The 43,546-nt window shown below is 56.4% G+C and carries 56 protein-coding genes; 12 read left to right on the top strand and 44 right to left on the bottom strand.

The genetic code is table 11. The features are described 5' to 3' along the window. Positions 1–114: 114 nt before the first annotated feature. The 6 genes from BFL40_RS27390 to BFL40_RS27415 all read right to left on the bottom strand — a co-directional run bounded on the left by BFL40_RS27390 (position 115) and on the right by BFL40_RS27415 (position 7,149). Entirely contained in the window at positions 115–3,678 is a 3,564-nt protein-coding gene (locus BFL40_RS27390; protein WP_071486867.1) for a TipJ family phage tail tip protein, read from the bottom strand. Between the two features lie 59 nt (positions 3,679–3,737). Further along, complete coding sequence (locus BFL40_RS27395; RefSeq protein ID WP_071486868.1) at positions 3,738–4,337, bottom strand: tail assembly protein; 600 nt, start codon at positions 4,335–4,337, stop codon at positions 3,738–3,740. 47 nt (positions 4,338–4,384) lie between these two features. Further along, positions 4,385–4,786 carry a hypothetical protein gene (locus BFL40_RS27400; RefSeq protein ID WP_071486869.1) on the bottom strand — a complete coding sequence of 134 codons (402 nt, stop codon included), beginning with the start codon at positions 4,784–4,786 and terminating at the stop codon, positions 4,385–4,387. 371 nt (positions 4,787–5,157) lie between these two features. Next, the gene (locus BFL40_RS27405; RefSeq protein WP_071486870.1) at positions 5,158–5,616 is read right to left on the bottom strand and encodes a hypothetical protein; all 459 of its coding nucleotides are present in this window, start codon (positions 5,614–5,616) and stop codon (positions 5,158–5,160) included. Further along, positions 5,609–6,184: a hypothetical protein gene (locus BFL40_RS27410; protein ID WP_071486871.1), complete on the bottom strand. Its 576-nt coding sequence runs from the start codon at positions 6,182–6,184 to the stop codon at positions 5,609–5,611. Before BFL40_RS27410 ends, BFL40_RS27405 begins: the two co-directional genes overlap by 8 nt. Beyond that, a complete protein-coding gene (locus BFL40_RS27415) occupies positions 6,181–7,149 on the bottom strand; it encodes a BRO family protein (RefSeq protein WP_328587037.1) in 969 nt (322 codons plus the stop codon). Before BFL40_RS27415 ends, BFL40_RS27410 begins: the two co-directional genes overlap by 4 nt. A 265-nt stretch (positions 7,150–7,414) precedes the next feature. Between BFL40_RS27415 and BFL40_RS27420 the strand changes: the two genes are divergently transcribed. After that, a complete protein-coding gene (locus BFL40_RS27420; protein WP_071486872.1) occupies positions 7,415–7,870 on the top strand; it encodes a helix-turn-helix domain-containing protein in 456 nt (151 codons plus the stop codon). Positions 7,871–7,963: 93 nt separating this feature from the next. Beyond that, entirely contained in the window at positions 7,964–8,512 is a 549-nt protein-coding gene (locus tag BFL40_RS27425; protein ID WP_071486873.1) for a hypothetical protein, read from the top strand. A gap of 32 nt (positions 8,513–8,544) precedes the next feature. On the opposite strand, the gene BFL40_RS27430 is transcribed toward BFL40_RS27425, so the two are convergent. The 17 genes from BFL40_RS27430 to BFL40_RS27505 form a co-directional block, all read right to left on the bottom strand. Then, a complete protein-coding gene (locus BFL40_RS27430) occupies positions 8,545–9,414 on the bottom strand; it encodes an AbiTii domain-containing protein (RefSeq protein WP_083374604.1) in 870 nt (289 codons plus the stop codon). A gap of 265 nt (positions 9,415–9,679) precedes the next feature. Continuing rightward, complete coding sequence (locus BFL40_RS33910; protein ID WP_139213545.1) at positions 9,680–10,057, bottom strand: hypothetical protein; 378 nt, start codon at positions 10,055–10,057, stop codon at positions 9,680–9,682. Then, positions 10,044–10,850 carry a hypothetical protein gene (locus tag BFL40_RS27435; RefSeq protein WP_071486874.1) on the bottom strand — a complete coding sequence of 269 codons (807 nt, stop codon included), beginning with the start codon at positions 10,848–10,850 and terminating at the stop codon, positions 10,044–10,046. Before BFL40_RS27435 ends, BFL40_RS33910 begins: the two co-directional genes overlap by 14 nt. A gap of 73 nt (positions 10,851–10,923) precedes the next feature. Beyond that, a complete protein-coding gene (locus tag BFL40_RS27440; RefSeq protein ID WP_071486875.1) occupies positions 10,924–11,679 on the bottom strand; it encodes a C40 family peptidase in 756 nt (251 codons plus the stop codon). A gap of 2 nt (positions 11,680–11,681) precedes the next feature. Beyond that, on the bottom strand, positions 11,682–12,434 hold the full coding sequence (locus tag BFL40_RS27445) for a phage minor tail protein L (RefSeq protein WP_071486876.1): 753 nt from the start codon (positions 12,432–12,434) through the stop codon (positions 11,682–11,684). 11 nt (positions 12,435–12,445) lie between these two features. Further along, complete coding sequence (locus BFL40_RS27450) at positions 12,446–12,784, bottom strand: phage tail protein (RefSeq protein WP_071486877.1); 339 nt, start codon at positions 12,782–12,784, stop codon at positions 12,446–12,448. Beyond that, positions 12,784–16,065 (bottom strand): phage tail tape measure protein, encoded by a 3,282-nt coding sequence (locus BFL40_RS27455; RefSeq protein WP_071486878.1) that lies wholly within the window; start codon positions 16,063–16,065, stop codon positions 12,784–12,786. The genes BFL40_RS27450 and BFL40_RS27455 overlap by 1 nt, the downstream gene beginning before the upstream one ends. Beyond that, entirely contained in the window at positions 16,062–16,316 is a 255-nt protein-coding gene (locus BFL40_RS27460; RefSeq protein WP_071486879.1) for a DUF1799 domain-containing protein, read from the bottom strand. The genes BFL40_RS27455 and BFL40_RS27460 overlap by 4 nt, the downstream gene beginning before the upstream one ends. A gap of 62 nt (positions 16,317–16,378) precedes the next feature. Then, a complete protein-coding gene (locus BFL40_RS27465; protein ID WP_071486880.1) occupies positions 16,379–16,759 on the bottom strand; it encodes a phage tail assembly chaperone in 381 nt (126 codons plus the stop codon). 3 nt (positions 16,760–16,762) lie between these two features. Beyond that, a complete protein-coding gene (locus BFL40_RS27470; RefSeq protein ID WP_071486881.1) occupies positions 16,763–17,416 on the bottom strand; it encodes a phage tail protein in 654 nt (217 codons plus the stop codon). A 70-nt stretch (positions 17,417–17,486) separates the two neighbouring features. Then, positions 17,487–17,903 (bottom strand): phage tail terminator-like protein, encoded by a 417-nt coding sequence (locus tag BFL40_RS27475; protein WP_071486882.1) that lies wholly within the window; start codon positions 17,901–17,903, stop codon positions 17,487–17,489. Then, positions 17,900–18,556 carry a hypothetical protein gene (locus tag BFL40_RS27480; protein WP_071486883.1) on the bottom strand — a complete coding sequence of 219 codons (657 nt, stop codon included), beginning with the start codon at positions 18,554–18,556 and terminating at the stop codon, positions 17,900–17,902. Before BFL40_RS27480 ends, BFL40_RS27475 begins: the two co-directional genes overlap by 4 nt. Next, the gene (locus BFL40_RS27485) at positions 18,553–18,924 is read right to left on the bottom strand and encodes a hypothetical protein (RefSeq protein ID WP_071486884.1); all 372 of its coding nucleotides are present in this window, start codon (positions 18,922–18,924) and stop codon (positions 18,553–18,555) included. The genes BFL40_RS27480 and BFL40_RS27485 overlap by 4 nt, the downstream gene beginning before the upstream one ends. Positions 18,925–18,941: 17 nt before the next feature. Next, on the bottom strand, positions 18,942–19,445 hold the full coding sequence (locus BFL40_RS27490) for a DnaT-like ssDNA-binding protein (RefSeq protein ID WP_071486885.1): 504 nt from the start codon (positions 19,443–19,445) through the stop codon (positions 18,942–18,944). Positions 19,446–19,504: 59 nt separating this feature from the next. Then, on the bottom strand, positions 19,505–20,089 hold the full coding sequence (locus tag BFL40_RS27495) for a hypothetical protein (protein ID WP_071486886.1): 585 nt from the start codon (positions 20,087–20,089) through the stop codon (positions 19,505–19,507). A gap of 47 nt (positions 20,090–20,136) precedes the next feature. Then, positions 20,137–21,102: a major capsid protein gene (locus BFL40_RS27500; RefSeq protein ID WP_071486887.1), complete on the bottom strand. Its 966-nt coding sequence runs from the start codon at positions 21,100–21,102 to the stop codon at positions 20,137–20,139. A 12-nt stretch (positions 21,103–21,114) separates the two neighbouring features. After that, the gene (locus BFL40_RS27505) at positions 21,115–21,843 is read right to left on the bottom strand and encodes a hypothetical protein (RefSeq protein ID WP_017479625.1); all 729 of its coding nucleotides are present in this window, start codon (positions 21,841–21,843) and stop codon (positions 21,115–21,117) included. Between the two features lie 123 nt (positions 21,844–21,966). Between BFL40_RS27505 and BFL40_RS27510 the strand changes: the two genes are divergently transcribed. Continuing rightward, positions 21,967–22,482 carry a hypothetical protein gene (locus tag BFL40_RS27510; RefSeq protein WP_071486888.1) on the top strand — a complete coding sequence of 172 codons (516 nt, stop codon included), beginning with the start codon at positions 21,967–21,969 and terminating at the stop codon, positions 22,480–22,482. Positions 22,483–22,496: 14 nt separating this feature from the next. Here the strand turns inward: BFL40_RS27510 and BFL40_RS27515 are convergent, their stop codons facing one another. From BFL40_RS27515 to BFL40_RS27530, 4 genes are read right to left on the bottom strand one after another with little or no spacing between them, the layout of a single operon-like run. Next, a complete protein-coding gene (locus BFL40_RS27515) occupies positions 22,497–23,582 on the bottom strand; it encodes a minor capsid protein (protein WP_071486889.1) in 1,086 nt (361 codons plus the stop codon). Then, positions 23,557–24,975, bottom strand: coding sequence for a DUF4055 domain-containing protein (locus tag BFL40_RS27520; RefSeq protein ID WP_071486890.1), 1,419 nt, complete (start codon positions 24,973–24,975; stop codon positions 23,557–23,559). The genes BFL40_RS27515 and BFL40_RS27520 overlap by 26 nt, the downstream gene beginning before the upstream one ends. Further along, entirely contained in the window at positions 24,972–26,306 is a 1,335-nt protein-coding gene (locus BFL40_RS27525; protein WP_071486891.1) for a terminase large subunit domain-containing protein, read from the bottom strand. Before BFL40_RS27525 ends, BFL40_RS27520 begins: the two co-directional genes overlap by 4 nt. Continuing rightward, the gene (locus BFL40_RS27530) at positions 26,303–27,046 is read right to left on the bottom strand and encodes a terminase small subunit (protein WP_071486892.1); all 744 of its coding nucleotides are present in this window, start codon (positions 27,044–27,046) and stop codon (positions 26,303–26,305) included. The genes BFL40_RS27525 and BFL40_RS27530 overlap by 4 nt, the downstream gene beginning before the upstream one ends. 437 nt (positions 27,047–27,483) lie before the next feature. Between BFL40_RS27530 and BFL40_RS27540 the strand changes: the two genes are divergently transcribed. Beyond that, entirely contained in the window at positions 27,484–27,885 is a 402-nt protein-coding gene (locus tag BFL40_RS27540) for a hypothetical protein (RefSeq protein WP_071486894.1), read from the top strand. Positions 27,886–27,911: 26 nt separating this feature from the next. On the opposite strand, the gene BFL40_RS27545 is transcribed toward BFL40_RS27540, so the two are convergent. After that, positions 27,912–28,166: a hypothetical protein gene (locus tag BFL40_RS27545; RefSeq protein WP_071486895.1), complete on the bottom strand. Its 255-nt coding sequence runs from the start codon at positions 28,164–28,166 to the stop codon at positions 27,912–27,914. Further along, positions 28,167–28,355: a hypothetical protein gene (locus tag BFL40_RS27550; RefSeq protein ID WP_071486896.1), complete on the bottom strand. Its 189-nt coding sequence runs from the start codon at positions 28,353–28,355 to the stop codon at positions 28,167–28,169. It lies immediately after the preceding gene. 65 nt (positions 28,356–28,420) lie between these two features. On the opposite strand from BFL40_RS27550, the gene BFL40_RS27555 reads away from it, so the two are divergent. Beyond that, positions 28,421–28,783, top strand: coding sequence for a hypothetical protein (locus tag BFL40_RS27555; protein WP_139213544.1), 363 nt, complete (start codon positions 28,421–28,423; stop codon positions 28,781–28,783). Positions 28,784–28,819: 36 nt separating this feature from the next. Here the strand turns inward: BFL40_RS27555 and BFL40_RS27560 are convergent, their stop codons facing one another. Next, positions 28,820–29,155, bottom strand: coding sequence for a phage holin, lambda family (locus tag BFL40_RS27560; protein WP_071486898.1), 336 nt, complete (start codon positions 29,153–29,155; stop codon positions 28,820–28,822). Between the two features lie 135 nt (positions 29,156–29,290). Between BFL40_RS27560 and BFL40_RS27565 the strand changes: the two genes are divergently transcribed. Continuing rightward, positions 29,291–29,470, top strand: a complete 180-nt coding sequence (locus BFL40_RS27565) for a type II toxin-antitoxin system HicA family toxin (protein WP_071486899.1) — start codon at positions 29,291–29,293, stop codon at positions 29,468–29,470. Between the two features lie 52 nt (positions 29,471–29,522). Further along, a complete protein-coding gene (locus BFL40_RS34395; protein WP_071486900.1) occupies positions 29,523–30,212 on the top strand; it encodes a type II toxin-antitoxin system HicB family antitoxin in 690 nt (229 codons plus the stop codon). 24 nt (positions 30,213–30,236) lie between these two features. On the opposite strand, the gene BFL40_RS27575 is transcribed toward BFL40_RS34395, so the two are convergent. From BFL40_RS27575 to BFL40_RS27625, 11 genes are all read right to left on the bottom strand, one after another. Further along, entirely contained in the window at positions 30,237–30,878 is a 642-nt protein-coding gene (locus tag BFL40_RS27575; RefSeq protein ID WP_139213543.1) for a hypothetical protein, read from the bottom strand. A gap of 193 nt (positions 30,879–31,071) precedes the next feature. Further along, entirely contained in the window at positions 31,072–31,254 is a 183-nt protein-coding gene (locus BFL40_RS27580) for a hypothetical protein (RefSeq protein WP_071486902.1), read from the bottom strand. A 273-nt stretch (positions 31,255–31,527) separates the two neighbouring features. Further along, the gene (locus tag BFL40_RS27585) at positions 31,528–31,782 is read right to left on the bottom strand and encodes a hypothetical protein (RefSeq protein WP_071486903.1); all 255 of its coding nucleotides are present in this window, start codon (positions 31,780–31,782) and stop codon (positions 31,528–31,530) included. A gap of 162 nt (positions 31,783–31,944) precedes the next feature. Beyond that, positions 31,945–32,490, bottom strand: a complete 546-nt coding sequence (locus tag BFL40_RS27590) for a hypothetical protein (RefSeq protein ID WP_071486904.1) — start codon at positions 32,488–32,490, stop codon at positions 31,945–31,947. After that, positions 32,487–33,062: a recombination protein NinG gene (locus tag BFL40_RS27595; RefSeq protein WP_071486905.1), complete on the bottom strand. Its 576-nt coding sequence runs from the start codon at positions 33,060–33,062 to the stop codon at positions 32,487–32,489. The genes BFL40_RS27590 and BFL40_RS27595 overlap by 4 nt, the downstream gene beginning before the upstream one ends. Then, positions 33,059–33,529, bottom strand: a complete 471-nt coding sequence (locus tag BFL40_RS27600) for a hypothetical protein (RefSeq protein WP_071486906.1) — start codon at positions 33,527–33,529, stop codon at positions 33,059–33,061. Before BFL40_RS27600 ends, BFL40_RS27595 begins: the two co-directional genes overlap by 4 nt. Further along, positions 33,526–34,323, bottom strand: coding sequence for a hypothetical protein (locus BFL40_RS27605; RefSeq protein ID WP_071486907.1), 798 nt, complete (start codon positions 34,321–34,323; stop codon positions 33,526–33,528). The genes BFL40_RS27600 and BFL40_RS27605 overlap by 4 nt, the downstream gene beginning before the upstream one ends. Next, entirely contained in the window at positions 34,310–35,287 is a 978-nt protein-coding gene (locus tag BFL40_RS27610) for an SIR2 family protein (RefSeq protein ID WP_071486908.1), read from the bottom strand. The genes BFL40_RS27605 and BFL40_RS27610 overlap by 14 nt, the downstream gene beginning before the upstream one ends. Before the next feature lies 1 nt (position 35,288). Next, positions 35,289–36,149 (bottom strand): BRO-N domain-containing protein, encoded by an 861-nt coding sequence (locus BFL40_RS27615; RefSeq protein WP_071486909.1) that lies wholly within the window; start codon positions 36,147–36,149, stop codon positions 35,289–35,291. Between the two features lie 69 nt (positions 36,150–36,218). Beyond that, the gene (locus BFL40_RS27620; protein WP_071486910.1) at positions 36,219–36,641 is read right to left on the bottom strand and encodes a phage regulatory CII family protein; all 423 of its coding nucleotides are present in this window, start codon (positions 36,639–36,641) and stop codon (positions 36,219–36,221) included. Positions 36,642–36,722: 81 nt separating this feature from the next. After that, positions 36,723–36,959, bottom strand: a complete 237-nt coding sequence (locus BFL40_RS27625; RefSeq protein ID WP_017479602.1) for a helix-turn-helix domain-containing protein — start codon at positions 36,957–36,959, stop codon at positions 36,723–36,725. Positions 36,960–37,071: 112 nt separating this feature from the next. Between BFL40_RS27625 and BFL40_RS27630 the strand changes: the two genes are divergently transcribed. Continuing rightward, complete coding sequence (locus BFL40_RS27630; RefSeq protein ID WP_071486925.1) at positions 37,072–37,908, top strand: S24 family peptidase; 837 nt, start codon at positions 37,072–37,074, stop codon at positions 37,906–37,908. Positions 37,909–37,912: 4 nt separating this feature from the next. Beyond that, positions 37,913–38,149: a hypothetical protein gene (locus tag BFL40_RS27635; protein ID WP_071486911.1), complete on the top strand. Its 237-nt coding sequence runs from the start codon at positions 37,913–37,915 to the stop codon at positions 38,147–38,149. 314 nt (positions 38,150–38,463) lie between these two features. Here the strand turns inward: BFL40_RS27635 and rhuM are convergent, their stop codons facing one another. Beyond that, complete coding sequence (gene rhuM / locus BFL40_RS27645) at positions 38,464–39,501, bottom strand: RhuM family protein (RefSeq protein WP_071486913.1); 1,038 nt, start codon at positions 39,499–39,501, stop codon at positions 38,464–38,466. 840 nt (positions 39,502–40,341) lie between these two features. Here rhuM and BFL40_RS34405 point away from each other — a divergent pair. Next, positions 40,342–40,917 (top strand): hypothetical protein, encoded by a 576-nt coding sequence (locus BFL40_RS34405; RefSeq protein ID WP_235864768.1) that lies wholly within the window; start codon positions 40,342–40,344, stop codon positions 40,915–40,917. A gap of 48 nt (positions 40,918–40,965) precedes the next feature. Here BFL40_RS34405 and BFL40_RS27665 read toward each other — a convergent pair whose 3' ends face one another. Beyond that, positions 40,966–41,277, bottom strand: a complete 312-nt coding sequence (locus BFL40_RS27665) for a DUF1654 domain-containing protein (RefSeq protein WP_071486916.1) — start codon at positions 41,275–41,277, stop codon at positions 40,966–40,968. Between the two features lie 531 nt (positions 41,278–41,808). On the opposite strand from BFL40_RS27665, the gene BFL40_RS27670 reads away from it, so the two are divergent. Together BFL40_RS27670 and BFL40_RS27675 are read left to right on the top strand one after the other, a co-directional pair. Further along, complete coding sequence (locus tag BFL40_RS27670) at positions 41,809–42,000, top strand: hypothetical protein (protein WP_071483913.1); 192 nt, start codon at positions 41,809–41,811, stop codon at positions 41,998–42,000. 69 nt (positions 42,001–42,069) lie between these two features. Next, a complete protein-coding gene (locus tag BFL40_RS27675; protein ID WP_071483912.1) occupies positions 42,070–42,855 on the top strand; it encodes a hypothetical protein in 786 nt (261 codons plus the stop codon). Positions 42,856–43,025: 170 nt separating this feature from the next. Here the strand turns inward: BFL40_RS27675 and BFL40_RS27680 are convergent, their stop codons facing one another. Beyond that, positions 43,026–43,409, bottom strand: coding sequence for a DUF6713 family protein (locus BFL40_RS27680; protein WP_017479588.1), 384 nt, complete (start codon positions 43,407–43,409; stop codon positions 43,026–43,028). Between the last annotated feature and the right edge of the window lie 137 nt (positions 43,410–43,546).

Consider the following 43,546-nt stretch of genomic DNA (forward strand, 5'->3'; position numbering starts at 1 on the left):
TTCTCCCACCCCCTGGAGTACGAGCAACGAGGCCAGAATAAACAACCCTCACAGTGAAAGAGTTCTCATCCAATTCAAGGAGGCCAGTAGGCCCCCATATTCTGATTCCTGCGATCATGCTGTCAGATCCCCTAGCTGCACCCGCTTGACGTTGTTTTCGTCGTACACCTTGATCGCACGATTGGTCATCGTCAGGCGTCCACCACCAGGTGCCGGACCGTTGAACTCAAGGTTCCCGGCCTTATCCAAACGCCACCCCTGAACGCCAGCGACGTAGTTGTTGGACTGCAGAGCCTCACCGATCTTCAGCATCGAGATGCTGCCGTCCTCGATGAAGGCAGATCGCATGAACACCTGGCCGTTCTGCACGGTGAATGGTGTAGAAAGCACGCCATTGATGTTGTTCACCACGGCGAACCTGTCGGCGCTCACCAGGAACTGGCTCTGCAACTGACCATCTACGTTCTCGATACCAAGCCCGATGCCTGCCGCGACGTACTGGCCATTCGCATTGAGCTGCATCTTCACGGACCACATCGTTGAGAGCTTGCCGTCTGTGTCTGCTTGGGCCTTGCTCACGGTCTGGATATCAGCCGTGTTTTCGCCGATCTTCACGCCGACCTGCTGGATGGCCTGGGCAGTCGCCTCCCGATCAGTGACCACAACTCTTTCCAGATCAGTTACGGTGCCGGCGACGTCGCCCACCTCTGCAGTAAGTTCGGTCTGCCGCTGCACCATGGCTGCGTTCTTCGTGGCCTGCGTCTTCACTTCCTGCGCGAAACTCGCCGAGGCGTTGTAGCCCTGGAGTGCATCAACCAGATCCCCCTCCCCCGTGTCGTCCCGATAAGCCGATTGCAACGCCTGAAGACTTGACGCCTGAGCCGTGACCACCCCGTCCAGTTCGGTGATGCTGGTGGTATTGATCTCAACTTGACGCGCAAGGCCATTGGCAGTGACCACCGCCTGACCCACGTCCTGCCAGTAGTTGGCATTCGGTGGTGGCGTATCGACGGGTACCGGGCCGGTGGCCTGGTAGATCCGCTTACCAACCACCACTAGGTCAAACTCAAGGTAGGTCGACTCCGGGTCGTAGGCGGACAACCCATCGAGCGCGTCGATCTGCGCCTGCAGCCCTGGGATCTTGTCGATCTCGTCCGTGATGTCCTTGCCCAGCTCCGTACGCCCAATCTGCCCGGCGATCAAATCCAGCACCGGCGCCGCATCGGCACTTGCCATCCCCATCACGCCGTTACCGACGGGATAGAACGGGCCAACGTTACCGGTACGGTCGACCAGGCGAGCCCAGAAGAAGAACTGCGCGCCGGCCTTTAGGGCCTGCATGCTGTAATTCGCTTGGGGGTGCGCCAAGTCTGCGAGTTTGGTCGCCACCGACAGATCATTAGCCTGTCCATACCAGAGCTCGGTGCGCTGGGTATCCTCGGCGTCAGCCGGGAAACCCCAGCGAATGCCAATGCCGAACAGCTCGCTAGTGGTGGACAGGAACGCCACGGCCGGCGGGAGGCCGACCTTCCCTTCCAGGTTGGTCAGATTGGAGCTCTTCCAAATGGACGAAATCTCGAACGCGCTCACCGACCGAACACGGGCGAGATATGCGCCCGAGTAAATGCCGGTGACGTCAACGCTGGTAGAGCCGGTGCGCTGCAGCTTGATCCAGTTTCCGCTGTCCTTGCGCCACTCCACGTCATAAGCCACTGCGCCAGCCACAGCAGGCCACGAGATATTCATGGTGCTGATTGCCAGGCCCTGGTCCACGGAGTAGTTCGACGTGATGTCGACGCTCGTCGGGGCAGGAACTACGGTGATCGGTACAACGCTGATAGGCCGCTCTTCCAACCGGGCGCCGGTGTCGATGTGATCGAACTTGCTGGGGTCGTACTGCACGGCTGAGATTTCAAATACGCCGGGCTCTGGCCGCGCCACGCTGACCACCCGGTAAAGCGGGATCGCCAGATCGTCGGCGTCCAGCGCCCACACTAGTTCACGCTCCGGTGGTACGGAGTAGGCCAGGGTTACGGTGACCTGTCGGCCACTGACCAGTTGCACCGTGCGCCCCTCGCACTTGCCGTCTGGCAAGTTGAGGATCAACCGGTCGCCGGGCTTGGCCTGGGTGTCACGGTCCAGGGTGATGACCTTTCCGTTCACCGCCGAGATACGGCCACCCACCGGCCGACCTGCAAGCAGTTCGTCAGCAATGGGGATCACGTAACCAGGAAGCGGGATGCGACCGTCGAGGCCGACCTTGAAGGTAACCGCCCGATCCTTGGAGTTGGTCAGCAGCGCCCACTTGCCGCGGCGCTGGGCCTCGGACTCGCGGGTACAACCAATTGCGCTGATCTCCAGCGGATTGTCACCATAGCGCCGCTGGAGCTTTGCATCGGTCACAGCAGTGACATCGGTGTCGTAGTTGTTCAGCGGGTTGTCGTAGCTGATCAGCGCCCGGGTGTACCGGGTACGCTCCGACGCGCTGGAGTAGGTGAACTTACCGTCAAGGACGTTGGCCCTGGTATAGGCGAAGTCGAAGTCAGTGGCACGCGGCATATCCGACAGGGTGAAGACCTGGCCCTGGGCCCAGTAGGTCATGCCTCGGTAGATCGCCGATATGTCACGCAGCAGTGACCAGGCATCGGCTTTGCTCTGCAGGTTCAAGTTGCAGATGAAGCGCGGTTCCAGGCCCCCCTTCCCGTCCGGCACCAACTGGTCGCAGTATTGGGAAATACGATACAACTCCCAAATATCAACCATCCACGGCTTGATGCGGCGACCCAGGCCGAAGCGGTCGGCGGTACTGATGTCGTAGGTCATCCAGACCGCGTTGTCGGTCCAAGCCTGCTTAAACGTGCCATCCCAGACGCCCGAGTAGGTGCGCGACACTGGGTCGTAGTTGCTCGGCACCTGCATCTTCTTCAGTTTGGTCTCGACGGTAACGGCAGGAATGCTGCGGAACTGCTCGGCCGAGAACTCGATGTAAAGCAGCGCAGTATTCGGGTAGCGGATCTTCGCGTCGATCACCTCGGTGAAGCCGGCAATTTGCATCGTGTCGGAGATTTTGTTGTTGTTCTGATTCGCGGTCAGGCGAGTGATCCGCATCAGCCAACCAGAAGTGGCCTTCGGCAAATTGATACGGCGCGTGCGCTCGTACAGGCTGGTGGTCTTGCCGTCGACAGCCTCGCTCAGCACCTGCTGATAGGCGCCGCCATCGGTGGCCAGCTCAACCTTGTATTCAATCCGGTAGCCATTGACGTTGCCACCAGAGTCCACGGACTGAAGCACAGGCCACGCAAAACGGACGCGAACAGCGGAAAGCTGGGTATTGCTGATGGCCCGTACCCACGGTGTCCCGCTGCGCAGCTCGGTACTGATCGTGGTCTCGTTCTCGACCGAAGGGATGCCCTGGATATAGCTCTGGTCCACGGCACCGGTGCGCCACTCCCACTTCACGTTCGGGAAATTTATGTTGCCTTGAGGGTCTTGCAGGGGCGTGTTGTCGAGATAGATGTCTTTGGCAGTTGGCGTGCCCTCGAACTCACCCTCGCCCACGGCAATGAGCATTTTTGCGATAGCAACAGAGCGCAGACTGTCCGGGGCCTCAGTCGGCGTTTTTGGTTTACCTTCGCCGCCTTTGGCGCCGTGTATATCGATCTTTTGTGCTGCGCCCATGCTTTTCTCCAGGCAATAAAAAACCGCCTCGTGGGCGGCTGCGACGCTTAAAGTGATGTCTACATCTGGTCTTCGGCGTATATCGCGGCGCTAATAATCGCCCCGCCGACCCTGCGCTTGCCGTAGCAGAGCGGGACCGGGTTGCCGGATGCAGTTGTGTTCTGCGCCGAGCCAAATGCATATCCAGGCTGGTTTTCGGGCGCAGCGCTCATCTTGAGGCCTGCCGCCTGCGGACTAAGCATTTGGATTACGCCCCCAGCAGCACTACCGATACCGCCCGCTATGAGCGCTGCGCCTGTAGTTGTTGTCGACCCGAAAGCAAAAAAACCTACCACAATCAATATGGCGCCCAAAATGGTCTGCATCAGGCCTGCGCGCTTTCGGCCCGTAATTACAGGCGCTATACGGATTTCTCCGGAACCGCCAAATCCTAATTCTTTTTCTGCAAGATTTTTTGACCCTCGAAACACGGCAAACTCAATGCCGCGAGACTTGGCGTTCGACAGGAACCGCTCGAAGCCAGGGATCTGTACGCATAGCGCCTTGATAGCCTCGGCTGGGGACTTAACTGACAACCTGAAAGATCTTCCAAATTGCCTAAGCTGCCCATAAAGCAAGATGGTAGTCATCGGCTGATAATTAATTGCGAGTGCTGACATAGTTTTCTCCAGGCGAAAAAAAACCCGCTGTAGCGGGCTTAATGGGATCAATAAGCGGTAGCTGATATATCTGGACCGCCGGGCGACATGGATATTCTTCTTCTCAAAACTTCTCCGCTTTTTATTTCGACATCGCGCTCAACCATCATCCCTCCCCCGCAAGCTGCGCTTGGCTTCGCGCCAAGCACTACTCGGCCGGCCTTAACACCAAACCTGGCCACCTCCCCCGAGGAGAATTCGGCAGCAAGCTCCCCATTGATATAGAAACGGTAATTGCATCCAGATCCAAACATCCCGCCATCTCGGGTAACAATGAGTTGAGAATCGGACTTTGCAGCGAAGGCATAAAGCCGAGAGCTTGGCACCGGATCGGCCTTGTCGGCAGATATGGGCGAACTAGAGCAGCCGACCAAGCTCAAAATAAAAAAAAATCCTACGAACAGTTTCATGTCGCTCCCTCGTTGAGATATGGCGAGACTTTATCACCAGGCAGAGAGCAACACGAAAGCCCGCAATGCGGGCCATGTCAATCGAAACCTTCTAAAACTGCAATGCCTCCTCCAAGAAGAGACATTACGCTGTTATCAGCCCATACCAAATCAAATCACACCCCGCCGGGCCTAGCCGCGACTTGCCGGACCAGAACCTGCCAGCGGCTTCTGCCACCGCAATGCCGACTGATTCCAATCGGCATTACGCTGTTGTCAGCCCTCACCTAGACATGCCCGACCTAACCAGACCTCGCCCAACCTTGTCTCGCCACGCCACATGATGCATTCGCACCGCAATGCCCTCTCATAGAAAGGATATTACGCTGCTATTAACCAAGAGCCTTTCGAGTCATGCCCTGGAGCGCGGAAAACTTTGCAACAGCGTCAAGGTTTGCCCGTCGCTGATCATCGGTAAGCTCCGTAATCCTCAAATTTCTCAGCTTTTCTCCACTCCCGCGAAACGCCTTCCTGACATTCCGGCCCAACTCAGTTACCGCAACTTCTGTCTGCTCATGAGGCGGCACCCATCGATAACCACGCCCGCGCACTGACTGAAGGCAGACTTGATGATGTTTGAGCAAGTCCGACTTGAATGCCTCGACGTTCGCCAGCCACTCGAACTGACGCTCACGAAACTTCTCAACAGTCAGCGACTTCGAATCGGTCATTGACGGCATGCCGAAACGAGCCTCCAGCCATTCATGTCCGACCAAATCACCGTATTTGAACTCCTTGAGGAAGTCTTCAACGGCTTGCTTATAGCTCGGGTGCTTTGTCAACTCAGACATATTCCACCTCGAAGCGACCGAAGCGCGGTCTGTATTCACAGACCCCAATCAACAGGCCAGAATCAGTGATCGCTTTTTTTGCTTCCTCGATGTTGAGTACGTCAGCGTTGATTGCAACTTCCAGCTCCACGGCCCACTCAAGAAAGATCGGGCGGTATCGCATGATCTTGGCTTGACCAACTTTTACTCCGCGGCAGTCAACGAACCGCTGATCCTCCCAAAGAGAGTCAGGCGTTGTCGGGCCAGAGAACTCAAGCTTCGCCTTGTCAGTCATCACAACCGCTCCGCGCTTCCATTGAGTGCCCAGCTTTTGGAGCTTCGCGCCAGCCAAGAACGTCGCATCGAAATTCGCACCTGGCACAAAAAAGCCAAGCTTTTCATCGTGGTAGGCACCAGCGATAAACTCAGAGCGAGCAATGGCAAGATGATCGTCGTCCGTCTTCTTGCGCTTACCGGTCAATTCCTTGTGAGCCTTTGTTGCTGGATTCAAAGGGTTGGCCAGCTTGTCGCTGTGCATCATCAGCGGTGACGTGCCGGTAATTTTTAGTGTGACAAGTTCCATGCTCATGCTGCGTCCCTCCGGGCAGCCTGGAACAGAAAGCGGTAGCGCAGGTTTTCGGTCGCCAGCGCTACAAACTCGAACATCTCCGCTGTGGAAACTGGCATATCTCGATCAACAAGCATTGACTGCATGAACTGCTGCCGAGTCAGGACGAACGCCCCCATTGGCACCGGCGTGACCTGCCGATTGCCGTGAGGATCTGCGCTGACGAGATAGCGCTCACACTGGCCAAGCTTCTCCGGGATGTCGAATGGCTTGCCGTTCCCCTTCGGAATGAACTCTCCCTCAAGAACGGCGTAGGCCGCGATGAAGTTGCACGCCGACTCGAACTGGCTTGCAGGGATAAGCTCAAGACGCGGCACGTTGAAACGTGTGTGCACTGCCGAATAAATACGAGCGGAAGCACTGCGCTGAATGGAGGCTGGAAGATGTGCCACCTTGTGGCGCGCCAAGCCCTTCAGTGCATTCGTCTCGGTCATGTCGACCAGATCATCCATCAGCGCCTTCATTTTATTGCTGGAATCTTGGTAGCTGCCCTGCTTGCGAATCGCCGGGAGGACTTCAGCGGTGACCCACTTCTTAAAGCGTTTGGCTTCAGCCTTACGGCTGCGCAGGATTGCCGAGTAAAGGCCTGACTCGTTGATGACCAGCATTTCCTGATCGCCGCCAAGGGTCTGCACAATCGACAGACCCTTTTCATCGTCGTCCAAATGCCGAGTCATCGCCGACGCTTCGCTGTACTGAAGCGCAGCAGAAACATCGTTAGCCACGAACCACGGCTGATCATCAATCAGCAGCGTACGCACCTGCTGCTTGCCGAAATTGAACGGGATGACATTCGAAACGGTTGTGCTAATATCGCTCATGACGATTTCTTCCTGGTAGTTGATCTCGTTACCCGAAGCCCTGGCCTGCAAGCCGGGGTTTCTTCGTTTTAGGCTACTGCCTGCTTGCTCGTTTGCTCCCTCCATTTCAGTCCCTCCTCGATTAACAGTCCGAGTTCGGCATTCAAACTGCGTCGATTTTTCTTTGCTTCACCTTCTGCCTGCACTTTCACAGATGCCTCCAAGCTGAGCGGGTATCGCGATTTTTCCGACCTCATAAAACCTCCTTAACAATCACTAGACATCATTACGCATCATTTACGACGTCTAGTCAACATCATTTGCCATCATCTTCTTGCGCTGACAATGTTTCGCGAACATCATGTTTTCCACACCACAGTATGGAATCAGCATGTACCACCCGAAAGGCTTCCCTTCCCGGCTCGTCCGCCTCCGCGCAGACGCGGGAATGACACAGCGCGATCTTGCGAAGGCGAGTGGCTTAAGCGTTCCTCAAATAGGACGGTATGAGATGGGCACCTCGGTTCCTCGCATGACCGCATTAGTCAAGCTCTCTAAAGCACTCGGTTGTGAAGTGGAAAAACTGCAGGATGTTGATGACCAGCCCGAGGTTTTAGAAATGGCGCTAGTCGCTGAGGGCAAGAAAGACCTAGTCCTAGCGTTACCGAAAAGCACCATCGAAAATCTACAAGGCGAAGCAGCGAAGCATGGCGTCACACAGGAAATAATGCTCAACGCAATAATTGATCTTTTTCATGCCGAGGCTCGCGGCGAAAAGACAACCATCGAAGAAGTAATCGCCAACGTAGTCGAAGAGTCCAAAAGCTGGCCACCGATGCCGCAATGAAGACCCGATAATGGTGGTGATCACCATAACTAAATCGAATCACCAAGCCCGGCCCGCCGGGCTAGTTGTGAAGCTACCCAAGCAAAGAAGACTATGAAAAGAGAACTTTTCGCAAAGGACATCGAGAAGAAGACCGCGCAGTTTCATCGCACCTTCGAACGGGACAGTGAACTGCTGTCGGCAGTGCTACGCGGCCACATGATTGTCGAGGAGCAATTGCATGATCTGATAGCCGCTGGGGTAGCCCAATACTCTCGCCCTTATAGCCGAAACGATATTTTTACTTTCGGCACTGCTACGGAGCTCTGCAGGGCAATCGTGGGTTCAGCTATGGAGCCTGAACTATGGGATTCGATTAAGGCGCTAAATAACCTTCGCAACGCGGTAGGACATCGAAACGAACCAGTGCGCTTGCAGCCTCTGCTAGCAAAATTCTTCAAAATCAGCGAGCCGATCGGGTTCGCCGTGTATCAGAAGAATTTCACGCCTTATGAGCCCGAAGGAGAGGATGAGGAGACGCATGCGATTGTCATCCGCACCCGCTCAATGGCCATATGGACAATCCTCGGAATTCTCGCCGACCAATTAGCACGAGACCTAGATTCCGTACTCAAGGATCGGCGAACTCCTCGGAATGTTTAAAGCAAAAAGCCCAGCGCGGGACTGGGCTGGCATCAACTCACCAGCGAATAAATCAATGGAGCGGCGGTCGCTAATACGTTACCGGCAACCCCCTCTAAGACCCTCTGAATACTCAGCGCGGTTTCTCTGATAATTGATGCCTTAGGCCGTGGTGATTCGGCTTGAGCTTCCAGAGTCTTGAGCTCGGCAACCAACTCGGCAGCCACATCGCCATCAATCTCGTTCCGAGCTAGAACATCACGAAGCAGGTTGATTAACGCATTCATTGCTCCCGTGCTGTCACCGGGTGCGATGGACTGATTCGACCCACTCGAGCCAATTTGAATTTGAGATCCAGTAACATCGCCAAAATGGTAGTGCTGTGCAGCCACGATCTGACGCTCCTGCAATGTAAACGACATACCTTCACCCATAACCCCTTTGGACTCAAGGTCTAGTGCCCACTGTAATATTCTGCTACGAACTAGCTCTATTAGGCCAAATATCTGGCTCGCCTGTATTTCCACTGCCGGCCTAGTCGGTGGCCTCATTAATGAGCGTAAGTAAACTTCATTCTTTGGAGGAAAAAAAACGACGAAAGGCCCGCCGCTGCTAGTTAATCGCTCTAATTCCGGGATGGACTGATAGAACGGTCGCTGAGACACCATATTAAGGGTTGCCGCATGCGTGACCTCTAAAGGCATCCACCCCCCAAATTCGTGCTCACAAATGAGAGTGCCACGGAGCTTTCTATACTCCGGCAGTGAAGCGGTTTTGTAGCCATTGAGTTCCGAACTCATCCAATCGGCCAGGTCAACGAGACTAAGCCTATTTGCCGCTACTAGCGCATGCCTTAGCAAGCTGGCAACCGATGTATGAGGATCGAGTGCAGCATTGACCAATTGGGGAATAAGGGCTGGCACATCCACTCCGTGGAAAAAAATTAATACGGTTGAAAGCTATCATTCGGCCATGATCAGCGCCAGCAATCAATAGGAGCTACTCGCGATTTCTCGCTCTTCCATATAAAACTGCCAAAGTCTCTTGCGCTCTAACACAGCATCACATCAATGGTCCTCGCACATCACAGCAAAAATCCGCATGTCGTTCCCTCTTTGGTTTGGCGGGACTGTAGCAGGGTGGCGGATAACAGGAAAACTCTGTTCAAGACCTGATCCAGCAAAGATCTTAAGAGTTCGCAGGATCAGCGATCCTTCGCAAGTCACTTACAAGCCGCTTGCTTGTAGCCAAATGGAACCTCGCCTCGGACGCATTGAGATCTGAGCCGATCTCATAGTCAGCCATTGCACGCAATCGCTTTTGCTTGAGAATGCCGCGCCCAATTGAGGCAAGACCTTTAGTCGCACCGGTAAAGCGCGAAATTAATTTATCGTGACTTGTTTTTACATCTGGATTGCTTTTTAAAGAGAGCGCCGATGCGGCTATTGTAGCCTCATGGTACAGTGCATAATAACTTCTGCTTATGCTCGCACGATTGCCAACCTCATCCTTACTTCCAATAAGTGACTCGGCTAACAACAACAGATCATCACTACACACCGACATAATAACCATCCGCAGCTAACATATTCGAACCGAACTCATAAGGCGCAATCCCAATCGACAATACGTCATCAATTTCCTCATCGAAATCAGCGATTAATGCCTCATCAATTGCCATATCAATCTCGACCAGCCTTTCAGTACTCCCATTCACTACGAAGCGGTAGAGGATTCCCTCGCCCTGCATAGCGAACAGGTCAAATGCAATGAACGGATGCGCAGACATAGACTTGATAATTTTTGCAGCCGTCGCGATCCTGCGCATTACTTGTTCATCCGTCGCGCCAATCTGGTCCATTATTTCGGCCGCACGCAAAACTTGAGTGCTTACTTCGCCACCCTGTTTTCCAGACCGAATGTAAAGATCCCTGGCCATTTTCAGCAAGCCAGTATGAACGCAGGTATCAGCCAGCCCTGACAGCCCCCTGTTATTCGCATCAGAATAGTCAGTACGCAATATCTCTTCCCTGGACATTTCGACCTCGCCACAAATATATAAAGCATGGGCCGTAGAAATTGATACGGCAAGCCCATCAAGTCCCGCACGGCGAGCATCTTCAAACAACCGCAGGGCGTTAGAGGTTTTCATTTGGTAAGCGTAAAGATATGCCTGCTCATGCAAAGCGGCTGGTGCAATACTGAACTCGGCACCGGGATCTGTTATCAGCCGATCAAGCTTATTAAAAAGTCGCCGAACCTCAAACTCGTCAACATAATGATTTTCAGCAATCTTATGCCAGAGCAGGGTTCGCTCCTTGAGTAGTTCGTTTAGCGCCAGCCTTGGCTCGGGCAACATGATTTGATCTCGTATCAAATAATCTAGGATAAGTAGATTGTCGTGACGAGTCGATACTGTTCAGGCATACAACCTAGGCGACGACTTTATGCCTCAGGATCAGGCGCGTTCGGTCATGCCAGGGCCCGCCATAGACGATGATCTCGGACGGCCTGCCGTATAGGTGATGCAGCAGGAACGGCCCAGGGCCGAAAGTGCCTGACTCTTCGTCGGGTAGCGCCGGATCAGTGCCCAGATAGATCCCTGCATGATTAGGATGCGCCGTCCGGCCAACCTGCATAACGATCATGTCACCGCGCTGCGGTCGGTCGACGCGTACAAAGCCGGCGGCCTCGTAGTGCTGCTCGTATAGGCTTGCGTTCTCCGCACTCTCCCACCAGCCATCGGTGCGCTGGAAGGCTTCAAACTCAATCCCCCATTCACGCTGGTACCACTCGGCGCATATCGCCCAACAGTCCCATACCCCATGAACAAATGGTCGTTTGAGTAACGGCGTGCTGCCGGAGGGCATGACCGTGCGCAAGTCCCCTTCAGGCCACGATAATATGTGCCAGGGCAAGGCCGTGGCCTCGCACATGGCCAAGTCGTGCGGTGACGGCCTGCTTGTGGCGTCCGGATGGGAGTGAACAATCCCGATCACCTCGCCTTGGTCTTCCGCAGCAGCGTAATCCTCGGGATCAAGACGGAACTCTTCGTTAGGCTCCGTGGCGATGTTTCGACACGGGACGTACTTCTGCGCCCTACCGACGGCCAGCAGCAGGCCGCAGCACTCGCGCGGGTACTCGGCTGCCGCGTGCGCCTGGATGGCCGCAATGATGTGCTTGCGCATGGTCAGCTCCGGGCAATAAGGGATACGGCGGGGAATCCGCCGAAAGACAGTTCGTTGTTCTCGCCGAAGCGCAACTTGCAGGACGAGAGGCAGCCCTTGCACTGATCCTTGGCGGGATCGTCCGTGGGGTTGTCCTCATCATCGAACATGGCCGCACCGGTGTAGCCGCAATCCGGCCCCCGGTAGCCATTGGTCATTGCCCAGTGGCAAAACGTCGTCATCTGCCTGCCAGGCAGACCGTGGTTGTCGATCTCGCCCGGGGAAGACAACTCCCAGACCACCGCCTCACCGTCCTCGCTGGTTTTCTGGTCGATGTACCAGATCTCAAGCGCCTCCTGGGTCGGGTCAGCAGCCGGGTTGCCCTCGGGGTAGTTGGCCGCGTCCAGGTACTGCGCCAGAGTCTCGCGAACCGTCAGCTTGAACTTCAGCATGTCTTCGAAGGCGAGGCACAACGCCGTGACGCGACCATTGATGTTCCCAGCGGCGAATGTCGGCCGAGAGGCGGTGCCGTCGCTGCTCGAGGAAATACCCTCAATCTGTACCGGCCAGGCCGCGTACTCCTCGCCCTGCCACCAAATCGACTTGGCCGGAAGATCCTCTTCCGAATGCTCGTAGGCCAGCAGTTCCTCCGGCGTGTGCGGGATGGCGTGACCGTGGAAACGCAAGTAATCCGCGCCGTATTCGGTCCCGTCAATTTCGAACAGGCGAATTTCGCCGCCGGGCTCCAGTTTCTGGATGTCCGTGATCAGTGCCATGTGCGGTTATCTCAGGGGTGAAAGGTTTGCTGGAACGTAGCGGTGATGGCATAGACCTGGCCGCCTCGGTGCACAGGTTTGTAGCCGGTGCATTTGTAGAGCCCAAGCACGCCAAGGGGGGGCGTCCAGAGAAATCCTTTTGCACCCTTGTGCCGGTCGAGGAACTTCCTGATCAGCTTGATCTTGGCTTCCATACCGGTGAAGGTCACAGGCCAAGATTCAGATTGATTGTTGACCCCATCCTCTACGGACTGCTCATAACCATCTCCGAACTTCTTGGAGCGAACGCGCTGAGTGATATCACCCTCCGCGCCCTTCTCTGTTGCCCAGGTGAATCGTTCGATTGCCATTAGCGCCCCTTGATTGCATTGCTGATGACGCCGCCCTGGCCCATGTCTTTGTTACGCATCTGCTGGTACTTCTGCTCGACGAACGCGGCCAGTTCCTTACCGAACAGGTCGTAACCAGGAGCGTCTGCCGATGACGACGCATTGCCGTCACCGTCGATATGAACCTCGACATTGATTTGCGTCGTGCCCCCGCCACCAGACATTGCAGCCATCCCAGGCCCTCTGCCAGTAGAGAGCGGCGTCACGCTCCCTCCGTTGGTACCGGTCATCAGGTAAGACTTCCCGCCCTCGTTGTAGAGCTCGGGACCTAGTTCGTTCACCTGGTACAGAGAGCTCGGATCGACTGGACCGCCCGCCGCTCTGTAACCAGAGAAGTCGACACCGGTGTACCCAGCTTGAGTGGAGCCCGCTGACGTTGGAGTCGAGCCACCTCCTGCGAAATAGCTTGTCGCTGCGCCAACCAGGCTGCCCAGTAACGCCGAGCTCGCCTGTCGAGTGGCAATGCGTGCCATATCCGCCAAGATCGACTTGGTGAAGTCAGCAAAGGACGCCTTGCCGGTGACGGCGAAGTTAACGAGCGAATCCTCCATGGAGCCGAAAGCGTTGCCGAACAAACTCTTCGTCTGTCCCGCAATGTTCCTAGCCGAATCCAGATAGTTGTCCCACGCAGCCGTCGCGCCCTTCGTCCAGTCACCTTGGGCATTCTCCACGTCGGCATAGTTCTGCCGGATCTGGTCGGTGGCTGCCTTGTTCGCATCGGCGAGAGCCTGCGACTTACGCTTGAACTCTTCCTCCGACATATTGCGAGACGGGTCAGACTTCTGGTTGGCCAGCTCCAACGCCTGCTGAGCAAACCGGTCTTGCTGACTGTTCAGTTCGCCGCTGAGTGCGTTTTGGCGATCGCCCTGACCAACGCCCAGCACGGCACGTTGCCCGGCCAGCTCCAGAGCTCGCTGTTGCTGACCCAAAGCCTGTACGTAGGTACTGATCGCCCGCTCTTGCTTGGCTAGGCGCCCGGTCTCGTTTGTCGCCAGAACCTCAAGCTGGCTATCGGCATCCTTCTGCGCCTTGACCATCCCTGCGCGCGCGTCAGCGATCTTCTGGTCAAGCTGGATGCTTTGCGCGGCCGTGGTGGTCTTCTTACCCTTGGCAGCCTCCAGCACGGATATCTCTGCCTCGTAGGCTGCCGTTGCTTGGTCCCGTTCGTTACCGATGAGTGCTTGGCGCCGTAGCAGGTAGTCGGCTTCTGACACCAGCCCCGCCTTTTGCGCAGCTTCCAGTTCCTTCTGATAGTTTTTGTAGTCGGCAGAAATAGCCGCCAAGTTGTTCTTGGCATCATTGAAACCTGTGAGGTCAACACTGCCCGTCGCGGCTTTCGGATCCTTGTCCTTCTCATCGATAGCCGATTTCAGCTTGTCGTAGGCGCCTCCTGAGAATTTCTTTCCGTCGAATTCGACACCATTGAGCAATGCCGATTTTTGCCCGGTTTTCTCCGATTCTTGATAAAGCTTCGTGAACTTGTCATTCAGCTTTTTGTAGGCTTCCTGGCGCTTTGCGAGCGGATCCAGGTCCAGCATCTGCTTGTCCAGCTCCTTCTGGACAGCGATCAGTTCCTTGTTCGCGTGCGTTGTTTCACCGGTGGTCGCAGCGAGGCTTTCACTGGCTGACTGGCGCGCCTTGAGCCCGGCAAGCTTCTTCTCCAGCGCAGCAGTGGAATCATCGTTTTCACCCTCGTCCAACCCTAAGAACGAGTTAAGCGAGCTGAGCCCATTCGATACCGCGCCGGCAACACCACCGCCCTTGCGTGTATCGAGCACACGCTGGGTGATCTCGATCTGTTTGGCCAGATCCGGGAAAGCCTCCGAGCGAATGGCGCCATAGGCACCGGTAATTGCGATCTTGATGTTGTCCCAATCGCGCTCAACATCCGACAGAGAAGCGCGATAGGCCTTCAGCCGCTCCTGCGCCGACAAATTCAAGCTTTCACTCAGGACATCAAGCGCTCGCTGGTGATCTCCCTGATCATCAATGCCCTTGATCACCTCGTACTGTTCGTAGGTCAGCAGGCCGTACTGGTCGCTAATCTTGGCCGCCGCCTCCGTTGCGGTATCGCCAGCATTGGCCAGGGACTTGGCGATATCGCCCGCGCCCTTCCCTGTTACCTCGCCAATGGCAGCCGCCGCTTGCGCCAGATTCTGCATCTGGACGCCGCTGGTAGCCGCACCGGAAGCCAGCTCTATAACGGCCTCGCGTGCACCGGATAGATTGCCGGTCAGCACGCCAGCCGATTCGCTCATGGCCTTAAGGCTGGCAACGCTCTGACCTGCGTCGTTCGAGCCACCATTGATTGCGGCGTTGAACGCCCGGGCCTGCTTCATCGCATCGAAGTAGGCATAGGCGAGACCGCCGAGTACTCCGGCGAGAAGACCTGCAGGAAGAAGCAATGCCGCCATGCTTTTGGCAGACGCTCCAGCGCCGGCGCCGAGCTGAGCAATGGCCCTTGCCCCACTGCCAATATCCCCAGAAGACAGGGCGTTGGTCAGTTGCATGACATTTTCTTGTGCCTGGCGGGTGCCTAGCTTCAGCTTGTCGAATGCAGTTTCTGTAGCGGTCAGGCCGGACCTGTCTTTGCCGATTTTTGCCAGCCTGTCTGCGTAAGTTCCGGCGTCGATGCCGCCGGCCTTGTGCAAGTCGTTGAGCGCCTTTTCCTGCGCCTCCAGCTTGGCCAACTTCGCAACCATCGGATCAATGCTATTGACGGTGCGCTTCAGGGCCTCAATCTGGCGGTTCTCGGCATCGATCAGCCGCTGTTTCTGCGCGAGCTCCTTGGCTTCAGCCTTCTCAATTCGGTCAAAAGATTTGCCGAGCCGTTCCTGATAAGCCTCCTGCTGCTCGATGGTGACCAGGCCACCCTTCCGAGCGCGCTCAAGCAATCCTTCCGCCTGAACCAAAGACTCCATGCTGGAGATGTTGCTGGACATCGCCTTGTCGAGCTGGCTGATGATGGCGATTTCGCTGGTAGCGCTTGCGCCTGATTTCCGTCTCGCCTCGGCCTGGCGCTCGCTGGCGCCAGTCGACTTATCAATTCCCTGTGCCGCCTCGGCCTCGGCCTGCGCCACCTTCTTGCCTGTGTCTGCCAGGCCAGTGCTGGCCTTGCCGAGTCCATCCACCGCCTTTTCGGCGCCTTCTGCAGCTGTGACCAGTTTGTCGAGGTCATCAGCGGCCTTGACCGCCGACGACGAATTGACCTCGATGCCCAGGGACGTGAAGTTGGTGCTCATTTACTGTCCCTCTGTTCCGCCATCACCTGCAGGGCTTCGGCTTCCATGATGCGGATATCCGGGAAAACGTCGGTGGCCTGGGTCCGGGTTAAACCGAGGAAGCCCGCGACATCGCGAATTGACGTGTAATCCAAGCCGGTAGCGCCGCACGCGCCTGTACGCCACTGGGTACTCAGCGCTTCGAAGAGTAGGAAGGCCTGCCAGTTGTCAGGCCAGATTTCGCAGTCTTGCCCGGTCAGGTCGCCCACCATGAAGCCGAAGGTCTTCAGTTCTTCAGCCGAAGGCCCTTGCTCGTAGAGGGTGCGTGCGGCGCTTAGGAGTTTCCCAGGCGAGCCTTGCTAAACGCGTCGGAGTAAGCCCCCAGCACCGCGCTTGGCGTGGCGCTGATGGAGCTGACTAAGATGCGAAGATTTTCGTCGGTGAAGTCTTCGTCAACATCCCAGCCGGCGACGATTGCCTTGAGCTGCTCCACCTGAAGATCGATCAGCAAGGTGGTGAACTGCTTCAACCCCACCTCTTCCGACTTCAGACCCAGAGCCTTATGCCGCTCGCCCCAGTCAGCGTACAAATCTGCCAACTCGGTTCGGTCGCGATACTTGAACTCAAACCCCACCTTCACCGGTTCGCCGCCAACTGTCGGGAGCATAACGTCGGCCTTGAAGGTCGGGTTTTGGATAAGCGTGAACTTGGCCATGGGTTACACCACCGACAGGTAGCGGGTTGGCTCGGACTGCAACGCCAAGTTCACGGTGCGGGTCAGTAGGTTGTTGCGAGAGACAGCCGGCTGTTTCGAGAACGAGGTGTAGGCCCCATAGAGCAGCGTGTCGTTGCCTGGGAGGTTGAGCCGCGCTGCCTGCACCTGCTTGCCCGCATCGGCCTTGAGCAGCACCGCATTGAAGGCCTGAGTCGGGTCATCGGCGATGGTCAACACCATGCTGGCGGCGGACTTGTCGGTCGGCATCTGTTTGCCCTGATCGTCCTCAAGGAACACCACGTCCAGATAGTTCTGCTCGCCACCGGAGAAAGCCAGGTCAGTGACCTGCGGAATTTGCACCCAGGTGAGCACCTTTCGCATGGTTCCGGCGCCGTTGCCAGCCGGGAAGATCTGCGTGTCTGTGGTATCGATCGCTTCCAGGGTGATCGCCGTGGCGGTTGCGGATTTCACGCGAACAACCTTGTTATCCAGTTGGCTCCAGCCTGAGCTGAGCAAGACGATATCGCCAGCGTCGAAATCAGCGCCGACGACAGTGGCCACCGCCTCAGATGCGTTGGAGATGGCAGTGAACGGCAGCGCAACCTCATAGGTTGCGGCGTGCTGGAACTTGCCGCCATTGGGAATTTTGAAGCCCATGGGTTTTTCCTCTTTTCAGAAATGACAAAACCCGCTCAATGGCGGGTTCTGGGTTTGCCCAATGGGCGGATTAATTGGTGTCAGCGCGGTACATGAACGAGACGGGCACGGTGAACGTGGTGTCGTCGGGAATGCCTGGGCCGGGATCAACCGGACTCATGTTCACCACGGTCAGCGCTCCCTTTGTATTCCGTTCGTACAACGGGAACAGTGCTGCAATCTGGTCTGCCAGCCCGCCGGCTGCACCGCGATATTTGCCGGAAGGCGTCACGATGCTGATTTGAAACACGCCGGTGTACAGCTTGTGGTCGCCGCCGAGCGTGTTGCTCGCGGTGTCACCCGGCAGCGTGAAGGCCCTCAGGTAAGTCGCCCCGTCAGCGGGCGTGTAGGCCTCGTTCTCGACGACCACCTTTAGCGGTACCGGCAACGCTTTCGCCCAGGCGATCAGCTTGGCCTCGTAGATTGAGGCGATGATGTTGTGGCTCATACCTTGTTGTTCCTGATGGCTTCATCGACGATCTGCTGGAAGCGGGCAATGGTCGTACGAACCATCCCTCCGGGAGGAACCTGCTTGCTATGGCCATATTCCAAAGGAATAGAGTACGGGAGGTTATTCACGATGTACGCCGTCTGCCCAATCGTTAGTGCTTCGACCTGAGCCTTCAGCACCGCAATACTGACGTTACCGGAGCGATCAATCTGATCAAGCACACCATCAGCTGGCGTATCGATGGAAAACTGCCAGTTCCCACGAAACCGCCCGCCGACATACCCCTTGCCAGCCACCAGCCCGTTCACATTGAAGTTCTGGTCACGCTCGGTCTTGGTCAGCGGCTTGGCATACTTCACGCCGCGCTTCAGCTTGCCGGACTTGGTGAAGTTGCTCGGCGTCAACGACTTGATCACGTTGCGCACTTCAACATGCGCGTCGTAGGCATCGGCCGCCTCAGTGTTGGCCTGACGATGCGCGACGTTGGCCGCCCAAATCTCAGTGTTGCCCACCGGTGACATGCGTATAACGCTGCTGCCAATCTCAATCACGATTTCGCGGAAGGTGGCGTCGAGACCTGCCTGAGCCTGCTCGGCGAACTGGCGGATGTTCTCAGCAAAGCTGCCGTTGAGGCCTGAGTATTTGCTCATGACCGCACCTGCAGCTCATACAGGATCGGCGTACCGGCTGGGTTGACCTCTTTCAGCGGGGGAACGATTGACCAGGTACGTCCCTGAGCGACCACCTTGTCGAGCAGGCCGGGAACCCAGGCCAATCCCTGCGCGGCGATCTTCAGCTTCTTGTCGCCCTGCCGGATGAGGCTGTTGTTTTGGAATTCGAGGCCGGTGAAGTCGAGCAGGATGCCTTGGGCGGTTTGCTCGACAGTGGCGCCCGGGGCATCGCCGCCGATATCCGGGTCGTACTCGCCCGGCACAGTCTTGCTGATGGTCACGGGCTGGCCAAATTCTGTGATCATATCCAGAGCCATCACGGCCATTTCATCGTAGAAGGTGGCCATGGTGGTCTCCGTTGCAACTATGCGCGCACTGCGAACAGCCCGCGCTTTTGTAGGTAGTCGGCAAACTGCGTAGCGCTCGGCCGATCCGGAGCCGCTGGCAGCAGTCGGTTGCTGGTGGAAGGGATTGCGGCGTACTGCCGCGTCACCGCCCCTTCAACACGATCCAGCAACACTGCGCCTTTTCGCTTCTCTACCGGGTCGATGTCGTCCTGATGAATCTCAGCGGCCAAGGCCATCTGCCCGTACAGAATGCGCGCCGGGAGGTAGTTGTTCGGCTTGATCTCGTGATCCAGCAGCACTTCCCGCCGCGGCCAGGACAAGCCCTGCTCGCTGCTGGTCTTGCGCCCCTTCCAGGTCATGCCATCCATTGCCAAGGCGGCCCGGCGCAGCAACGCTTCCTGCGCCGGAACACCAGAGGGGATGACCGTGCCGAACTTCACGGCGTACATGGCCAGGTCCTCGGCGCTCGCGTAGCTTTCGGCGTCAGGCTTGCCGGTGCCGTCCTCGATAATGAGTGTCATGCGTCAACTCGCTGGAATGGTTTGAAGATTGGCAGCCTGATCACCAGCAGCCAGCAGTATTACTCCTTGGGCAACTCAGCTACGAGTCTTTCCAGGGACTCTTTCGAGGCGTTGGCACGGTACTGCACCCTCGCTTCATCAAGCTTTGCTTTCAGCGAAGCGATTTCGCCAGCCTCATCAGCCAGCGGCGTAGCGGCAGCTTTCTTCAGTACTTCGATCTCGCCGCGAAGCGCATCTACGGTAGAGAGCAGCCCATCGCGCTCGGTAGACAGTTCACCAACCGAAACATGGATGGTGCCGAGTACATCAAACAGACGGTTTGCCAGCTCACCGACTTCGGGACGATGAATCTCGCCAGCGTTCAGTCCGTCAACCAGGATCTGAATCGATGCATGTTCCGCACGCAAAGCTGTGATGATTTGTTCCAGTTCGGATTGATTGGCAGTGCCAACAATCTGCGCCCGCTTAACCTCCGTCACCAACACGTCGATACCAGCCGTTTCATACGCATCAACCACGCTAGGCCAATTGCCAATCACCAGCACGCTGGTCACACCTGCTTCTGGCTTATCGAAGTGTTCCGGATTGCGGTAGCGCTTCTCGGGGTCAAAGCCGTCAAGCTGATTGCTATAAGTCAGTTCCATGTGTTTCTCCAAGGCGGCCATCGCTGACCGCGCGTTGAGTTTTAGACTTAGCCGCCGGTAACAGGAGGCGTTGCAGTCAGCTTGATCATCACGCCGGCGGTGACCTTGTTGCTGCCCGCGTGCTTGACCCAGTTAGCAGCGGAACCGACCGCAGCCAGGGTTGGGTTGGAACCACCGGTGGTTGCTTTCCAGCTGTAACCCAGCACGTCGATGTTCACGGTGCCTTCAGCCCGGTAACCGATACTCAGGTTTTCTTCGTCGTTCACTTCGTAGGAACGAAACCCTGGGGCCTGCGACTCGGTGATGGTGACCGCGTTCGGCAGCAAGCCGAAGATCACGTCCGCCGGCGCGGTGTCGGTCACCAGTACCGGCTTGCCAAGGGTGCCAGGCAGGCCGCCGTAGATCACAACACCAGCTTCTTCGTAGATCTTGTTGGTGATGGCTTCGTCGACGATGTCGAAGTAGGCGCTGGAGTGCATAACCCACAGTGCGATCCGGCCGAACTTGTCGCCAAACTTGCGCATGCCGCGGGTCAGCGTCTTCTTGCCGTCGGTTTCGATGTTGGCCGAGACCACCATGTCGGCGTTGGAGCCGATGGCGGCGCGCAGACCAGCAGTTGCGTACTGGATGAAACCTTCCAGGGTCGCGTCTGCAACGTCAGCCCCGACGATCTGGGAGAACTCCTCGACCGGACGACCGCGGCGCTTGAACGCCTCTTCGGTGGTCTGGTACGGGCCGTACTTCCATGGAGCCTTAACGCCGACAGCTTCACCAGCGCTGATCTTCTTCGCAGTTACCTTGCCGTCGGAGTTGACGTCGCGGTGCTCCAAGGAGCCGTTCAGCTTGTAGAGAGCGCGCTTGCGGAAGTCGCCTTCGATCAGCTCGTTGTCCAGCACCATTGCGCCGTTGGACGATGCGTTGAACACATCCAGGTTGTCCTGGACACGCTCCAGGTATGCGGTTTGCGCCTCATCGTTATAGATGATCAGGTCGCTGTTAACGGTTGTAGCCATGGGTCAATCCCCTTACTTTGGCAATGCGAGATATGCGGTTTGGCCGTGCTTGCGCTGAAAGTCGCGCTTCTGCTCGGAGGTCATTTCGGAGCGCTTGAATGCAGCCTTGCCGCCACCCCCGCCCGGGGCAAATGTCCCTGAAGCCCTTGGCCACAGATGAGGTGCGCTTTCGCGCAGAGATTCCGCCCATTCGAGCGGAGTCAGAGGGGTCTTGCCGTCTTTACCGAGGATGACCTGGCCGGATTCATCAACGGCGACTGCATCGCCATCTTCGTTAAGAGTGAACACGCCTTTGGCGCGCAGGATGATGTCGTCGGTTGCTTCTGGCAGAGCGCCGGCTTTCAGCGCTGCACCGCGCACCGAGTCGCCCAGGACTTTGCCCTGGAACTTGGCAGCGAAGGACTCAGCTTTCTCGGCGCGTTCGCTGATGGTCTTCAGTTGCTTGTCGTAGTCGCCACGCAGGCGTTCGGTGCGCCTATTGAACACCTCGTCCACCTTGCCCTCGGTCAGCAGCTTGGTTTCTTCGTCCTGCCCGGCACGACTGAGCAGGCCTTTCACTGCATCGATGTCGATGCCTTCGAACTGGGTTTCGAACTGGGTCAGCTTGCCGGAGGTTTCCTTCAGCTTGCCTAGCAGTTCTGAGTTCTTGGTTTTCAAACCCGAAACTGATGCTTCAACAGCAGTCGCGATCGCGGCCTTGATTGCCGGGTTTTCCAGGTCGATTTCGTTTTCTTCTGCCACGTTGATGCACCCCTTGGGTATGTGTCGCCCGCTTTACAGGCATAAAAAAGCCCGCAAATGCGGGTTACGTTGCGTTTCTGGTGCTGAACCCTTTCAATGCCGCTTTTTCACGGGATAACTGAAATGGCATCAGCAGGATCAAAAGACAAAACCGGGACCGACTTGAAGATCGCATTCAAAATTGCGGCCTTTTCTTCTCTAATGACTCTGGCCGGAGTGTTGGCGACGAGCGTCGTCACCTTGGCTAGTAGTGCACAAACAACCAGATCAAGTGAGAAGCTCAGTTGTGTCAGCCGGATCGATAAAAGAGAGGAATACGCCAGGATTAAAAGTGACAACTTCATGGCGGCCCTCGCTTCTCTAACAACTGGCAGCGCCTCACCTGGATTCGCAGAGAAAAAACCTTCTTACGTTGAGGCATTCTCCCGGGCTGGCTATTCGTTGATGCTGTTAACAAAAACAGCGCTAGGCGAAAAATCCGGTGAACTATCCGACTGGCTGACTATTCGGGTTGCGGACTACAAGTCATTTGAAAAGCCGCCGTTCATCAAAGATGAGTACGAGAAACTCGTAACAGAGTGGAAAGACGCTTACTACCAGTACATGGAAGATCTGGATACCCAGAGAAAAGACTGCTGATCGAACTCGGCCATTCATATTCCTGCACTCTCAAACGCAAGCGGTTCCAGCGATTTCATCTGCGCCAAGGTCAGCGGCGCGAAGTTTCGATCAAGCTGCAGCTCGGTGAAACGCTCAACGGTTAAACCACCATCACGGAACAGTTTTGCTCGAACAGGACCAATTGCGACATCCTGAAACGCTGCTGGTTGATGCTGTAGCCAGTGGTAATAATCGAGGCTCGCACTGACCTGCCCAGCACCGTCAGCCCCCACCGAAGCACGTGTAGCGCCCTTAGCAAACATAACGCTTAGTTTGGTCAGCATGGTGAAGGTGGTTCGGCAATTCGGGTGAAACGGCGGCCTTGGCCCCGACTCAACCGGGAACCTGCGGCCATCCAGTGAGCGGCATTGCTGGCTGGTCTTGCTGTCCAGCGTCGCAACGATTTGGATCTCTTGCACGATGTCCGTATTGGCCTTGGCCACCTCCATCCGTGCCTGGGACGACACATGCTGAATGGAGGTGTGCACGACCGTGCTGGCGTTGCGGTTGGTGGTAGCGAGAATGCCGTCTTTGTACCCTGCCGCCTTGGTGCCGCGAATGCCGCGGATGATCTGGAAGTTCGTCTGCCCTTCGAAGAAGCCCTGCCGGATGGTGCCGGTGACGCGCTCACGCTCGGCGCCGGTCCACCCCTTGATGAAGGCCTTGAGCAGTTTTCCGCCACCAGTGCCACGCACACTGAGCGGGTTTGTCAGTACAGCGGTACGGATTGCAGCGGCCGTCGGAGCGACCACATCCAGCGACACACCTACCGGCGCCGACTTGGCCAGACTTGTCGCTTCGAACTGCGCCTCGTAGTTGGCGATATCCACCAGATCGAGGTTTAGTTGCGCGCTGTAGCGGTCGAAGATGCCCAGCAGCAGGCTATCCACCTCCTTCAGCAGCGCTTCCAGGCGCTTCGTGTTGTACTCGGTCAGGTCCGACTGGGTGAGCCGGTCACGGATCGAGCGGTCAATCTCCTTGAGGAAGGGAGCGAACTTGCCCACCTCCCCGGCCTTGAGCTTTTCGAGGAAGACCGCGTGCCGGATGGTCGCATCAAGTATTGCTTGGTTCGCCGCCATCTACTTTGCCCTCATCTTCCAGGCCCAGGCCGTCGCCCTGCTCTTCCAGCTCACCGTCGATCTGCTGGTCAGTGCGTTCCGGCGCAATCAGCCCCAGTTTGCGCAGGTAGGCCCGCAAGTCAGCCTTAGCGAAACCGCCGTTCTGCCACAAGCCAACCAAAGCCGTGATCATCTGCGGATCAGCCGTCAGTTCGACGAACTCCTGATTGACCTGGTAAGCAACCTTTTTGTCGGCGATGCCCATGTAGGTGCAACACCACATGATGGCCCGCGTATAGGCTTCGCTGACATTGGCGACACAGCCGGCAAGGACAGATGTCGATGCCGACTGATCGCCACGGGACTCGGTGGCGGTCTTGGTCGCAAGTGAAGCAACCACCATCCGGGCACCCAGCTCGATCATCATCTGGTTCTTGTCAGCCATGGCCTCCTTGACCAACGTGTTCGGCAGTGGCTGCGCGTAACCGAACTGGCCGCCGGCTGGCAGCATCATTGGCGCCCGGGAGCCCACATAGACACCGTTCTTTTCCATCCAGTCGCGCCACTGCTCATCCAGGCCACTGATCCACGGCTGGGCCTGGCCACACCAGAAGACGCTGTCTTCGTAGTCGGCACTGTTCCGGTAATGGCCCAGGTTGATCATGGCAATGTCGTAGAGCGGCGACTCGTCGATGCTTGGGTCGTTGTTCTGAGCGCCGACGAAGGTGAACGGGATCTCTTTGAGGCGCCCGGTGACACCTTCAGGCTTGAACTCTTCGGTGACTGTGAGCGGCCCGCCACCTTTAGGACCGGACCTGCGCCAGACTCGACAGACGAACCCGTCAGCTTCCAGTGCCAGCTCTCGATACTGCTCAACCGTCTTGAAGCCAAATCCATCAGGAATTTCCGGAGACTCACGTAACACCACCAGCGTCAGCACGCTGTGACCGTTCACCATGCCCGTGCGCCAGTTAATGATGTCTTCAGCGCAATAGGACAGGATCACCGAGTGACCGCCGATGCCGTCATCCTGGTGATAGTCGACGTATAGGCCGTGACGGCCAGCCTCAAGCACCTTCTCAAGCGTGCCTTGTGAGTGCTGGTAAATGCTCACTCCGGAGCCGTTGGCGTTGTCCTGCAGATATTCCAGCTTCTTCGGCACTGTCAGCGTCGGGTCTTTGTGGAAGGCAAGGCCCAGCAGCCCGTTACGGGTGTGCCCGGTGGCATTCTTGAACACTGCTCGCTCGCGGTAAGCCCGGTTCCGATCTTCGTTCTCCGGCGACTTGTCGTGCGCGTTGATGTACGGCAGCCGATCGATAACCCGGTGCTGGCCGGCGCAGACATCGCGAACGGTCGCCCAGCGGTCCAGCACTGCCGTGTATTCCGCCCGCTTGAAGGAGACGTCGTTGCTCATCGGGCGTATCCCATTTTGATGGAGGTGACAGGCTTGGTGCACGGCCACTCAACGTCGATGCAATATCCGATCGCTGTGGTGATGTGCTGGTAGTCGTTTTTCTGGTCTTCCTGGAAGGTAGAGCCGGCTTGGAGCTGAACCGTACTCAAACCCTTGTGGCACCAGGGAGCGCTGACCGGGTTTATGAACAGGCTGGATTCACCTGATGCCGTCAGGATCTTCGCCCGAACGGCGTTCTGCCGATCCTTGATGGATGGGTGAGCAGGCTTGACCTTTCGGGTGTACGTCCAACCGTTGGCCTTCAACACGCCCTCGATGTCGGTATAGTCAGACGCGTGACCATGCTTCTCGCCAGCCTTGCCCGCCGGGTCGCCATAGATCAGGACGTGCTTGTTCTTGTGGTCCTTGAACTTGTCCACGAACTCAGCAGCCGACTGCTTCGAAACGGCGCTGATCAGCACGATCTCATCCAGCAGGTAAAGGTCTTTGCCTTCGTTACGCCGCACACCGATGGCGGATGACAGAGGCGTGAAGTTCTGGTCGTGCATCCACATCAGTTGCTCATGCGGCTCAATGGCTGCATTCGTGGTGTTCGCCTTGCTGTAGTCCTCGTAGATCCGGCCAGACGCCGTTTCGAACGATGCTTCAAATTCCTGCTTGAACTGCTTGGCAGACATGGCCCGCTTCATTGCGTCCATCACGTCAGCCGGAAGAATCTCGGCAGACTTCCAATGGAACACCCGGAAGTTCGGGTCATTGCCCGACTCTGCCTGCATGCACAGATCGTAGTAGTGGTTAAGGCCGTCCGGCACGCCGAGCAACCAGCACCAGGCCCTGTAATCCGGCATGGTCGGGTTGACGGTGTTCAGCGCCGGGAGAATGTTCGCTTCCCAAGCATCCGGCTTGATGTCGGCGAATTCGTCGATGCCGCCGCCAGTCCACGGGATACCCTCAATCCGCTGCGGCTTGTCTAAGCCGATGACATGGATCTCGCTACCGTTATCCAAGTAGATGATCAGGTCCGACTCGGATGGCCGGCGACTGTGCATGCAACTCAGCGTGAAAGCCTTCAGGTCGTCCCAGAAGATTTTCTTTGCCTGGGCGTGCGTTGGTGCCGCGGCGAAGTACATTCCGTTGTAGGCCGATGCCTGCTTAACAAGGAAGCGCTTGAATCGTTCGGTCTTGCCACTACGGCGACCAGCAGGCACCAGGGGGAAGCGAATGCCTTCCGACACAGCCGCCACCAGGGCGAGTTGCACCGGGTGATCCTTGAGCGGATACCAGCGCGACAACTGACGGTCGAACATCAAGTTGCCGGTGTTAGTGATCATGACGGCAACCTCGCGATCAGATCAGCCAGCAGTTGGGCGTTTGAGTTGCCGCCGCCCTTCTCTATCAGTTTGAGTTCTGCGCGGCGCTTCTCGACTTCAAGGCGCTTCAGTTCATCATCAAGTGGCGAGGTGGACTTGTCGGAGAACATGCCCAGGTGCTTGGCCACCTTGTCGAGCGCAGCCAACTGGTCGTGCATCTTGATCTCGAAGCCTTCCTTGGTCTGCTTCACACCGGCATACAGTGCCAATGCTGCTTGGCTCACATGGCGTGAGTCATGAGCATGGATTGAGCCAAACCCTTCACCTCTACATTTTGGGCACTTGGGGTGCGGCCGTATCGTTGGGTCAAACCCAAATCCACCGTCCTCCGACACATCGTCAGGGTCGGCTTTATCAGATACCGCCTTAAGCAGCTCCTCTTCATCCTTCCACTGGTACTGATGGTCAATACCGAAGCAATGGCGGCAACACCCTCGACGATGCTCGATCAGCTCATTGGGATTGGCGGTGGCGATCATCCATAGACGCTCAAGCACCATTTCCTGAGTGATAGCGACCTTCTGGCCTCTTTCAGCCATGCGATCAGCGATTACGGATTGGATGTTAAGTTTTGCTAAGTTCTGCGCAGCGATAACGTTAGCCGACTTGGCGCTGTAACCCGCACGAATCGCCGCTTGCGTAGCATTCAGGTCTTTCAGGTACTCATCGACAAAGCGCTGCTGTTTTGCTGTCAGCGCCATAGGGGTTCCTTGAGACTTTGGTGCCTCGCTTGGGCAGGACTTGAAATGATGTTGGGTTGCCGGTATCAGTGAGAATCGAACAATCGGCAGGGCGACCCACATGACACCGACAGACCTAGATCAGCATGAGAACGGCAAAGAATCTGGGGAGTTCGTTATTCAGACTAGCGCTGAGCCGAACCCGCCCCAGTCTCGGATGCATCCAACACCTTTCCCCAAGGGGGATATCGTAATAGATGATTCCGATGACCTTGAACGCTGTGCGGATGCTTTGGGTGCGAAGGTGATAGAACAAAGCAACCCGCCCCAGTAGGCGCGTTCGATTACCTCCCAGTCGGGTTGCTTGGTTGTCATAGCTTCTCTCTGATGCTTGAAATAGTGGCGCGTTGGCGGTTATAAGTCCGCCCGATAACGCTATAGAGCTCAAGGTGTAGGAAATGGATAACCTGATAAAGCTACGCATCGGGCTGACAATTGCAGCATTTGCCGGTTTTTTACCAATTACCATCCTCTTTGCAGTCGGCGTCGTAGCTTTTTTTATCCCGCTCATTTTTGTCGGCAAGAATCCTCCGCTCGTGACGCTAGGGCTTATAGGCGCCTTAGTCATCTCAGCATTCGCGATATGGTCAGCATGGAAGATCTATGCACTTGCAATGGCGGCCGCGCCCGTCGTGCGCAGTGCACGTTTACTTGCATCCGGCGCTGTGATTGCAATGATTTGGGGTATGGTCATCGCTTACTGCACGCGTAATTTACCCCAGCTCACATGCATATTTCTGATGCCGGGGATAGTCTCGACAGCCATGCTCGCCTTTACATTGAAAAGAGCGAAAGTCTGATGCGGGCGAAGAACGGGGTCAGCAATTTACCCTTCTGAACTGTCGAGCAGCACGTCAATCAGCTTCTGCTCACCAAGGCGCATCGCACCGAGACACTGCAGGTCGTCACACTTCGGGCCGAGGCCAAACACGGTCACCTCTCCCTTCGCGCCGATTAGCGTCAATGCACCGACCGTACACTCGGGATGCTCGCCGGCGTCGAGGTCATCGGCAATCTTGCGCAGGGTCTTGGCGGCGTCGCGCCATTCCTCCCGCTTGAACTCAAGAACCTTGACGGTCATTCAGGTCACCATGATGTAGGTTTGTGCGTGGGCGTGCCCGTGCAACTCGGCGACAATTAGGCCCTGAGGCAATCCAGCGGCCTTTGCAGCGTCGATTGCCTTGATGATGGCGCTATCCAGATCGAACAAAGCCTTGTTGATGTCCTGGCTCATCGGGAGCACGTGGCGCAGGCGGGTGACATTGCTCATGCTGATCTACACTCCGCTCAAACATTAAGGTACAGGGAGTCAAGGGAATGGTGTCTGGCGGGACGATGCTTATCATTGCAGCAGCCGTGGTGATGTCTCCACTCGCGGCCCTTATCATCTTCTCCATAGTCCGCGACATACGAATATCTCGCCAGATGAAAGAGGACCTGAAAGCAGCGTTTGAAGCCACATTGGTTCAATATGGTATTCAGTCCTACGAGATACTTCTGGATAAGACGAGTCACGGATATAGCACCCGAGCCTCGACCGTTTTCCAGATCATTCTCGACTCCGAAGGTCGCTATTTTTTATACATATACGTCAGCGACTCCCCGCCAGTCGTTAAGCAACTCACCAAAGAACGAGCAATGTTGGCGATGCAAAAAAAGGACTGGAATACGGGCGCATCTCCCAAGGCGCTTATCTAGCGCCACGATTTGGCGCACTCGAAAACGTGGCGCGGATTACTGCCCTGCCCCACGAGTTGGAAATTTGAGCTCCGATACCCGATCGGCAATGTCGGCAAGCTTCTTGACGCCCAGAAACCCAATGAACACCCCGGCAGCTGTTGCCAGATTCTGCGGTAGGCCGAAGTACTCAAGGACCGGAATCAAGCCAATCGTGATCAGGGTGCAGATTGCCGCCTCAAGTAGCGCCTGACGACGAGTACCGCCGCCATAGATGATCCTGATGCCAGCCATCAAGGCAGATAGTCCTGCGGCATAAAGCGTCGGCGAATGCTGACTCAGCCATGCAAGCACGATGAGCCAGGTGTCTGGTTTGTCTGGCATGTTGGACATCTCGGTTCCTCCCCGTCAGGGAGTTGTGGGTGTATGACCTACGCCGGCCATGGAATATAGAATAAACACTACAAAATTGTAGTATTACCACAAAAACGTAGTATGCTGGGCTCATCCAAACAACGAGGCGAGGTGATGAAGTTCAGCGAGTTCAGACGATGGTTGAAGGCCCAAGGGGTGATCTTCGAAGCAGGCAAAGGAAGCCACTTCAAAGTAACCGCCCCAAACGGCAACAGGAGCACCTTCGCGGATCACGGCAGTAAAGAAATGCCAGAACCGACCCGCAAGGCGATCATTAAACAACTGGGGCTCTGAGAGCCCCCTTCACCACATCTGAATGCTGAACGATCACCTCCAGGGAGTGACCATGTACGACTATGCAATTCGATTTGAGCAGGATGACAGCACGCCAGGTCTGGCAGTTTTCTGCCGCGATCTTCCAGAGCTGAACAGCTTCGGCGATGACAAAAATCACGCCCTCCGCGAAGCCGAGGATGCGATTGAGACAGCCCTGTCGATCTACGTAGATCAGCGCCGGGCAATTCCGCAGGCGTCCCCAGCCCTGCCAGACGAGTACGTTATTCGTCTTTCGGCTGTAACCGTGACCAAGATCGTTCTTTGGAACGAAATGATGGCGCAGAATATGCGCAAGGCCGATCTGTGCAAGCGGCTTGGCCTTGCCCAAACACAAGGAGATCGCCTGGTCGACTTCCTCCATACTTCCAAAATGGAAGCGCTTGAAAAAGCCTTGGAAGCTCTTGGTGTGAGAGTTTTAGTCCAGCCTATCGACCCGGAGGCTGTGAGAATTCAGTTCTACCCTGACTTCAACCGCCAAGGCCACAGGACTGTCCTGGTCAAGCTTCCGACAATCCCCTTCTCGGCCCTCCCAGATGAGCTCCGCAAGGACTATGAAGGGGTCACACCACAAGAGAGTGTGATTAACCTTAACGATCTTGAGTCTCGCTGGTGGCTTACAGAGCAGGACGCGCGCAACTTGAAAACAAAAGGCTGGTCAGCTTTTTCGTTTGCTCCGATGGCGTACTCTCCGGGCGGTTAACAGCCGCCCGATCTTCCGCTGGAGTTATGAAAAAGCATTTGAGGTTTTATCAATAACCTCTTTCCGCAGATACACCTTTCCGCCGGCAACAATGAAAGGGCCTGGCTCTGAAAGAATGCCAAATTGAACGCGAAGCTGACCGTCGTGATAGATACTGAAGTTTGCACCGCCAAGACCGTTAATCCGCACTGATAGCTGCCCCTTCTCGATACGAGCCATGACCTCGTCCGGCGTTTCTTGCCGGACGTAGGTCAGCGTTGTGCGCACATCGGAACCATCACGATCAAAAGAGATGTCTTCGGTCGTGAACTCAGCGCCCCCTCGGCAATCTGCCGGGATCTTGTCCAGCTCAGCAGTGATGAAGGCCAGTCGCTCGAGCGCGTTTGCTGGCAGATCGTAGTCAGACCAGTCGCCCGCCGTGACGGTGATCAGTTGAGCATCAGTACTCATATTTCCGCTCGAGCTGTAAATCTCGAACTCACCGGTGTCTTTGTTGAATATCCAGCCGGACATGCCCGGCACGTAGTCATGGGATTGAATAAAGCCGGACATTTGCTGTGCTCCAGAAACGAAAAAGCCCCAGCGAATGCTGAGGCCATAAATAGGTGTGCGCGTCTTTCCGCGCTGTCTGCCAAAGACCTTCCCGGCGTCGACGCCCCAATGCATCGATCTCGCCGCTCGTGTCTCGCGCCACCCTGGAAGCACAGTCGGGTCAGAATGCGCGGGCTGCCGATGTTGTTTCCGTACGTCGCACTACCGGCTATCGACGTCCAGGCCTTCCCGAAGGCTGTCCTGGCTACAGGTGAATTTCAGGCAATAAAAAACCCCGTTTAACGAGGTTTATAGAAAACTTGGTATGTCAGAACTGAGGGCCAGAATCTCGCTCGGCCTCGCGCTCACGCTCTTTACGCTCAAGCCACTGAACCATAGAGTTCGCTTCCTCTTCGGTATTCATTGGGTTGCCGTGTGGCTGCCCGCTGATATATACCTGATAAATATCTTTGCCGTTTACAGTATTCTTTTTCCAACTGAACTTGCTCATACCACATCCTTCTTCGGGGGGGAGGCATGAATATCAGCGCGCGCAGCTTTTATCAACCAAATCCGGCACTTGGGCGTTTGAGAATGGCCGGAGTAGGCAGAATTCCAGCCTGAGTGACCGTCGACATGACCCTGAATCAGATACCTAAACACCCAGCCATGGACGAGGTCTCTACGCGCACGCATTCAACCTTATGCCACTCAGTCAGTATCCCAAAAATGCTAAAACCTCGGAGATATCCGAGGCCTGATAGCGTCTTTCTGCCTGGAGCACCTAACCCCTGATGATCTTAACTGCGTAGTTTGTCGCAACCAAATCAACTCTCACTCGGGAGCTAGCAAATTTTTCCCGCAAGCGAATCTGCAATTCTTCGCCAATCAGCCTTGCGCGGGCAGGCTGATCGTCGCCGAAAGAAATATTTGTCTCAAAAGGCTGACCGACTAAATCCCTGTCAGAGAAATGGTTCAGGGCCATTTTTTCAACAGCATCTACAATTCTGTTCACTTCAGCAGTTGTTGCGGCGTCCATCACAAGTCCCTATCAATCAATTGAAGCTTGATCATTTCACAACTTGCACAAAGCAAAAAGCCCAGCTACATAGCCAGGCTTTTATTGTTAATCCCTAACGCGCAAGATCGACAGGATGGATAAATATTCTCTCACTTTCTCACTCATTGCAATGGCTTTTTGCTATGCAGCTCGACTTTCGATCAAGCCCTCTGCGTCGAGAAGTTCCTGGGCAGCCGTCAGCGCCTCGTTTACCTGGTCATCCAGTGCCTTGCGGATCGACGAACGCCACCGGTAACGGGTGGATTCTGGCTTGCCGTCGTTGTCCCAATTGGTGATGTCATACCAGGCGGCCGGCAGCACTGCGGCAGAACGTTTGCCCTCGGCACCGGCAACCTGCGGAATTGCCCAAGTCAGCACCGCGCACTCGCGGAACCGTTTCGGTGCCGGCGACCTCACCGAATTCAGCAGTTCCAGAATGGCGCCGTGCTTCCGCTCCTCGTGTGTGGAGTACTTCGCCACCAGGGCGCGCCAGTGCGCCGGGGTAAGCGCCTTGTGCAGCCGGCCAAAGACCCAGCAGTCCTGGAGCAGCGCCGCTTCCTTTCCGACGATTTCCCCCTTCTGCTTGGCGCACTGAACCTTGGGCTCGAAGTCGCAGCCGCCGGCGGAGGTGATTGTCTCGGCCGCCAAGGCTCGAACTACTGCTGAAACAACGTTGCGATAGGTCATGCTGCAGCCCTCTTGAGTTCACGGGTTTTGGCTCGGTAGTCGGCCTTGATGGCCTGCAACTGCTCGATGGTATGGCGCTGGGGATCATGAGGTCCTTCCAGCCAATCCACTTTTTCGGCACCGATGCGCCTCACCAGCTCCAGCCGGTAGTTCACGATGTCGCCCGATTTATGGTTGTTGCACGGCGCGCACTGGCGCCACACGTTCAGCGGCTCGAAGCGAAGCTCTGGGTTGCCACCGACGGTGCGGTAGTGCCCGGCGTGCCATTGGCCGTTGTGGTGCCGGCCGCAACTTACGCACGGCAGGCCGATATCCCGCTCGCGAATCCAGGCATTGAAGGCGGCCTGCGCCTCTTTCATGTGCTGGGCGCGCGACTTGATCTTCACCTTTGCCGCGCGCAGCTCCTTGCGGCCGATATCGGCCAGCGACTTGCGCGCCTTCGCCTGGTTCACATCCTTGATGGCCAGCCCGCATTTCGGACTGCACACGGCTTGGCCCAGGCGCTGCGGCGGGAAGCTGATGCCGCATGCAGGGTTCTTGCACTTCTTTGGTTTGGGTTGCTTGGCGATCATGCAGCCTCCTTGCTGAGTAGATCAGTGAAAACCACACCTTGGCCCGTGAAATAGGCGGCGATGCGGTCGGTGTAATTGATGCCCTGGGCGCGATTGAACAGGCTGGTCACCGGGAAACCGTCGGGGCCGAACAAATGGCACTCCCCCATCATGGCCAGCTTTGTTTCGTACGGCAGATGGCGCATGACGCGATACCACTCGGCCTGAAAGCCAGCATCCTCGTTCAGCAGGATCTGCACGCCGAAGTGCAGCTTGCAGTAGCGGCGGGCGTCGGCCGCGTCACCGATCTGGGTCATTTCGGCGATGCGCTTGTACATCCCGAACCACAACCGATTTTGGTCAAGCGTGCGGTCCTTGCCCGGGCGCAGGGAGACCACCACGAACTTCTTGTCTCGGTACATGGCGCTCAACTTGGTGATAGCCTCAGAGAGTTTGGCCTGGCAGTTGACGCTGATCTTGTCGGTCATTGCGCCGCCCTCTTCTCTTCCAGATCTCGGGCCTGCTTGATCAGCAGCGCCCGGCGGTTCGCCAACTCATTGGCCGCTTCAATCCGCATTTCGGTTTTTCGTTCGGTACTGGCCTTACGCATCTCCAGCATCGAGTTTTTGACCAGTTCCAGCTTCTGGCGCAGCACTGGTGCAGGCTGGGTGACGGCGCCGGTGAGTAAGCCGGCAATGGCGCGGCCATCCTCGGTGACTGGAACAATGCTCAGGTCAGCCAAGTACTTCTGGCCGTGCTCTTGGGGAATGCGTTTCAACTCCACAGCCTTGGTAACGGCCTGGATGCGGCGGTTGGCGTCGAAGCCCACCGACACGTGCCAATTGACCGCCTTCGCATCCTCACGGGCCTGGCCCACGAACCTTTGGTAGGCGTCGATGAACGCCATGCGGGCACCAATTTTGTCGCCGCCATCCAAGATGGGTTTCGCAGCGGCCAGAGCCAGTTGGATTTCATCGGTCAGCACCACGGTTTCAAATTCGTCGTTGGTCGTCATAGCGATGGCCCAGGCCTCGTCCTTGCCAGGGCGCCCATCGGAGGACTGCACCCGCTGCAGGATGTCGGCCATAGCCAGCTTGCCCTTCACTTCGAAGCGGCAGGCCTTGAGCGCAGCCTTGACGACGGGCACCGGATACGCGCAGAGGTCTTCGGCCATCATCGCGGCGGTGCCTGGATTCATTTCCTGGCCCATGGCCTCAGCTGTTGCGCAGATAGCGGCTGCAAGCCCGGCAACCTGCTGGTCATTCATTTCAAAGGTATTCATTGCGGTCACCTGCTTGGCGTTTGGCCAAAACCATCTGGGCGGCCTGCTCCGCTGCGGAGTGGTTTGCCTCAGTCCGTTCCATCTGGCGGGCAGTGGTGCCGTTGATGCGCTGCCCGGTCACCCACTGGGTGTGGTAGCTCTCGGCGTTGGCCAGCAGCTCGTTGAGGCTGTGGCACTTGCGCAGCACAGCGGCATCGCTGGTTTTCAGGAAGTGGGCAGCGACGTGGTGGGCGACATCGGCGCCGAGTCGGTCGACCAACTGTCCGAGCTGGCCGCCGACCTTGGCGTTCCACACCGGCCAGGCGCTGTAGCGTTTGCGGTAAGCCATGGCGTAGTTCGCCCAAACCTTGAAGGTTTTGCAGGTCTGGTCTTTGGGGCCCGGCATATCGGCGGGAATCTCGACACGGGGAGTATCGGTGCGGTCAACCACCAGCACCAAGCCGCGGGACTGAGCCGGCTTGCCGGTGGCGTCCTGCAAGTCCTGACTGGTGTCCTGATTGGTACCCTGATGATTGGTATCCTGATTTGTCGGAGATTTATCCGACCCTTGCTCGGATTTTTTTCCGACCTTGCTCGGAGATTTATCCGAGGTAGATCGGATATTTTTCCGACCTTTGTTTTTTGGTGGGGTCGGATATTTTTCCGACCCATCAAGCTTCTGGTTCCACTCGATGGCCTTCTCGGTAAGGCGAAAAAGCGTGATGTTCGAAGTGCTGGAAAGCTCAATCAAACCGGCCTCTTCCAGGGCCTTCAGCATGCGGTAAGCGGTGTCTGGCTTGTCTGTGAGCAGCGGCAGCTCCTCAGTGATCTTTGCCTTGCTCAGCGCGAAGAAGACCCCGTCATCGGTCTTGATTGGCTTGGTCCAGCTCGGGCAGCCGTAGACGAAGGCAAACAGCAGGGCCTGCTGAGAATTCAGCCCCCACTCCAGCGCCTTCACCTGGTTAATCGTGACGGTGTATTGCATGTCAGGCCTTCCCGACCTTAGCGGCCAATTCAAGGAAGCGATCCACGTACCAGTGAGGCTGCGTCTCGCGGGGGCATTGAGGGCTGGTGAGGTTCTTGCCGTAGGCCATGCCCTTCTCGGTCACCGACCAGAAGTCGACCATTTCCTGCTTGGAGTTTTTGCGCTGCAGGACCTTGAGGAAGCCATGGGCCTCAAGTGCAAGGTTGAAGGCGCGGGCCGTGCTGGCAATGCCATGATCTTTGATCAGCGCGGTGATTGCCTTGGTCGGCATCGAAGAGCCTCCAGCAGCATCAGGGGCGGCATCAACGGCATAGCCCGGGAGGAACTTGGCGTCCAGGCCGTTATTGGCAGCGATCTTGGCAAGCATCATCATCTTGCTGGAGTTCGCAGGCTTCAGCAGGCGGTCGAAGCATTCGAGAATCGCCAGCTCGCCGACGATCTTGGAGTTGTTCGGGCCTTGGGCGGAAAAGGAACCGGTCTTGCGAATGCTCGGCAGGACCTGGCCCACCACCCACTCTTCGAACTGCTCGGCAGCCGGAAGCTTGGACTTCATCACCAGCCGGTAGAGATCGCGTTCAGGGATGATTTGCACTGCGCGGACCTGACCTCCCATTTCGGTATGGCAGGTGCTGACCGCTTTGCAGTGGACATTGATCGCCTTCGACGTGTTGGAGTAGCCCAGGGCTTCGGCGATGTCCTTGGCGATGAACCATGGCTCCCCGTGACCGTCGTCAATTACGCGGACGGGAAAGCCGTGGAAGTCGAAAGGTGTCACTGGTTTAATCCGCGCCACGTTTTCAGATTGAGAAAAACGTGGCGCGAGATTGTTGGGGCTATTGATCGATTCTGTGTGTTGGTGCATGATTCGCTCCAGTTGTTTACCGCTGTAGAAAAAGCCACCCTCGTCCGGTGGCTTTTTTGTGCCTGTAATTCAGGCTGCCTTAACCGACGCATCCATCACGTCAAGGCTCTGCCGTACGTGATTGATCTCCTGGCGGATCAGGCTCTTTTCGAAAGTGCTGACGTGGTTGTCGTCCAGTGCTTCGTGCACTGCGATCGTCAGGTCGGCGACTTCCTTGCCCACGTTGATCAGTGACTTGGTGAGCGCTTGCGGCTCCGGCGCTGACTTCGATACCAGGTCAAAGCCGAACTCATTGGCCAGAGCCAGCAACGGGCGCATATCGCCGGTGTGCAGCAAGATCCCGAACAGATGCTCCACGGTCAGGTGGTGAGCCTCGTTGTCCGGGTTCGCACGCTGAAGCAGGCCAACGTGTGGAACACCCATCTTTGCCGCCAGTACCTTTGCCTCGTTATCCAGAACAGCGCTCTGGCAAGCCCGCAGAAAATCTTCCATTCGTAAAACCTCAAATTTGTTTCCGTGGCGCCCTGCCAGTGGGTGGGCGAAACTTTGTTCATGGATCGAAGGACAGGGGTATCAAGCGGCGCCGCGCAGGACTTTGTGGGCGAGGTCGAGAAGATCCGGTCGCAAACCAGCGATGGTGATCTCTCCACCTGATGCGTCCTGAAGGCGTTCTGCCAGGTCAGCCGAGGCCTTTCGGTGGCCGCCCGCCAACTGCCACAGATGCCCTACCGTCGTCTTGGCAGCGGCAGCCACTGACTGGCGCCGTTCGTTTGAAGCGCTGGCGAGCCAGTCACGCAGATGGTCATTCATGGGATCTCTCCTTAAACATGGGAGAAATTTAGCTTATGGCTAATATCGTAGCAAGGAATATTTAGCCTTGAGCACATTTAGCATTGAGCTAAACGCTGGCATTCTTGCCCGCATGGATATTTATGCGATTCGTAAACAGCAACTGATCAGCCTCATAGGAAACCAGCGAAAAGGCGCGTGCGCCGAGCGCTGGGGAATGGCACCTGCGCACCTCAGTCAGATCCTGTCGGACAAGACTGCGAAGAATCTGGGGGACGATGTTGCCCGACGAATCGAGGCTATCGAGAAATTGCCCAGGGGTTGGTTCGACTCCATCTCGACTGACGAGTCGAATGCTCTAGTTGGTGACTACACCGAAGGCGCTTCGACGGGCGAAGCCTTGACGCAGACTGCATCCGACCAGGTCAGGCAAATGCTTTCGAAGGTCAGAGGCTTGTCGAGTGCCGCTCGGGACCGGATCATCGCGGCAGCTGACGAGACGAGCAACGTCATAACCGTCGACTTCTCCCGCCCCGGCCAGGTAGGCGACGAGGTGTGGATTGCGCACTATGACGTCCGCGGAGCGATGGGCGACGGACAGGTGCCGCACGACTACCCGGAAACCTTTCAAGATGTACGGGTCAGCCCTAGTCACCTCCGTGAGCTGGGTGTCCAGTTCAAAGACCACTTCCATCTCAAGATGATCAGCGGCCAAGGTGAATCGATGGCTCCGACCATCAAGAGCCGTGATCCGCTATTGATCGACGTGACCATCAGGGAGTTCACGGGCGACGGCATTTACGCACTCACCTGGCAAAACCACTTCTATATAAAGCGCCTTCAGGTGCTGGACGAAGATAATTTCGAGATGCTGTCGGACAACCCATTACACGGGCCGCGCACGATAAGGAAGGATGACACGTACATACAGGGACGCATCCTATTCGTTTGGAATGGACAACCGGTCTAACGCCATGCCACTCACCAAGCCAAACCAGCAGCTGCGCCGCGACCTTAAAGAGGCTGCGGCCCTGCTCAAGTGGTCAGGCGTCGATCTGTTTGTCTTTGCCAAGCGTCTTCTGGCAGCAGGGGACGAGCAAGGCGCTAACGATCTGATGAAGATCGCGCTGAGCTTTCAGGATGTAGAGGATAGGCTGGCGGGTTATGCGGATGAAGTGAAGAGCAGTCGCATAACGAGAGCTGCGGAGTAACGCAGATGTATCAGCGGCGAACACAAGCATTCTGGAGCAAGGCAGGGTATTACGCCCTACTGACTCTCTTGGCGGTAGTGGACGTCTTCACGGGCGGGGGCTGGCTTGGCGGGTCAGTTGATCGCAAGCGAGTATTCAGCCCTGGATTTGTTGCACTCTGTGTGCTGGTGGCGGTGTTCGAACTGATGGTACTGAGCCACTTCTATGGTGCACGCGGATGAGGTGAAGGCGGGAAGGATTGTGCGGGGGAAAGGCTGAGCAAGTGGTGCATCTCTGATTTATGGGGGGCGCCAGCTTGACGCCCGGTATGTGAACTATGCGTCAATCAGCAGTTCGTCGTATTCGCCGGCCGCTAAAGCGTCTTCGTCATACTCGTAACCAAGCGACTCGATTTTTAGGCGTTTTTTATACAGCCCAAGCTCCTGTCGAGCGTGGCTCACAGCCTCTTCCTTAATGTAATCTTCGTACCCGCTGAACACGGGATAGTCGTTGAATATGAGTAGAGCATCTAGCTTTCCATGCAGCGACGCCATAGTCATTGGGCGCTTAGTGAGAGCGGTGCTTTCGGCGTATAGCATGAACTGCTCAGAGAGCAAATGAAGCCGATAAAGCTCTTCGTTATTCAGGTAGTTTTTACCGGTCTTTGCTTCTTCCAGCGTTGGCGATGTACCTTTTATGGCTTGCATGCCCATATTTTGAGACTTATGGTTTGCGCGATCGAGGATCAGCTTTGAGCTGGTCATGCCAGTGACTGCGTGATGAAACTTGTCCTGCAGCAGGGCATAGAAGCTTCTGACCTCCTTCGAGAGAGGGTCGTAATCTGAAGCGCAAATCCTGAAACATTCTCGGACCTTCGCATAAACCTGTTTTTCTTCAGATCGAAGCGCTCGAACCGCGGCGGCCAGCTTGTTTAGCTTTTCGGGAGACTCGCGGAGAGCCTTCTCGTTGATTACGTAGCCTTGTTCGATGTATGCCTTGAGGGTCTGAGTCGCCCACTGCCGAAACTTTACGGCCCTCTTAGCATTCACCCGATAGCCGACCGAGAGGATCATATCGAGGCTGTAGTGTGCTACGTCGGGGCGGATAACTTCGCGACCACCTTCAATTTGAACTGAGGCAAATTTTGCCTTAGTTGCCGTTTTCTCTAGCTCATCATCGGAGTAGATATTTCGAATGTGCTTTCGAGCATTTGATACGTCCACACCAAACAGGTCAGCTATGTTTTGACTGGTAGCCCAAATTGATTGGTCATCAGATTCGAAGCGGAGGCTTACCTCAGTATCCTCATCACTAAAAAACACTGTGCTCTCTGAGGTTTCAGTCCCGCCATTACCTCCCAGCTCCATTGACATAACACGCTCCGCTTGTGGGTTGCTCGATTCGGCAAGGAGCTATTTTGCCATCAATTGATTGAGCACATACAGCCCAGCGCCGGGCTTCTTGTTTCTGGTAGCTTGCAGTTCAGTCGCCGCTCTTCTTTTTGACCTGGATTGACTCACATCACCAACACGGCGGCATAATGCCATGCGAATTCGCTACGGAGATTCGGGTTATGAAAAATGTAATCTCGTGCACAATCCTAGCAATGCCGCCGATAATAGCGATCGCTGCATTTTCCCTGGAGAGCCGCTACACATACGGTATTCAGGATCGCGGCCTCGCCAAGCACCGGAAAAAGCTCCGAATGATCGGGAGAGTTGCGGTAGGGGTCAGTGTATTGGTGCTCGCGTTTATGCTCATATCTCTGCTTAAGCATCATCGATAGGCTGCCTGGCACGGGCTTCTCGCGTCTACCTGTCGGCACGCCACCATTGAGCAGGCTGAAGGATCGGCGCCCTGGGGTTACAGAGAGTCCGCCCCGTGCGGGCTTTTTGTTGCCCGCTAAAACCTCAGCTCCTGGAAGGTGCCGTTTTCATTGTGGACTCTCACGGACGCTGCCGCTCCTGCGATAAAGGGAGTCGCCAGCGCTACCAACCCGTCCTTGGTCGATGCTGCAGCAAGTGGCTTAACTGAGCCAGTCCGAAACAAGCCCCAGCCATCTTTGGTTTTCATTATTCTGTACGAGTTCATGAGCGTATCCATCACTTGACCTTCGTAAGCGTAGTCGAAGTACGCCCCATGCCTCCCTCCTCGCCAATGGTGGCTGTACGCCACGGATGGTAAAGTGCTGGCTCAATTATGGGAGGGATCCGATGAAAGGATTTGGGACGTTCGCGCTGATCATAGGCGTCTGCTGGCTAATCTTCGCGCTGAGTATGGATGTCTCCGTGCCGACTGGCGTCGGCGGCAGAGTGAATAACCTGGGGCTCATGGCTGACCGCCAGATCCATACCATTGTTGGCGGAGTGATTGCGCTCGCCGGGTTGCTCATGGTTTTGTTGGGTGGTAAAGGCTCCCCTACTGCCGCCCAGGTAGAGAAAGATACTCGCCCCTGCCCAATGTGCGCCGAGAGCATCAAGACTGCTGCGGTCAAGTGCAAGCACTGCGGTGCAGACGTCGAGCCAGTAGCCGCCCCGCGCCTTAAAAATGGATGGGTTGCATCAACTGCCTGCCGTGACGAAGAAGAACAGCAGCGAACCATTGCGGCAATTGCCAGCACAGGACTTCCGGTTGTTCCAATGGCTGGCCTGGCAGTGGGTGCCGGCCCATTTGAAACCAAGGAAGAGGCAAAGCAAGCCCTGGTCACGATGCGCGACGGCCCCAGACTGTTCAGTGAGATCGTCTACAGGGATTCAGTAAGCGGGAAGTACTCGCCCATTAATGACTGAATAACCATTCTTAAGTGAGCCCGCAAAGCGCGGGCTTTTTTATGCGCGTCAGAATGGCGCCGCCTCTTCTTCCGGTTCAAACTCGACCTCTCCCCTTCCCTTTGACTCGACTTCCTGCTGCTCCCACCTAACCGTCACGCTGCCATCGTCATTGAGCGTCAGCTCGAGTTCGTCGGTATCAGCGATCACGCTCAGCACCTCCTCCCACTCCCGATCCCCATCCGTGTCCAGGCGATGAATCGTCACCCAGCGCTGCGTCTGTGCCACGGGGTGATTGATCATCGATGAGACGCGCAGCGCGAGGCGCTCCATGCCGCTCATTTCCTGCTGTGCTGCCAGTGCCGTCTGCTTCTTTGCCATGAAATTCCCTCCCGATTAAATGCTGTACATCCATACAGCTAATGGAAAAATCATAGCTCACTGCTAACTGACGCGTAAAGCGTTTATGGACCTCAGGCATCGGCTCAGCGAGACCTGGCGGATCGCGATAATTTCGCCCATCGCTAAATATTTAGCTTGGAGCTATTGACGATATTTTAGCTTGAGGCTAAATTAACTCCATCGCAGCGACACACAGCCACTGCGAAGGGCCTCAGGGCCTGACCAGTTCTTTAGTCACACAGCTTCACCCTTGCCGGATCACCACCGGCCCAGATTCAAAGGCAGCGATGAACCGGCCTCAACGGTTCAGAGGGTTGGCAACTGACCCGGGCGTGCAGCGTAAAGCGCCAAGAACAGTTATCCAGCGGGAGAACAAGCCGAAAGGCCCGCGGCTGGAAGAACAATTGATTCAATCCGGTGACCGACGCCAGTAGCGGGTCACGGTGGAAAGCATCACTGAGCAGCCTTCTCGCGAGGGCTGCTTGGGATGACAACCAAGAGGAATTCACCATGGCTATTCGTAACGACAAAGGTCAGTTCGTCAGCACCCAGCAAGCGCTCGCCGCGGACCTTCAAGGCTTCATTGATGACTGGACGCACTGGGCCAAGCAAGCGCTGCGCGGCGGTGACAAGACTGAAGCCGCTCGCTGCATGGCCGAGGTTCGCGACTGCCGCCAGAAGCTGATCGCGTTGACTGCATGACGGACCTTTTCACTTCTGCCACCGCATCGGTGGCAGCGGGAAAACAACCCATCAAGCACGGAGCCTCAAATGAGCGAACAAACCCTTCAAGCGCTGCTTGCCGAGCGCGTCACTGCATACGCCCAGTCAGACCGCCCGCGCGAGCTGATCGACGAGGGTATCGAGAAGCTGTTCAAAGAAGTTGTTAGCGACACCTTCCGCTCCTATGGCGATTTCGGCGGAGCCATCAAGGAGGCTGTCAAGGCTGCGTTGCCGGCCAACGTCTCCGACGTGTTCGACCTTCAGCGTTACAACGCAGTAGTGGCGAATGCGCTTCGTCAGCGGTGGGAAGCGGCTGGCCTGGGCGCAATCATCTTGGAGCAGGCGGACAAGTCGATCACTGAGGTGCTTACCGGCGATGGCCTGATAGCTGGCGAGGTATCGCTGAAGGCCCTGCTCGACGAATTCATCGAGCATCACAAGGACAGCGCAGCAGAAGGCCAATGGGAGCGTCCGGAAATCCGTATTGAGGAAGGAGACGGCAGCTACTCACACAAAACACTTCACATCTACTTCGATCCGGAGCCAGAAGGCAGTTACCGGAGCAGCCACTACTCGTCATCCTCACGCAGCAACTACAGCCTGAAACATGCTCTGCACGTGAGCATCAAAGGCGAACGTGAAACCGGCGATCGCTGGAAACCAACCATCGCCTTTGGCGAGGTCTACAGCGCAAAGCTGGATGACAAAAAGCTAGCCATTAACATGCAGGTTTATTCGAAGTGGGAGCGCATGTTGGCAGCCCTGTACTTCGGCAACGCAATGCTTTTGATCGATTGCGATACGGATGACCTGAGCTACGGAATTTACGACTGAACAACCAGCGCCAAACGTGAGCCTCACGTTAACTGCCCGATCCTCTCTATGAGAGCGCATCGGACTGCTCTCCACCTTTCACGGCAGGCTTGAGACTGTTCAAGAACCTCCACCGGAAGCCTGAGAGCAGTCCGATGCGTACGAAGGCGCGGCCTAGCCGCTTAAACGCATCAGATCGCAGGAGAGTCAGCAAGCCTAGCATCGTGATTTCGGGTATTGACCAGCAACCATATCGAGCTGATCAAACAAAGAATTATGACGGCAATAGAAGCGGGCAAATGAAACTGATGCGCGCCAGCCAGAGCGAGTCCGGCATGGATAACGAATGTCAGCGTACCTAAACCAGCGCAGATCTTGGCAAAGAACGACGCGCGACTCGTGCCCAGTAAAACATGCCGATACCCAATCATTAACACGGGTATGACTAAGGCATTGAAGAGCAGAAAGCCTTGAACACCACCGGGCAAGAAAAACAACTCCCACTCGCGCCAAAAGGCAGCATCTATCTGATGAAGGACCAGTAAAAGCATCGTCAAAAAGTAGCTTCTTTCCATTTAAGCAGCCCCATAGGGAAAGTAATGATCATCCATGTATGCAGCGCTTGGATGATATTAGCTGCCAAGACAAAACGCTAATGCCCCTGTGCGCCTCTACCCGTCAGCACTCCTCCCCGCGCCCATCGGCAACCAGC

The organism is Pseudomonas costantinii, from assembly GCF_001870435.1.
Lineage (GTDB): Bacteria > Pseudomonadota > Gammaproteobacteria > Pseudomonadales > Pseudomonadaceae > Aquipseudomonas > Aquipseudomonas costantinii.

Bases quoted from the DNA above. Each gene is read 5' to 3' on its own strand.
- BFL40_RS27400 (WP_071486869.1), bottom strand. From the start codon at position 4,786: ATGAAACTGTTCGTAGGATTTTTTTTTATTTTGAGCTTGGTCGGCTGC.
- BFL40_RS27665 (WP_071486916.1), bottom strand. From the start codon at position 41,277: ATGGCAAAGAAGCAGACGGCACTGGCAGCACAGCAGGAAATGAGCGGC.
- BFL40_RS27635 (WP_071486911.1), top strand. From the start codon at position 37,913: ATGCCACTCACCAAGCCAAACCAGCAGCTGCGCCGCGACCTTAAAGAG.
- BFL40_RS27465 (WP_071486880.1), bottom strand. From the start codon at position 16,759: ATGGCCAAGTTCACGCTTATCCAAAACCCGACCTTCAAGGCCGACGTT.
- BFL40_RS27450 (WP_071486877.1), bottom strand. From the start codon at position 12,784: ATGGCAATCGAACGATTCACCTGGGCAACAGAGAAGGGCGCGGAGGGT.
- BFL40_RS27485 (WP_071486884.1), bottom strand. From the start codon at position 18,924: ATGGCCACCTTCTACGATGAAATGGCCGTGATGGCTCTGGATATGATC.
- BFL40_RS27620 (WP_071486910.1), bottom strand. From the start codon at position 36,641: ATGGAAGATTTTCTGCGGGCTTGCCAGAGCGCTGTTCTGGATAACGAG.
- BFL40_RS27415 (WP_328587037.1), bottom strand. From the start codon at position 7,149: ATGGAGGGAGCAAACGAGCAAGCAGGCAGTAGCCTAAAACGAAGAAAC.
- BFL40_RS27545 (WP_071486895.1), bottom strand. From the start codon at position 28,166: ATGACCGTCAAGGTTCTTGAGTTCAAGCGGGAGGAATGGCGCGACGCC.
- rhuM (WP_071486913.1), bottom strand. From the start codon at position 39,501: ATGTCAATGGAGCTGGGAGGTAATGGCGGGACTGAAACCTCAGAGAGC.
- BFL40_RS27470 (WP_071486881.1), bottom strand. From the start codon at position 17,416: ATGGGCTTCAAAATTCCCAATGGCGGCAAGTTCCAGCACGCCGCAACC.
- BFL40_RS27560 (WP_071486898.1), bottom strand. From the start codon at position 29,155: ATGTCCAACATGCCAGACAAACCAGACACCTGGCTCATCGTGCTTGCA.
- BFL40_RS27495 (WP_071486886.1), bottom strand. From the start codon at position 20,089: ATGGAACTGACTTATAGCAATCAGCTTGACGGCTTTGACCCCGAGAAG.
- BFL40_RS27405 (WP_071486870.1), bottom strand. From the start codon at position 5,616: ATGTCTGAGTTGACAAAGCACCCGAGCTATAAGCAAGCCGTTGAAGAC.
- BFL40_RS27595 (WP_071486905.1), bottom strand. From the start codon at position 33,062: ATGATCGCCAAGCAACCCAAACCAAAGAAGTGCAAGAACCCTGCATGC.
- BFL40_RS27565 (WP_071486899.1), top strand. From the start codon at position 29,291: ATGAAGTTCAGCGAGTTCAGACGATGGTTGAAGGCCCAAGGGGTGATC.
- BFL40_RS27585 (WP_071486903.1), bottom strand. From the start codon at position 31,782: ATGGACGCCGCAACAACTGCTGAAGTGAACAGAATTGTAGATGCTGTT.
- BFL40_RS27550 (WP_071486896.1), bottom strand. From the start codon at position 28,355: ATGAGCAATGTCACCCGCCTGCGCCACGTGCTCCCGATGAGCCAGGAC.
- BFL40_RS27525 (WP_071486891.1), bottom strand. From the start codon at position 26,306: ATGATCACTAACACCGGCAACTTGATGTTCGACCGTCAGTTGTCGCGC.
- BFL40_RS34395 (WP_071486900.1), top strand. From the start codon at position 29,523: ATGTACGACTATGCAATTCGATTTGAGCAGGATGACAGCACGCCAGGT.
- BFL40_RS27500 (WP_071486887.1), bottom strand. From the start codon at position 21,102: ATGGCTACAACCGTTAACAGCGACCTGATCATCTATAACGATGAGGCG.
- BFL40_RS27425 (WP_071486873.1), top strand. From the start codon at position 7,964: ATGAAAAGAGAACTTTTCGCAAAGGACATCGAGAAGAAGACCGCGCAG.
- BFL40_RS27600 (WP_071486906.1), bottom strand. From the start codon at position 33,529: ATGACCGACAAGATCAGCGTCAACTGCCAGGCCAAACTCTCTGAGGCT.
- BFL40_RS27630 (WP_071486925.1), top strand. From the start codon at position 37,072: ATGGATATTTATGCGATTCGTAAACAGCAACTGATCAGCCTCATAGGA.
- BFL40_RS27490 (WP_071486885.1), bottom strand. From the start codon at position 19,445: ATGACACTCATTATCGAGGACGGCACCGGCAAGCCTGACGCCGAAAGC.
- BFL40_RS27555 (WP_139213544.1), top strand. From the start codon at position 28,421: ATGCTTATCATTGCAGCAGCCGTGGTGATGTCTCCACTCGCGGCCCTT.
- BFL40_RS27455 (WP_071486878.1), bottom strand. From the start codon at position 16,065: ATGAGCACCAACTTCACGTCCCTGGGCATCGAGGTCAATTCGTCGTCG.
- BFL40_RS27475 (WP_071486882.1), bottom strand. From the start codon at position 17,903: ATGAGCCACAACATCATCGCCTCAATCTACGAGGCCAAGCTGATCGCC.
- BFL40_RS27680 (WP_017479588.1), bottom strand. From the start codon at position 43,409: ATGGAAAGAAGCTACTTTTTGACGATGCTTTTACTGGTCCTTCATCAG.
- BFL40_RS33910 (WP_139213545.1), bottom strand. From the start codon at position 10,057: ATGTCGGTGTGTAGTGATGATCTGTTGTTGTTAGCCGAGTCACTTATT.
- BFL40_RS27420 (WP_071486872.1), top strand. From the start codon at position 7,415: ATGTACCACCCGAAAGGCTTCCCTTCCCGGCTCGTCCGCCTCCGCGCA.
- BFL40_RS27445 (WP_071486876.1), bottom strand. From the start codon at position 12,434: ATGGCACTGATCACGGACATCCAGAAACTGGAGCCCGGCGGCGAAATT.
- BFL40_RS27395 (WP_071486868.1), bottom strand. From the start codon at position 4,337: ATGTCAGCACTCGCAATTAATTATCAGCCGATGACTACCATCTTGCTT.
- BFL40_RS27435 (WP_071486874.1), bottom strand. From the start codon at position 10,850: ATGTTGCCCGAGCCAAGGCTGGCGCTAAACGAACTACTCAAGGAGCGA.
- BFL40_RS27515 (WP_071486889.1), bottom strand. From the start codon at position 23,582: ATGGCGGCGAACCAAGCAATACTTGATGCGACCATCCGGCACGCGGTC.
- BFL40_RS34405 (WP_235864768.1), top strand. From the start codon at position 40,342: ATGAAAGGATTTGGGACGTTCGCGCTGATCATAGGCGTCTGCTGGCTA.
- BFL40_RS27530 (WP_071486892.1), bottom strand. From the start codon at position 27,046: ATGGCGCTGACAGCAAAACAGCAGCGCTTTGTCGATGAGTACCTGAAA.
- BFL40_RS27670 (WP_071483913.1), top strand. From the start codon at position 41,809: ATGGCTATTCGTAACGACAAAGGTCAGTTCGTCAGCACCCAGCAAGCG.
- BFL40_RS27625 (WP_017479602.1), bottom strand. From the start codon at position 36,959: ATGAATGACCATCTGCGTGACTGGCTCGCCAGCGCTTCAAACGAACGG.
- BFL40_RS27575 (WP_139213543.1), bottom strand. From the start codon at position 30,878: ATGCATTGGGGCGTCGACGCCGGGAAGGTCTTTGGCAGACAGCGCGGA.
- BFL40_RS27520 (WP_071486890.1), bottom strand. From the start codon at position 24,975: ATGAGCAACGACGTCTCCTTCAAGCGGGCGGAATACACGGCAGTGCTG.
- BFL40_RS27440 (WP_071486875.1), bottom strand. From the start codon at position 11,679: ATGCGCAAGCACATCATTGCGGCCATCCAGGCGCACGCGGCAGCCGAG.
- BFL40_RS27590 (WP_071486904.1), bottom strand. From the start codon at position 32,490: ATGACCTATCGCAACGTTGTTTCAGCAGTAGTTCGAGCCTTGGCGGCC.
- BFL40_RS27410 (WP_071486871.1), bottom strand. From the start codon at position 6,184: ATGAGCATGGAACTTGTCACACTAAAAATTACCGGCACGTCACCGCTG.
- BFL40_RS27675 (WP_071483912.1), top strand. From the start codon at position 42,070: ATGAGCGAACAAACCCTTCAAGCGCTGCTTGCCGAGCGCGTCACTGCA.
- BFL40_RS27605 (WP_071486907.1), bottom strand. From the start codon at position 34,323: ATGAATACCTTTGAAATGAATGACCAGCAGGTTGCCGGGCTTGCAGCC.
- BFL40_RS27480 (WP_071486883.1), bottom strand. From the start codon at position 18,556: ATGAGCAAATACTCAGGCCTCAACGGCAGCTTTGCTGAGAACATCCGC.
- BFL40_RS27580 (WP_071486902.1), bottom strand. From the start codon at position 31,254: ATGAGCAAGTTCAGTTGGAAAAAGAATACTGTAAACGGCAAAGATATT.
- BFL40_RS27540 (WP_071486894.1), top strand. From the start codon at position 27,484: ATGGATAACCTGATAAAGCTACGCATCGGGCTGACAATTGCAGCATTT.
- BFL40_RS27610 (WP_071486908.1), bottom strand. From the start codon at position 35,287: ATGCAATACACCGTCACGATTAACCAGGTGAAGGCGCTGGAGTGGGGG.
- BFL40_RS27510 (WP_071486888.1), top strand. From the start codon at position 21,967: ATGGCATCAGCAGGATCAAAAGACAAAACCGGGACCGACTTGAAGATC.
- BFL40_RS27460 (WP_071486879.1), bottom strand. From the start codon at position 16,316: ATGGTGGGCGACCTGACCGGGCAAGACTGCGAAATCTGGCCTGACAAC.
- BFL40_RS27390 (WP_071486867.1), bottom strand. From the start codon at position 3,678: ATGGGCGCAGCACAAAAGATCGATATACACGGCGCCAAAGGCGGCGAA.
- BFL40_RS27615 (WP_071486909.1), bottom strand. From the start codon at position 36,149: ATGCACCAACACACAGAATCGATCAATAGCCCCAACAATCTCGCGCCA.